The 56,145-nt window shown below is 67.0% G+C and carries 51 protein-coding genes and 2 tRNA genes (2 of these 53 running past the window's edge); 28 read left to right on the forward strand and 25 right to left on the reverse strand.

Features of this window, described 5'->3' with window-relative positions:
• The 6 genes from ACZK4H_RS14495 to ACZK4H_RS14520 form a co-directional block, all read left to right on the forward strand.
• Positions 1 to 1,291, forward strand: partial view of a heme lyase CcmF/NrfE family subunit gene (locus ACZK4H_RS14495; protein WP_099551846.1) — the 3' portion only. It extends 629 nt beyond the left edge of the window; the window shows 1,291 of its 1,920 coding nt (coding positions 630-1,920); its start codon lies beyond the left edge, outside the window; it ends in the stop codon at positions 1,289 to 1,291.
• A gap of 8 nt (positions 1,292 to 1,299) precedes the next feature.
• Complete coding sequence (locus tag ACZK4H_RS14500; protein ID WP_099551847.1) at positions 1,300 to 1,917, forward strand: DsbE family thiol:disulfide interchange protein; 618 nt, start codon at positions 1,300 to 1,302, stop codon at positions 1,915 to 1,917.
• Positions 1,918 to 1,921: 4 nt separating this feature from the next.
• Complete coding sequence (locus ACZK4H_RS14505) at positions 1,922 to 2,371, forward strand: cytochrome c-type biogenesis protein (RefSeq protein ID WP_099551848.1); 450 nt, start codon at positions 1,922 to 1,924, stop codon at positions 2,369 to 2,371.
• Positions 2,365 to 3,351 carry a tetratricopeptide repeat protein gene (locus ACZK4H_RS14510; protein ID WP_099551849.1) on the forward strand — a complete coding sequence of 329 codons (987 nt, stop codon included), beginning with the start codon at positions 2,365 to 2,367 and terminating at the stop codon, positions 3,349 to 3,351. The genes ACZK4H_RS14505 and ACZK4H_RS14510 overlap by 7 nt, the downstream gene beginning before the upstream one ends.
• 72 nt (positions 3,352 to 3,423) lie before the next feature.
• Positions 3,424 to 4,536, forward strand: a complete 1,113-nt coding sequence (metX, locus tag ACZK4H_RS14515; RefSeq protein WP_099551850.1) for a homoserine O-acetyltransferase MetX — start codon at positions 3,424 to 3,426, stop codon at positions 4,534 to 4,536.
• Positions 4,537 to 4,881 (forward strand): DUF1294 domain-containing protein, encoded by a 345-nt coding sequence (locus ACZK4H_RS14520; protein WP_099551851.1) that lies wholly within the window; start codon positions 4,537 to 4,539, stop codon positions 4,879 to 4,881. It abuts the gene before it with no gap.
• 90 nt (positions 4,882 to 4,971) lie between these two features.
• On the opposite strand, the gene cydC is transcribed toward ACZK4H_RS14520, so the two are convergent.
• Both cydC and cydD read right to left on the reverse strand, forming a co-directional pair.
• Positions 4,972 to 6,645 carry a thiol reductant ABC exporter subunit CydC gene (cydC, locus tag ACZK4H_RS14525; protein WP_099551852.1) on the reverse strand — a complete coding sequence of 558 codons (1,674 nt, stop codon included), beginning with the start codon at positions 6,643 to 6,645 and terminating at the stop codon, positions 4,972 to 4,974.
• A complete protein-coding gene (gene cydD / locus ACZK4H_RS14530; protein ID WP_099551853.1) occupies positions 6,642 to 8,387 on the reverse strand; it encodes a thiol reductant ABC exporter subunit CydD in 1,746 nt (581 codons plus the stop codon). The genes cydC and cydD overlap by 4 nt, the downstream gene beginning before the upstream one ends.
• 228 nt (positions 8,388 to 8,615) lie before the next feature.
• Here cydD and ACZK4H_RS14535 point away from each other — a divergent pair, with 228 nt between their 5' ends.
• From ACZK4H_RS14535 to pgaD, 10 genes are all read left to right on the forward strand, one after another.
• A complete protein-coding gene (locus tag ACZK4H_RS14535; protein ID WP_049443555.1) occupies positions 8,616 to 10,205 on the forward strand; it encodes a cytochrome ubiquinol oxidase subunit I in 1,590 nt (529 codons plus the stop codon).
• Between the two features lie 15 nt (positions 10,206 to 10,220).
• On the forward strand, positions 10,221 to 11,372 hold the full coding sequence (gene cydB / locus ACZK4H_RS14540; protein ID WP_099551854.1) for a cytochrome d ubiquinol oxidase subunit II: 1,152 nt from the start codon (positions 10,221 to 10,223) through the stop codon (positions 11,370 to 11,372).
• A 58-nt stretch (positions 11,373 to 11,430) separates the two neighbouring features.
• Positions 11,431 to 11,547, forward strand: a complete 117-nt coding sequence (gene cydX, locus ACZK4H_RS14545) for a cytochrome bd-I oxidase subunit CydX (RefSeq protein WP_005410354.1) — start codon at positions 11,431 to 11,433, stop codon at positions 11,545 to 11,547.
• A 55-nt stretch (positions 11,548 to 11,602) separates the two neighbouring features.
• Positions 11,603 to 11,679 (forward strand) — tRNA-Pro (locus tag ACZK4H_RS14550).
• A gap of 140 nt (positions 11,680 to 11,819) precedes the next feature.
• Positions 11,820 to 11,896: transfer RNA gene (locus ACZK4H_RS14555), tRNA-Pro, on the forward strand.
• 221 nt (positions 11,897 to 12,117) lie between these two features.
• Positions 12,118 to 13,323 carry a CynX/NimT family MFS transporter gene (locus ACZK4H_RS14560; protein ID WP_099551855.1) on the forward strand — a complete coding sequence of 402 codons (1,206 nt, stop codon included), beginning with the start codon at positions 12,118 to 12,120 and terminating at the stop codon, positions 13,321 to 13,323.
• A 344-nt stretch (positions 13,324 to 13,667) separates the two neighbouring features.
• A complete protein-coding gene (pgaA, locus tag ACZK4H_RS14565) occupies positions 13,668 to 15,695 on the forward strand; it encodes a poly-beta-1,6 N-acetyl-D-glucosamine export porin PgaA (protein ID WP_099551856.1) in 2,028 nt (675 codons plus the stop codon).
• A 1-nt stretch (position 15,696) separates the two neighbouring features.
• Positions 15,697 to 17,583, forward strand: a complete 1,887-nt coding sequence (pgaB, locus tag ACZK4H_RS14570; RefSeq protein ID WP_099551857.1) for a poly-beta-1,6-N-acetyl-D-glucosamine N-deacetylase PgaB — start codon at positions 15,697 to 15,699, stop codon at positions 17,581 to 17,583.
• A gap of 1 nt (position 17,584) precedes the next feature.
• Entirely contained in the window at positions 17,585 to 18,841 is a 1,257-nt protein-coding gene (pgaC, locus tag ACZK4H_RS14575; protein ID WP_099551858.1) for a poly-beta-1,6-N-acetyl-D-glucosamine synthase, read from the forward strand.
• Positions 18,838 to 19,308, forward strand: a complete 471-nt coding sequence (gene pgaD / locus ACZK4H_RS14580; protein WP_099551859.1) for a poly-beta-1,6-N-acetyl-D-glucosamine biosynthesis protein PgaD — start codon at positions 18,838 to 18,840, stop codon at positions 19,306 to 19,308. Before pgaC ends, pgaD begins: the two co-directional genes overlap by 4 nt.
• Positions 19,309 to 19,415: 107 nt before the next feature.
• Here pgaD and ACZK4H_RS14585 read toward each other — a convergent pair whose 3' ends face one another.
• The 11 genes from ACZK4H_RS14585 to ACZK4H_RS14635 all read right to left on the reverse strand — a co-directional run bounded on the left by ACZK4H_RS14585 (position 19,416) and on the right by ACZK4H_RS14635 (position 30,719).
• Positions 19,416 to 20,687 (reverse strand): glutamate-5-semialdehyde dehydrogenase, encoded by a 1,272-nt coding sequence (locus ACZK4H_RS14585; protein ID WP_099551860.1) that lies wholly within the window; start codon positions 20,685 to 20,687, stop codon positions 19,416 to 19,418.
• Complete coding sequence (gene proB, locus ACZK4H_RS14590; RefSeq protein WP_099551861.1) at positions 20,684 to 21,841, reverse strand: glutamate 5-kinase; 1,158 nt, start codon at positions 21,839 to 21,841, stop codon at positions 20,684 to 20,686. Before proB ends, ACZK4H_RS14585 begins: the two co-directional genes overlap by 4 nt.
• 11 nt (positions 21,842 to 21,852) lie before the next feature.
• Positions 21,853 to 22,116, reverse strand: a complete 264-nt coding sequence (locus ACZK4H_RS14595) for a YciI family protein (RefSeq protein WP_099551862.1) — start codon at positions 22,114 to 22,116, stop codon at positions 21,853 to 21,855.
• Positions 22,116 to 23,411, reverse strand: a complete 1,296-nt coding sequence (gene argH / locus ACZK4H_RS14600; RefSeq protein WP_099551863.1) for an argininosuccinate lyase — start codon at positions 23,409 to 23,411, stop codon at positions 22,116 to 22,118. The genes ACZK4H_RS14595 and argH overlap by 1 nt, the downstream gene beginning before the upstream one ends.
• A 20-nt stretch (positions 23,412 to 23,431) precedes the next feature.
• Positions 23,432 to 24,385 (reverse strand): N-acetyl-gamma-glutamyl-phosphate reductase, encoded by a 954-nt coding sequence (argC, locus tag ACZK4H_RS14605; protein ID WP_099551864.1) that lies wholly within the window; start codon positions 24,383 to 24,385, stop codon positions 23,432 to 23,434.
• Complete coding sequence (locus ACZK4H_RS14610) at positions 24,382 to 24,984, reverse strand: GNAT family N-acetyltransferase (RefSeq protein ID WP_099551865.1); 603 nt, start codon at positions 24,982 to 24,984, stop codon at positions 24,382 to 24,384. The genes argC and ACZK4H_RS14610 overlap by 4 nt, the downstream gene beginning before the upstream one ends.
• 3 nt (positions 24,985 to 24,987) lie before the next feature.
• A complete protein-coding gene (locus ACZK4H_RS14615) occupies positions 24,988 to 26,316 on the reverse strand; it encodes an acetylglutamate kinase (protein ID WP_099551866.1) in 1,329 nt (442 codons plus the stop codon).
• 25 nt (positions 26,317 to 26,341) lie between these two features.
• Positions 26,342 to 27,430, reverse strand: coding sequence for an acetylornithine deacetylase (locus ACZK4H_RS14620; protein WP_099551867.1), 1,089 nt, complete (start codon positions 27,428 to 27,430; stop codon positions 26,342 to 26,344).
• A gap of 148 nt (positions 27,431 to 27,578) precedes the next feature.
• Positions 27,579 to 28,772, reverse strand: a complete 1,194-nt coding sequence (locus tag ACZK4H_RS14625) for an argininosuccinate synthase (RefSeq protein WP_010486639.1) — start codon at positions 28,770 to 28,772, stop codon at positions 27,579 to 27,581.
• A gap of 68 nt (positions 28,773 to 28,840) precedes the next feature.
• Complete coding sequence (locus ACZK4H_RS14630; protein ID WP_099551868.1) at positions 28,841 to 29,851, reverse strand: N-acetylornithine carbamoyltransferase; 1,011 nt, start codon at positions 29,849 to 29,851, stop codon at positions 28,841 to 28,843.
• 319 nt (positions 29,852 to 30,170) lie between these two features.
• Complete coding sequence (locus tag ACZK4H_RS14635; protein WP_241896738.1) at positions 30,171 to 30,719, reverse strand: glycine zipper 2TM domain-containing protein; 549 nt, start codon at positions 30,717 to 30,719, stop codon at positions 30,171 to 30,173.
• Between the two features lie 203 nt (positions 30,720 to 30,922).
• On the opposite strand from ACZK4H_RS14635, the gene cysS reads away from it, so the two are divergent.
• Genes cysS through ACZK4H_RS14650 form a run of 3 tightly spaced genes read left to right on the forward strand, consistent with a single transcriptional unit; the run spans position 30,923 to position 34,050 of the window.
• A complete protein-coding gene (cysS, locus tag ACZK4H_RS14640) occupies positions 30,923 to 32,299 on the forward strand; it encodes a cysteine--tRNA ligase (protein WP_099551870.1) in 1,377 nt (458 codons plus the stop codon).
• Between the two features lie 54 nt (positions 32,300 to 32,353).
• Complete coding sequence (locus ACZK4H_RS14645; protein ID WP_005410372.1) at positions 32,354 to 32,806, forward strand: SufE family protein; 453 nt, start codon at positions 32,354 to 32,356, stop codon at positions 32,804 to 32,806.
• Complete coding sequence (locus ACZK4H_RS14650) at positions 32,803 to 34,050, forward strand: MFS transporter (protein WP_099551871.1); 1,248 nt, start codon at positions 32,803 to 32,805, stop codon at positions 34,048 to 34,050. The genes ACZK4H_RS14645 and ACZK4H_RS14650 overlap by 4 nt, the downstream gene beginning before the upstream one ends.
• Positions 34,051 to 34,651: 601 nt before the next feature.
• Here the strand turns inward: ACZK4H_RS14650 and dksA are convergent.
• Entirely contained in the window at positions 34,652 to 35,881 is a 1,230-nt protein-coding gene (gene dksA, locus ACZK4H_RS14655) for an RNA polymerase-binding protein DksA (RefSeq protein WP_099551872.1), read from the reverse strand.
• A 272-nt stretch (positions 35,882 to 36,153) separates the two neighbouring features.
• Here dksA and yidD point away from each other — a divergent pair, with 272 nt between their 5' ends.
• From yidD to ACZK4H_RS14675, 4 genes are all read left to right on the forward strand, one after another.
• A complete protein-coding gene (gene yidD / locus ACZK4H_RS14660; protein ID WP_005414016.1) occupies positions 36,154 to 36,408 on the forward strand; it encodes a membrane protein insertion efficiency factor YidD in 255 nt (84 codons plus the stop codon).
• Position 36,409: 1 nt separating this feature from the next.
• Positions 36,410 to 37,756 (forward strand): dihydroorotase, encoded by a 1,347-nt coding sequence (locus ACZK4H_RS14665; RefSeq protein WP_012480835.1) that lies wholly within the window; start codon positions 36,410 to 36,412, stop codon positions 37,754 to 37,756.
• The gene (locus tag ACZK4H_RS14670) at positions 37,756 to 38,604 is read left to right on the forward strand and encodes a M23 family metallopeptidase (RefSeq protein WP_099551873.1); all 849 of its coding nucleotides are present in this window, start codon (positions 37,756 to 37,758) and stop codon (positions 38,602 to 38,604) included. Before ACZK4H_RS14665 ends, ACZK4H_RS14670 begins: the two co-directional genes overlap by 1 nt.
• 99 nt (positions 38,605 to 38,703) lie before the next feature.
• Positions 38,704 to 40,215: a gliding motility protein gene (locus ACZK4H_RS14675; protein WP_099551874.1), complete on the forward strand. Its 1,512-nt coding sequence runs from the start codon at positions 38,704 to 38,706 to the stop codon at positions 40,213 to 40,215.
• 102 nt (positions 40,216 to 40,317) lie between these two features.
• Here ACZK4H_RS14675 and ACZK4H_RS14680 read toward each other — a convergent pair whose 3' ends face one another.
• From ACZK4H_RS14680 to efp, 5 genes are all read right to left on the reverse strand, one after another.
• On the reverse strand, positions 40,318 to 41,022 hold the full coding sequence (locus tag ACZK4H_RS14680) for an isoprenoid biosynthesis enzyme family protein (protein WP_099551875.1): 705 nt from the start codon (positions 41,020 to 41,022) through the stop codon (positions 40,318 to 40,320).
• 11 nt (positions 41,023 to 41,033) lie between these two features.
• Complete coding sequence (locus tag ACZK4H_RS14685) at positions 41,034 to 41,729, reverse strand: phosphoglycolate phosphatase (protein ID WP_099551876.1); 696 nt, start codon at positions 41,727 to 41,729, stop codon at positions 41,034 to 41,036.
• A complete protein-coding gene (ubiG, locus tag ACZK4H_RS14690; protein WP_099551877.1) occupies positions 41,726 to 42,442 on the reverse strand; it encodes a bifunctional 2-polyprenyl-6-hydroxyphenol methylase/3-demethylubiquinol 3-O-methyltransferase UbiG in 717 nt (238 codons plus the stop codon). The genes ACZK4H_RS14685 and ubiG overlap by 4 nt, the downstream gene beginning before the upstream one ends.
• Before the next feature lie 25 nt (positions 42,443 to 42,467).
• Complete coding sequence (locus ACZK4H_RS14695; RefSeq protein WP_099551878.1) at positions 42,468 to 43,811, reverse strand: TRZ/ATZ family hydrolase; 1,344 nt, start codon at positions 43,809 to 43,811, stop codon at positions 42,468 to 42,470.
• 206 nt (positions 43,812 to 44,017) lie between these two features.
• Positions 44,018 to 44,584: an elongation factor P gene (efp, locus tag ACZK4H_RS14700; RefSeq protein ID WP_006457340.1), complete on the reverse strand. Its 567-nt coding sequence runs from the start codon at positions 44,582 to 44,584 to the stop codon at positions 44,018 to 44,020.
• 120 nt (positions 44,585 to 44,704) lie between these two features.
• Here efp and epmB point away from each other — a divergent pair, with 120 nt between their 5' ends.
• The gene (epmB, locus tag ACZK4H_RS14705) at positions 44,705 to 45,721 is read left to right on the forward strand and encodes an EF-P beta-lysylation protein EpmB (protein ID WP_164145906.1); all 1,017 of its coding nucleotides are present in this window, start codon (positions 44,705 to 44,707) and stop codon (positions 45,719 to 45,721) included.
• A 67-nt stretch (positions 45,722 to 45,788) separates the two neighbouring features.
• Here the strand turns inward: epmB and ACZK4H_RS14710 are convergent, their stop codons facing one another.
• Genes ACZK4H_RS14710 through ACZK4H_RS14720 form a run of 3 tightly spaced genes read right to left on the reverse strand, consistent with a single transcriptional unit; the run spans position 45,789 to position 49,661 of the window.
• Positions 45,789 to 47,915, reverse strand: a complete 2,127-nt coding sequence (locus tag ACZK4H_RS14710; protein WP_099551880.1) for a putative bifunctional diguanylate cyclase/phosphodiesterase — start codon at positions 47,913 to 47,915, stop codon at positions 45,789 to 45,791.
• Complete coding sequence (locus ACZK4H_RS14715; RefSeq protein ID WP_099551881.1) at positions 47,912 to 48,844, reverse strand: phosphate/phosphite/phosphonate ABC transporter substrate-binding protein; 933 nt, start codon at positions 48,842 to 48,844, stop codon at positions 47,912 to 47,914. The genes ACZK4H_RS14710 and ACZK4H_RS14715 overlap by 4 nt, the downstream gene beginning before the upstream one ends.
• Positions 48,845 to 48,890: 46 nt before the next feature.
• A complete protein-coding gene (locus tag ACZK4H_RS14720; protein ID WP_099551882.1) occupies positions 48,891 to 49,661 on the reverse strand; it encodes an RNA methyltransferase in 771 nt (256 codons plus the stop codon).
• Positions 49,662 to 49,781: 120 nt separating this feature from the next.
• Between ACZK4H_RS14720 and ACZK4H_RS14725 the strand changes: the two genes are divergently transcribed.
• A complete protein-coding gene (locus tag ACZK4H_RS14725) occupies positions 49,782 to 50,609 on the forward strand; it encodes an inositol monophosphatase family protein (RefSeq protein WP_005417749.1) in 828 nt (275 codons plus the stop codon).
• Positions 50,610 to 51,371: 762 nt separating this feature from the next.
• Here the strand turns inward: ACZK4H_RS14725 and htpX are convergent.
• Positions 51,372 to 52,238 (reverse strand): protease HtpX, encoded by an 867-nt coding sequence (htpX, locus tag ACZK4H_RS14730; RefSeq protein ID WP_010486600.1) that lies wholly within the window; start codon positions 52,236 to 52,238, stop codon positions 51,372 to 51,374.
• A 93-nt stretch (positions 52,239 to 52,331) separates the two neighbouring features.
• On the opposite strand from htpX, the gene gluQRS reads away from it, so the two are divergent.
• The 3 genes from gluQRS to phaR all read left to right on the forward strand — a co-directional run bounded on the left by gluQRS (position 52,332) and on the right by phaR (position 54,735).
• Positions 52,332 to 53,252 (forward strand): tRNA glutamyl-Q(34) synthetase GluQRS, encoded by a 921-nt coding sequence (gene gluQRS, locus ACZK4H_RS14735; RefSeq protein WP_099551883.1) that lies wholly within the window; start codon positions 52,332 to 52,334, stop codon positions 53,250 to 53,252.
• A 17-nt stretch (positions 53,253 to 53,269) separates the two neighbouring features.
• Positions 53,270 to 54,010 (forward strand): acetoacetyl-CoA reductase, encoded by a 741-nt coding sequence (phbB, locus tag ACZK4H_RS14740; RefSeq protein WP_099551884.1) that lies wholly within the window; start codon positions 53,270 to 53,272, stop codon positions 54,008 to 54,010.
• A gap of 185 nt (positions 54,011 to 54,195) precedes the next feature.
• A complete protein-coding gene (phaR, locus tag ACZK4H_RS14745) occupies positions 54,196 to 54,735 on the forward strand; it encodes a polyhydroxyalkanoate synthesis repressor PhaR (RefSeq protein WP_099551885.1) in 540 nt (179 codons plus the stop codon).
• A 74-nt stretch (positions 54,736 to 54,809) separates the two neighbouring features.
• Here phaR and ACZK4H_RS14750 read toward each other — a convergent pair whose 3' ends face one another.
• Together ACZK4H_RS14750 and ACZK4H_RS14755 are read right to left on the reverse strand one after the other, a co-directional pair.
• Complete coding sequence (locus ACZK4H_RS14750) at positions 54,810 to 55,760, reverse strand: TraB/GumN family protein (protein WP_099551886.1); 951 nt, start codon at positions 55,758 to 55,760, stop codon at positions 54,810 to 54,812.
• Position 55,761: 1 nt separating this feature from the next.
• A protein-coding gene (locus ACZK4H_RS14755) for a DUF1684 domain-containing protein (protein ID WP_099551887.1) crosses the window boundary here: on the reverse strand, positions 55,762 to 56,145 show its final stretch. 546 nt of this gene lie beyond the right edge of the window; only the last 384 of its 930 coding nucleotides appear in the window; the start codon falls outside the window, past its right edge; it ends in the stop codon at positions 55,762 to 55,764.

Consider the following 56,145-nt stretch of genomic DNA (forward strand, 5'->3'; position numbering starts at 1 on the left):
GACCAACGTCGCCTGGGGCTTCCTGACCCTGGGCATCGCCCTGGGCAGCTGGTGGGCCTACTACGAGCTGGGCTGGGGTGGCTGGTGGTTCTGGGACCCGGTGGAGAACGCCAGCTTCATGCCATGGCTGGTCGGTGCGGCACTGATCCATTCGCAGGCCGTCACTGAAAAACGCGGCACCTTCGGCAGCTGGACCCTGCTGCTGGCGATCGCGGCCTTCGCGCTGTCGCTGCTGGGCACCTTCCTGGTGCGCTCCGGTGTGCTGACCAGCGTGCATTCATTCGCTGCAGATCCGTCGCGCGGCCTGTTCATCCTGGTGTTCCTGTCGGTGCTGGTCGGCGGCAGCCTGCTGCTGTACGCGCTGCGCGCCATCCAGCTCAGCGTGGACGCCGACGATCCGCGCCGCGGCTTCACCGCCACCTCGCGCGAGACCCTGCTGCTGGCCAACAACCTGCTGCTGGCCACCGCCTGCGCGATGGTGCTGCTCGGCACGCTGTATCCGTTGCTGGCCGATGCGCTGTCGCTGGGCAAGATCTCGGTCGGCCCGCCCTACTTCGGCAGCCTGTTCCTGCTGCTGATGGCCCCGATGGTGCTGCTGTTGCCGTTCGGCCCGCTGGTGAAGTGGCAGCGCGACCAACCTTCACGTGCATTCGCGCTGCTGGCGCCATGGCTGGGGCTTGCAGTGCTGCTGGGCGCGCTGGCCTGGTGGAAGGCGCCGCAGAACGGCTGGAAGGCAGGCCTTGGCGTCGCCGCGGCGGCCTGGGTTGGAATCGGCACTGCGCGCTTCGTCTGGCAGCGCCTGCGCGGCAACGGCCGCTTCACCGCCGAAATGCTCGGCATGATCGTCGCCCACACCGGCATCGCCGTGTTCCTGGCTGGCGCGCTGCTGGTGGAAGCCTTGAACGTGCAGCGCGAAGTGGCGCTGGCGCCGGGCCAGCAGCTGGTGGTCGGTCGCTACGAAGTACGCTTCGAAGGCGTGGACCATCGCGAAGGGCCGAATTTCATCGCCGATCGAGGCCATCTGCGGGTGTTCCGTGACGGCCGCGAGCAGGCCCTGCTGCACCCGGAGAAGCGCCAGTACGCCAGCGGCGGCCAGGTGATGACCGAGGCCGGCATCGATGCACGCTTCGACGGTGATGTCTACGTGGCATTGGGCGAGCCGCTGGGCAACAATGCGTGGGCGGTACGGGTGCACATCAAGCCGTTCGTGCGCTGGATCTGGCTGGGCGCGCTGCTGATGGCCCTGGGCGGATTCATCACCGCCGCCGACCGCCGTTTCCGTCGTCCGTAGGAGTTCCCATGTCCGAGTCCCCCGCCCCGCGCCCTTCCCGCCCGCTGCCGCCGGTAGCCATCGTGATCGGCGTGCTGTTCTTCTTCGGCCTGCTTGGGCTGATGATCTACGGGGTGATGAAATCGGGTGATCCGCAGCGTGACGTGCTGCCCTCGGCGCTGATCGACAAGCCGGCGCCAGCGTTCGCGCTGCCGGTGCTGCACGACCCGGAAATGATCGTGCACAGCGACGAACTGCGCGGCGCGCCCTACCTGTTGAACGTGTGGGGCAGCTGGTGCGCGGCCTGCCGCGAGGAACACCCGGTGCTGACCCGCTTCGCCGAGAGCAAGCGCGTGCGCGTGATCGGCTACAACTGGAAGGACGACCCCACCGACGCGCTGCACTGGCTGGAACAGCTGGGCAATCCGTTCATGGTGGTGCTCAGCGATGTCGAAGGCCGCACCGCGATCGACTGGGGCGTGACCGCTGCACCGGAAACCTTCCTGGTAGACGGCAGTGGCATCGTGCGCTGGAAATACAGCGGCGCGATGACCCAGCGCGTGGTCGACGAGAAGCTGATTCCGGCGCTGGAAAAGATCGAAAAGGCCCAGGGCAATGCCGGCAACACCCTGCACACGGCGCCCTGAGCCCATGCGCTGGCTGCTGGTGCTGCTGCTCCTGATGCTGCCGCTGGCCGTGGTGGCACAGCAGCCGCTGCATGATCCGCAGCCGCTGCAGTTCCGCGATGGCGCCGAAGAACGCCGCTTCCACGACCTGGCCGCGCAGCTGCGCTGCGTGCAGTGCCAGAACCAGTCGCTGGCCGATTCCAACGCACAGATCGCCCAGGACCTGCGCCGCGAGGTGCTGCAGCTGATGCAGCAGGGCCACGACGACGCGCAGATCAAGCAGTTCCTGGTCGCGCGCTACGGTGAGTTCGTGCTCTATCAGCCACCGTTGCAGCCGGGCACCTGGCTGCTGTGGGGCGGTCCCCTGCTGATGCTCGGCGCCGGCGCACTGGTGGTACTGGGCATTGTCCGCCGCCGTGGCCGTACCGTTGGCGCAGCACCGGCCGGCAAGGCCGAAGAAGGAGACGGATGGTGAGCCATTGGCTGCCGCTGCTGGCCGGGCTGGTTGCTGCGCTGATGGCAGCGCTGGTGCTGTGGCCGTTGCGCCACCACGGTCGTCGTGGTTTCGCGGTGGGCGTGATTGCGCTCGGCGTGGCCGGCGCCTGCCTTTACCTTCTGGTCGGTGATCCACGTGCTGCGCAGGTGCAGCCGCCGCCGTCGGTGGCCACCCTGCGCGATGGCGTGCAGGCCCTGCAGGATGCGTTGAAGCGTGACCCACAGCGGGCCGATGGCTGGACCCTGCTGGGTCGTTCGCAGGCCGAACTGGGCAATACCTCAGCTGCGGCGGACGCGTTCGCGCGTGCCGCAGCATTGGCACCGGATGATCCGGGCGTACTGGTGGAAGCCGCACAGGCACGTGCGCAGGCCGATGCCGGCAAGCAGTTCGATGACACCGCAATGGCATGGCTGCAGCAGGCGCGCACGCTGGCACCCGATGCCGAGCGCGCCAGCTGGCTGCTGGGCATCGCCCTGCGCCAGCGGGGCCGGAATGCCGAAGCTGCCGACGTCTGGAGCAGCCTGCTGCCGCGACTGGAGCCGGGTGCCGCGCAGGCACTGCAGGCGCAGATCGCCATCGCCCGCGAAGCCGCAGGCCAGACGCCAGGTACTGCCCCTGCGGCGGCGGCACTGCTGCAGGTACGCGTGCAGCTGCCTGCAATGAAGGCGAACGAGTGGCCAGCCAGCACCCAGGTGTTCGTGCTGGCCCGCGCCGTGGGTGGACCGCCGATGCCGGTGGCCGCTCGCAAGCTGCCGCTGGCCGGCTTCCCGGCCACGGTCGGGCTGGGCGACGGTGACAGTCCGATGCCAACCGCACCGCTGTCGGCACATCGCGAAGTGGAAGTGCTGGCACGCATCTCGCGTACCGGTAGCGCCAACCGCAGCGAGGGCGACCTGCAGAGCGTGCCGGTGAAGGTGAGCCTGCCGCATGACGGCGTGGTGGAGCTGCGGTTCCCGTAAATCCCGTGCCGCTGCGCTCGCCGGGCATGGCCCGGCGGATGCATGCGTACCCACCACCGGTAGAATGCCCGCATGACTGAATTCATCCCGCCCGGCAGCCGCTTCCACGCCCTGCCCTCGCCCTTCCCGTTCAAGCGCGGCGGCGCCCTGCACGGCGCGCGCGTGGCCTATGAAACCTGGGGAACACTGGCGGCCGACGCAGGCAACGCGATCCTGATCGTGACCGGCCTTTCGCCGGATGCGCACGCAGCGGCCAACGACGCCGATCCGGCGCCGGGCTGGTGGGAAGGCATGGTTGGTCCCGGCAAGCCGATCGATACCGACCGCTGGTTCGTGGTCTGCGTGAACTCGCTGGGCAGCTGCAAAGGCTCCACCGGCCCCGCTTCGCTCAATCCGACCACAGGCGAACCGTATCGCCTCGACTTCCCCGAGCTGTCGATCGAAGACGGCGCGCGCGCCGCGATCGAAGTCGTGCGTGCCCTGGGCATCGAACAGCTGGCCTGCGTGGTCGGCAATTCGATGGGCGGCATGACCGCACTGGCCGTGCTGATGCTGCACCCGGGCATCGCGCGCAGCCACGTCAACATTTCCGGCAGTGCGCAGGCGCTTCCCTTCTCGATCGCGATCCGTTCGCTGCAGCGCGAGGCGATCCGTCTTGATCCGCGCTGGAACGGTGGCCACTACGACGATGCCGAATACCCCGAGTCCGGCATGCGCATGGCGCGCAAGTTGGGCGTGATCACCTACCGCTCCGCCCTGGAATGGGATGGCCGCTTCGGCCGTGTGCGGCTGGATTCGGACCAGACCGATGACGATCCGTTCGGCCTGGAATTCCAGGTGGAAAGCTATCTGGAAGGCCACGCACGGCGCTTCGTGCGTTTCTTCGATCCCAACTGCTATCTGTACCTCAGCCGCTCGATGGACTGGTTCGACCTGGCTGAGTATGCCGACGGCGACGTGCTGGCCGGGCTGGCGAAGATCCGGGTGCAGAAGGCGCTGGCGATCGGCGCCAACACCGACATCCTGTTCCCGGTGCAGCAGCAGCAACAGGTCGCCGACGGCCTGCGTGCCGGCGGCGCCGATGCGCGCTTCATCGGCCTGGAGTCGCCGCAGGGCCACGATGCCTTCCTCGTCGATTTCGAGCGTTTCGGCCCGGCCGTGCGCGGCTTCCTCGACGCGCTGTAAGTGGCATGGCGGCGTAATCTCGCGCTGGCCGCGTTCGGCGCGTTGGTCGCGCTGATGATCAGCGGCGTGCTGCCACTGTGGCTGGGTGGTTGGTGCCTGCTGGCCAGCGCGGTGTCGTTCGGCCTGTACGGCCACGACAAGCGTGCGGCGCAGCGAAAGCAGTCGCGCATTCCCGAGCGCACATTGCAGTTGCTGGCCTTTGCCGGCGGTTGGCCTGGCGCGCTGCTGGGCCAGGCGATGTTCCGCCACAAGCACCGCAAAGCCGCGTTCCAGTGGGTGTTCTGGCTGTGCATGCTGGCCAACGTGGCCTCGATCGCGGTGATGCTGCGCGAGTTCTCGCGGTAACCGTTCGAACGGGTAGTGCCGGCCGCTGGCCGGCAATCACGTATCGGTGTGAAGCCCATGAGGTTGCCGGCCAGCGGCCGGCACTACCATTCACGTTTCCCGCGCCAGGACGCCGTCACGCAGGCGGTACTGCGCATCGACCACGCCTTCGGGCAGGTCGTCGTGGGTGATCATCAACAGGCTGCGCCCGTCCAGCAACCCGGAAAGGTCCTGCAGCAACGCACGTGCGGTATCCACATCCAGGCCTTCGGTCGGTTCGTCCAGCAGCAGGATCGGCGCATTGCGCAGCAGCGCACGCGCCAGCGCCAGACGTCGTGCCTGGCCGGCCGACATCGTCGCGCCGTTCTCGCCCACCCAGGTCTGCAGGCCGCCGTTGCGCTCGGCCCATTCGCCCAGGCGCACGCGACGCAGCACCGCCCACAACGCTGCGTCGCTGGCATCGGGATCACCCAATCGCAGGTTCTCGGCCACACTGCCGGCAAACACCGGCGCGTTCTGCGGCAGCCACGCCAGTTGCCGGTGCCAGTCGGCCTGGGCGAAATCACGCAGATCGCGGCCACCGTAGGTCAGCCGTCCCTGCTGCGGATCCCATAGCCGCAACAGCAGGCTCGACAGCGTGGTCTTGCCGCTGCCGCTGTCGCCGCGAATCGCGATGCGCTCGCCCGGCGCCAGGGTCAGCTGCAGGCCGGACAACACCGGCCGCGCTGCACCCGGCCACTGGAAATGCACGTCATCCCAATGCACGCGCGCGGCCTGCGGCACCGCCTGCGGCGCCTGCGGATCCTCCACCGTCGGCGGTTGCTCGACGATGGCCTGCAGGCGATCGGCGGCGATGCGCCCGGACTGCAGCGACTGCCAGGCCAGGCCCATGCCCGCCCACAGTTCGATCAGTGCCACGGTAAGGAACACCAGGCCCGCCGCCATTTCCGGCGGAATGCGCTGCTGTTCGGCCGCATGCAGGGCCAGTGCCAGCATCGCCACCAGCCCCAGCCCGGCGACCAGGCCATGCAGGGTCGAGGCCGCGATCAGGCGCCAGCGCCGACGGCGATCCCGAGAAGCCAGCTGCTTGGCGGCCACGCGCACCTTCAACTGCCACGCTGCATCGGCGTGCAACGCGGCCAGGTCACCCGCGCCTTCCAGTCCTTCGAAGGCCGCGGTACGCAGGGCAGCGCGATGCGCGGCACGGTCCGCCTCTTCATCGTCGTGGCCACGCACGCCCAGCCACGGCACGCCGAAGGCGATCAGCAAGGCGAGCACCGCCAGCAGCACCGCCGCCGCCGGCAGGATCAGCGCCGCCGATACAACCGCCACCAGCGTCAGCGCACCCAATGCCACCAGCGGCCCGATCGCACGCACCAGCAGGCCATCCACCTCATTGATGTCACCCAGCAGGCGTGCCAGCAGTTCGCCGGTACGCGTGGCACCCAACCGCGCCGGTGCGAGTGGCAGCGCGCGGCGGAAGAACCACACGCGCAGATCGCGGGCGATGCGCAGCGTGGCATCGTGACCGACCAGCTTTTCGAAATAGCGCGACACGATGCGCGCCATGGTCAAGCCGCGGATACCCGCCGATGGCGAGAAGAAATTGAATCCCTGCCCCAGGCCCGCCGCACCGGCCAGCGCGGCTGCAGTGAGGAAACCACCGGACAGGCCCAGCAGTGCGGTGCCTGCCAGCATCGTGGTCCACAGCAGCAGCACGGTCAGCAACAGGCGCGGACGATGGCGGAGGAACACGGCGCGCAGCGAATCGGGCGAACGGCTCATGCGCGCACCGCCTGTGACGGTTCCACCAGGCGGCCTTCCGGCAACAGCAGGCAGCGGTCGGCCCAGGCGATCACCGCCGGGCTGTGGGTGGCGACCACCACGCTGCGCCCGCGGGCATAGGCGGCCAGGCTGCGCAGCAGCGCGGCTTCGGTATCGGCATCGAGGAACGCAGTGGGTTCGTCCAGCAGCAGCACCTGCGGGTCGCGCAGCAGCAGGCGGGCCAGGCCGATGCGGCGTGCTTCACCACCGGACAGACCGAAGCCGCGCTCACCGATCACAGTATCCAGTCCCTGCGGCAGGCGCTGCGCGAACTGCAGCACCTGCGAGGCCTCGGCCACTGCGCGCAACCGCGCATCGCTGGCACCGGGATCGGCCAGGCGCAGGTTGTCGGCAATGCTGCCGTGGAACAGGTACGGGCGCTGGCTGGCATAGGCCACCTGCACACCAGGACGCAGCTGCAGTTTGCCGGCGCGCGGCGGCAGCCAGCCGGCCAGCGCTTCCAGCAGCGTGCTTTTGCCGGACCCGCTGGGGCCGACCAGGGCCAGACGCTGGCCCGGTTCCAGCAGCACATCTAGATCCTGCAGCACATCGTGCGGCGCGCCCAACGGACGAAGAACCAGACCCTGTGCCTGCAGCGGCGGCAATGCAGCTTCGGCCGGTTCCGCCACCAGCGGTGCGATCTCGTTCTCGATCAGGCCCTGCTCCTCGGGCAGAGACTGCAGCAGGCGTTCCACCTCGGCCGCCGCTGCCAGTGCATTGGCGCGGTCGTGGTAGTGCGCGGCCAGGCGCCGCAGCGGCGCGTAGAACTCCGGTGCCAGCAGCAGGCAGAACAGGCCCGCGCCCAACGTCGGCACGGTCGCATGCAGCGACATCAGGCCCAGATAGCTCAGGCCGAGGTACAGCGCGACCATCGCCACGCTCACCGAGGCGAAGAATTCCAGCACCGTGGACGACAGGAAGGCGATCCGCAGCACCTTCATCGTGCGCACGCGAACGCCTTCAGCGGCGGCCTCGATCCCTTCCAGTTCGGCCTCGCCGCGGCCATACAGGCGCAGCAGGCCCAGGCCCTTGATGCGGTCGGCGAAGTGGCCGCTCATCCGCGCCAGCTCGCCCAGCTGCGCACGGCCGGCCGCTTCCGCGCCCCAGCCCACCAGCATCATGAAGAACGGCACCAGCGGTGCGGTGAACAGCAGGATCAGCGCCACCACCCAGTCCACCCAGGCCACCGCGGCCAGGATCAGCAGTGGCACCACCACCACTTCGGTGCGCACCGGCAGGAAGCCACTGTAATAGCTCTCGATCGCATCGCCGTGATGCAGCATCAGTTCGCCCAGCTCACCGGTGCGGCGTTGCCGCAGCCACAGCGGGCCATGCCCGAGCAGTCGCGCGAACACGCGCTCGCGCAGGGCCAGCCGCGCGGCATCGGCCACATCACCGGCAGCCGCCTGGGTGGCACTGCCCAGCAACGTGCGCACGACCAGGATCGCCGCCAGCCCACCCAGCACCGGCAGGCCCGATGCCAACGGCGCGCGCTCTACCAGCACCTGCTGCACCAGCCAGGCAATGGCGGCAGCCTGGCCGATCAGCAGCGCTCCGGACAGGCTGATGCACAGCGCCGCCAGGCGCTGGCGGCCTCGAGCGGCGCGCGCCAGATCAGCCAGCCAGGCCGCGCGTACGCGCCGCTGGCGGGCGGTTTCAGCTTCCGGGGAAAGGCCGTCAGGGGTCGTTTCGGCAGCGCTCAAGGGGTCTTCACGGGCATCGGGGGAGACACGGCATTGTAGGCGCAGGCAACAGCCGGCCTCTGCGGCCAGCGGTCGCAGTCTTCATCAGGTTGGCATACGATCAACCGGGGCACCTGTTCATACATTGATCTGGATCAAGGCTGTTTGAAGTAGTCGGTCACATCATTCACGTCGTAGACCACCCTTCCCGCCACCTGCAACGGCACTATCCAACGAGGTAGCCAGGCCATGATTGATCAGACAGTCGTAGAACTGTCGCGGCTGCAATTCGCGCTGACCGCGATGTACCACTTCCTATTCGTACCGCTCACCCTCGGCCTGTCCTTCATGGTGGCCATCATGGAGAGCGTGTACGTGATGACCGGCAAGGAGATCTGGCGCAGGATGACCCTGTTCTGGGGCGTCCTGTTCGGCATCAACTTCGCCATGGGTGTTGCCACCGGCATCGTCATGGAATTCCAGTTCGGCATGAACTGGTCCTACTACAGCCACTACGTGGGTGACATCTTCGGTGCGCCGCTGGCGATCGAAGGCCTGATGGCATTCTTCCTGGAAGCCACCTTCGTCGGCCTGTTCTTCTTCGGCTGGAACCGCCTGAGCAAGGTCAAGCACCTCATGGTGACCTGGCTGATGGCGCTGGGTACCAACCTGTCGGCGATCTGGATCCTGATCGCCAACGGCTGGATGCAGAACCCGACCGGTGCGGTGTTCAACCCGGAAACCATGCGCATGGAAGTCGTCGACTTCATGGCCGTGGTGTTCAATCCGGTGGCACAGGCCAAGTTCGTGCATACCGTCAGTGCCGGCTACGTGACCGGTGCGGTGTTCGTGATGGCGATCAGTGCCCTGTTCCTGCTGCGCAACAAGCACAAGGACCTGGCCCGTCGTTCGTTCGCGGTGGCGGCTGCGTTCGGCCTGCTGTCCTCGCTGTCGGTGGTGGTGCTGGGTGACGAGAGCGGTTACGCCGCCAGCGAACACCAGAAGATGAAGCTGGCCGCGATCGAAGCGATGTGGGAAACCGAGCGTGCACCGGCCGACTTCACCGCCTTCGGCATCCCGAACCAGGAAACCCACCAGAACGACTACGCGGTGAAGATCCCGTACCTGATGGGCCTGATCGCCACCCGTTCGTTGAACCAGCCGATTCCGGGCATCCTGGAACTGGTCGAGCGCGCCGAACACCGCGTGCGCGGCGGCCAGCTGGCCTACGGTGCATTGGAACGCCTGCGCGCCAACAAGAACGACGTTGAAGCACGCGAGATGTTCGACCGCCACTGGCAGGACCTGGGCCACGGCCTGCTGCTCAAGCGCTACCGCGACGACATCCTCAACGCCACCCCGCAGGAAATCTCGCAGGCGGCGATGGACACCGTGCCGCGCGTGATGCCGCTGTTCTGGACCTTCCGCGTGATGGCCGGTCTCGGCTTCTACCTGATCGCGTTCTTCGCGCTGGCCTTCTACTACTCCTGCCGCAACAACTTCCAGGACAAGCGCTGGTTCCTGCGCCTGGCCCTGTGGACGCTGCCGGCGCCGTGGATCGCGATCGAGTGCGGCTGGTTCGTGGCCGAGTACGGTCGCCAGCCGTGGGCGGTGGATGGCGTGCTGCCGACCTTCTATGCGGCATCGGGCCTGGCCCTGCACGAAATCGTGCTGACCCTGGCCGGCTTCACCGCGATCTACACCGCGCTGATCGTGGTCGAGATCAAGCTGATGCTCAAGGCGATCCGCAAGGGTCCGGACGAGGTGCTGCCGTCGCTGCAGTCCCCCCAGCCGCATGCTTCCCACAATGCCTCGGCGCCGGCCGCCGGCCAGGCCTGAGGCAGGAGAACCAAGATGGATTTCATTCTTCTGGACTACACCACGCTGCGCGTGATCTGGTGGCTGCTGCTCGGCATCCTGCTGATCGGTTTCGCCGTGATGGACGGTTTCGACCTGGGCGTGGGCACCCTGCTGCCCTTCGTTGCCCGCAATGACGCCGAGCGCCGGCTGGTGATCAACACCATCGGCCCGGTCTGGGAAGGCAACCAGGTGTGGCTGGTGCTCGGTGGCGGTGCGATCTTCGCCGCCTGGCCGCCGCTGTATGCGGTCAGCTTCTCCGGCTTCTACCTGGCGATGTTCGTGATCCTGTTCGCCCTGATCCTGCGTCCGGTCGGCTTCAAGTTCCGCAGCAAGATGCCGAGCGAGCGCTGGCGCAACACCTGGGACTGGGCGCTGTTCATCGGCGGCTTCATCCCGGCGCTGATCATGGGCGTGGCGGTGGGCAACGTACTGCTGGGCGTGCCGTTCCACTTCGATGACAGCATGCGCATCTTCTACACCGGCTCGTTCTTCGGCCTGCTGATGCCCTTCGCACTGTTGGCCGGCCTGCTCAGCGTGTCCATGCTGGTCGCCCACGGTGCCGCCATGCTGGTACTGAAGACCGACGGCCCGGTGGCCGAACGTGCAGCCCGCTTTGGCAGCATCGCTGCGATCATCGCCTTCGTGCTGTTCGCCGTGGGCGGCGCATGGGTGGCCTTCGGCCTGCCGGGGTACCAGATCACCTCGCAGGTGGTTACAGATGGCGCCACCAATCCGCTGCTGAAGACCGCCGAACTCGGCGCCGCCGGTGGCTGGATGCGCAACTACAGCACGATGCCGGCCACGATCCTGGCCCCACTGCTCGGCCTGGCGGGCCTGCTGGCCAGTGCGGTGCTGCTGCGTGCCCGTCGTGGTGGCCTGGCCTTCATCGCCTCCGGTGCGGCCATCGCCGGCATCATCCTGACCGTCGGCTTCGCCATCTTCCCGTTCCTGCTGCCGTCCTCGAGCCAGCCCACCTCCAGCCTGACCGTGTGGGACGCCTCGTCCAGCCACCTGACCCTGTGGATCATGCTGCTGGCCACGGCGGTGTTCCTGCCGATCATCATCGGTTACACCACCTGGGTGTACCGCGTGCTGAAGGGCAAGACCACCACCGAAGAGATGGGCAACAACCCCAACGCGTATTGATTGCTTGCACGTGTGCCGGCCAACGGCCGGCACCTACCCGGAATGAAGGAGACTGATCATGTGGTATTTCGCCTGGATTCTCGGTGCCGGCCTCGCCTCGACGGTGGCCATCCTCAACGGCATGTGGTTCGAAGCCCGCGAGCAGAACCGCATCGAGAAGGAAAATCGTCGCTGAGCTGTAAAAAAGCCTTGCCGCCTTGGCCTTCACACGGTATCTTAGGCGGCTCCTTCGGGGTGTAGCTCAGTCTGGTAGAGCGCTACGTTCGGGACGTAGAGGTCGCAGGTTCGAATCCTGTCTCCCCGACCACTCACGTGGTCGCATTGAAGCCTGGTGAAGTCGTCCAGGCTTTTTTGTTCCCTGAAGTGGCACTGCTTCGGCAGTGTGAAGAAAACAGCATTCTCCCCTTGCCGCCATCGGGGTGAATCGCTAGAATAGGCGGCTCCCTTCGGGGTGTAGCTCAGTCTGGTAGAGCGCTACGTTCGGGACGTAGAGGTCGCAGGTTCGAATCCTGTCTCCCCGACCACTTCGGTGGTCACCAAGAAGCCTGGAAGACATCACTGTCCTCCGGGTTTTTTTGTACCAAGTGCCAGGCCGCCCGCATGACGGGACCTTGCCGGAGCGCACACGTACAATGGCCGCGCTGCCGGCCCATCTGCAGCCACTCCCCCACCTGCCGCTTCGGCGTAGACCGATGCCGGCGCTGCATGCCATCGCCCCGGCGTGCGACACCTGCAAGGACCACCGATGAGTTCCTCCACTTCCGATTCGCCGTCGCTGCTGCACGGGCGCGTGCTGGCTTTCGCCGCCATCCTGCTGGCAGCGGTCAACCTGCGCACTGCGGTCACCTCGATCACCCCGCTGCTGGACGTGCTCGGCCAGCAGTTCGGCTTCGGTACCACCATGACCGGCGTGCTGGGCATGCTGCCGACCGCCTCGTTCGCGCTGTTCGGCGTGGCCACGCCGGCACTGGCGCGGCGCCTGGGCCTGGAACGCACCACCCTGCTGGCGATGGTGATGGCGATGGCCGGCCTGCTTCTGCGCTCCAGCGCCGGCAACGTCGGCACGCTGCTGCTCGGTTCGGTGGTGGCGCTGGCCGGCATGGGCATCGGCAACGTGGTGGTGCCGCCGCTGGTGAAGCGCTATTTCGCCAACAAGGTCGGCACCATGAGCACGCTGTACATCAGCGTGCTGCAGCTGGGCACGATGCTGCCGGCACTGCTGGCGGTACCAGTGGCCAATGCTGCGGGCTGGCGCGTGTCGCTGGGCATGTGGGCGCTGCTGGCGCTCGCCGCCGCACTGCCGTGGCTGCTGCTGGCCAGGCGCGCGCCGAAGCCACTGGCCGACGCCACCGACCCCACCGCACAACCGCACGGCAAGGTCTGGCGCACGTCGCTGGGCTGGAGCATGACGCTGATGTTCGGCATGACTTCGCTGATGACCTATTCGATGTTCACCTGGCTGCCGCGCATCGTGGTCGAGGCCGGGGGCACGCCCGCGTTCGGCGGCGTGATGGTGGCCGTGTTCTCGGCACTGGGCCTGCTGCCGTCGCTGGTCATCCCATCGATGGCGGTGCGCCTGCAGAACCCGTTCCCGCTGGTGCTGATCGGTTTCTTCTCGTTCGTGATCGCCTTCACCGGCCTGCTGCTGGCACCGATGAAGGCCCCGCTGCTGTGGGCCTGCCTGCTCGGCGTCGGTCCGTCCACCTTCCCGCTGGCGCTGACCCTGATCAACCTGCGCACGCGCACCCCCACCGGCTCGGCGGCGCTGTCCGGCTTCATGCAGGGCGTGGGCTACAGCTTCAGCTGCCTGGGGCCGTTCCTGGTCGGCTGGCTGCACACGGTCAGCGACGGCTGGACACTCCCGTTCAGCTTCCTGTTCGGCTGCGCCACCCTGATGCTGTGCGCCTCCTGGGTGGCCTGCAAGCCACGCAAGCTGGAAGACCTCTGGTAAGCCGTTGAGGGGCCGCGCGCCGGCCCCGCCTGCCGCTGGTCAGCCATTCCAGGAAAATTGACGCCGGACTGACAATTCCGGGCGGATAGTGCCCACGAATGCCCATCCTTGCCGCGTGCCGGCATTGGGCATGGGGGCGGCCTGGCCGCCCAGGCCACCACTCGGTGTGCGGGGGATTCTCGCTTCAGACAAGACATTGCAGGTCGCTGTCCGGGTTGTACCCGTCCTTGCTGGACGGGAGTGCACGAAGGGAGTGACGCAGGGCACGGCCATCCCCAAAACTGGCATGTGATGTGCGTCACATTTTTCACAGTTGTCTGGTCAGGAAGCCAAGGGGGTCCCCAATGGTTGTCCACCGCCGGCTGGCGCTTTGCGTCGGCCTCGCCTGCACTGCCCTGGCCTGGGCCAGCGGCGCTGCCCCGCCCGATCGCGAGGCGGCCCTGGCCGAGATCGGCCGCTACCGCGACCAGGCCCGATGGCTGGATGCGCTGGGCGCCATCGAGCGTGCCAGCCAGCAACAGCCCAACGACGATCTACTGTTCAAGCTGCGCGTGCTGACCCTGGGCGACATCGGCAATGCCTGGCGCGCATGGGAGCTGTACCAGCAGCGCCCGCAGCTGTTCGATGCGGCCCAGAAGCAACGCCTGGAAGGCGACTACCTGGCCAAGCTGGTGGTGTGGAGCCTGGCCTACAGCAGCAGCGAGGACAGCCGCCTGGAAGAGGCTGAATCGACCCTGGCGCGCATGCAGCGTTACCTCGGCAGCGAAGGCACACCGCCCGCCCAGGCCCCCCTGCGGATCCGCATCGACCGGCTGATCCTGCTCAACCGGCTGGGCCGCCATGCGCAGGTCCGCGAGGAAGCACGGGCACTGCAGGCCGAAGGCCACACTCTGCCCGACTACGTGCTGCCCGCAGTAGGCGATTCGTTGATGGGCACCCTGCACCCGGAGGAAGCCATTCCGGTGCTGCAGGCAGCCGTCGCCGGCGATCCCACGCGCGATGCCTCGCACTCGGAACTGGCGTACGCCTATCTGGAAAGCGAACAGCAGGAAAAGGCCATCGACCTGCTGCAGGCATGGCGCGACAAGGAACCCGCGTGGCGCTGGAGCAACGGCAAGTCGCCGTATGCGAACTGGTCGCGCTACGAGGCCGACCTGAACCTGGCAATGGTGCGCGCCTACAGCGGCGACCTGCGCACCGCACAGCACGACCTGGAATCGATGGTCGACATCGCACCGGGCAACGGCGGCCTGCAGAGCGCACTGGGCAGCGTGTACATGATGCGCGGATGGCCACGCATGGCCCTGCAGCGCCAGCAGATGGCACATGCGCTGGACCCACGCGACATCGAGCCGCGGCTCGGCATGGAAGAGGCATACGTTGCCCTGCAACGCGATGATCTGGCGCGGCCGCTGCACGACGATCTGGTAGCACGCTACCCGACCCAGCCCGCCGTCGAGCGCATGGACCAGGCCTGGCGCGTACATCGCGGTTGGCAGCTGAAGGCATGGACCGACATTGGCCGCAGCTCCGGCGGCGGCGGCACATCGCCGCTGGGCAACAACGACCGTCACTACGGCATGGAAGTGCAGACGCCGGTGCTCGACGACCGCTGGCGGCTGTTCGCCTTCGCCGACAGGCGCTCGGTCGACTTCCAGGATCAGCGCATCGACCCGCTGTGGCTGGGTGCGGGCGTGCGCTACCGCTTCGGCCGACTGGATGCCGAAGCCGCCGCGCTGCGTGCCAACGACCACGTCGGCGATACCGGTCTGCGTCTCGGTGTCGGCTGGCAGTTCAACGATTACTGGCATGCCGGGCTGGTGGCCGTGCGCAACGATCCGGAAGCCTCGATGCAGGCGCGCGTAGCCGGCATCACCGCTGACAGCGTGAGCGCGCAGGTGGACTACCGGCGCAGCGAGCTGACCCACTGGACGTTCGGTGCCAGCCGCTTCCGCTACGACGACGGCAACCACCGCGAACTGTTCAGCACCAGCATTGAACAGCGCCTGCTGACCCGCCCACGCTGGTTGATCGATGGCCTCGCCAGTGCCTACACCAGCCGGGGCAGCCGCGACGACGCGCCCTACTTCAACCCGAAGCGCGACCGCATGGTCGAGATCGGAATGCGCATCGACCAGCAGTTGTGGCGGCACTACGAGCACCACTTCCGGCACCGGCTGACGGTCTCGCTGGGTGACTACTGGCAGGATGGCTTCGGCAGCGCGCTGGTCCCTTCGGTGTCCTACATGCACGAATGGCAGCTGGGCCAGGGCCGCGTGTTCGAGTACGGCGTGCGCTGGTCGCGGCCGGTCTACGACGGCCACCGCGAGCGTCATATCGGCTTCGAAGCCGCACTGCGCTGGGGAGAGTGACATGGCCCGCATCCTGCGACTGATCGTGCTCCTGCTGCTGGCTGCCGCACCGCCGGCGTTCGCGCAGCAGGCCCTGCATCTCGATGCCATTGACAACGGCCTGCTGATCCTCAGCTACCACGACATCCGCGACCAGGTCGCGGCCAAGGGTGATGCCGATACCTACGCGGTGAGCACGCAGAACTTCGCCGCGCACCTGGATTGGCTGGGTGCGCACGGCTATCACCCGGTGTCGTTGTCGCAGGTGATCGACGCCTCACAGGGCCGCGCCACGCTGCCGCCAAAGCCCGTGCTGCTGACCTTCGATGACGGCCTGCGCAGCGTCTACGACAAAGCGTTCCCGCTGCTGCAGGCCTACCGCTACCCGGCGCTGGTGGCAGTGATCACCGATTACGTGGACATGGCGCCCGGGCGCACCATCGACTATGGCTACCGCCCGTTCGGCCACGATGACTTCGTTACCTGGGCGCAGCTGAAGCAGATGCACGGCAGCGGCCTGATCGAAGTGGCCAGCCATACCGACGACCTGCATCACGGTGTGCTTGCCAATCCACAGGGCAACTCCACGCCGGCCGTGGTGACCCGCGTCTACAGCCCGGCCACCCACAGCTACGAAAGCGAAGCCCAGTACGAACAACGCCTGCGCGCCGACCTCTCGCGCAGCGTGCAGCGCATCCAGCAGCACCTGGGCATCCGCCCGCGCGCCATCGTCTGGCCCTATGCCGCCTACAACCAGCTGAGCAACGACATCGCCGAGCAGCTGGGCATGCCGGTATCCTTCGATCTGGAAGGCCGCAGCACACCGGTGGCCAGCGACCTGCATGGGCTGGCGCGCTTCCTGGTCAGCGACAACCCGACCGTGGAGGGCCTGGCCTACGAGCTGCGCCGCGACGTTGCGCTCGATGGCATCCGCGCGTTGCAGGTCGACCTGGATGATGTATACGACCCGGACCCGGCACAGCAGGCGCGCAACCTCGATGCGCTGATCGAGCGGGTCAAGCGCATCTCGCCCACCCACGTCTACCTGCAGGCCTTCGCCGACCCCGACGGCAACAACACCGCCGACGCACTGTACTTCCCCAACCGGCACATGCCGATGCGCGCGGACCTGTTCAGCCGGGTCGCCTGGCAGCTGAAGTCGCGCGCGGGGGTGAAGGTGTACGCCTGGCTGCCGGTGCTCGGGTTCGAGCTGCCCGATCCGGTGCAGCGGAAGACGTTGGCGATCCAAAACGGTGATGCCGACGGCATGTACCGGCTGGACTTCACCAACCCGAAGGCACGCCAGATCATGCTCGACATCTACGAGGATCTGGCCGTCAACTCGTACTTCGAAGGCCTGCTCTTCCATGATGATGGTTACCTGCGCGACACAGAACTGCCGGCGCTGGCAGCAGGCGACGATGGCAGCGCACGCACCCGGGCGCTGATCGACTTCACCCTGGCCCTGCGTGACAGTGCGCAGCGTTGGCGACCGAAGCTGGCGACAGTGCGCAACCTGTATGCCGAGCCGGTGTTGCGCCCGCAGAGTGAGGCCTGGTTTGCACAGCGCCTGGACCTGTTCAACAAGGCTTACGACCAGACCGCGCTGATGGCGATGCCATGGATGGAAGGCAGCAGGCACCCGGAACGTTGGCTTGACCAGCTGCTGGCCGCGGTGCGCGCGCACGATCCCCAGCTGCAGCACACCCTGTTCGAACTGCAGACCGTGGATTGGCGCAGCGGCCAGCCGATTCCCGCCGAACGTCTGCGCGCGCAGATCCGCCAGCTGCAGGCGCAGGGCGTCCACCATTTCGCCTGGTACCCGGATGACTTCATCGCCGGCCAGCCTTCTACCCATGATGCCCGCGCGGCGATGTCCGCCGGCAACTTCCCGTACCCGGAGAAGTGACATGGACATGCATCCGCTGCTGCAGGTCCTGTTCCAGTTCGCCTTCTACTACCCGATGGTGATGGCGTTCTTCTGGATGTCGGGCGGTCTGTATTACTACTTCCGGCGCGAACGCCATTCGCGGCCGCGCAATGATCCTCCGTTGATGGTCGATCCACCGTTCGCTAGCCTGCTGATTCCCTGCCACAACGAATCGGAGAACCTGGACGACACCCTGGGGGCCGCGCTGGCGCAGCGCTATCCGGCCGACTACGAGGTAATCGCCATCGACGATGGCAGCAGTGACGACACCGGCGCCCGGCTCGATGTGCTGGCGGCGAAGCATCCCCGGCTGCGCGTGCTGCACCTGGACCGCAACCTCGGCAAGGCCAATGCGCTGCGAATGGGGGCGCTGGCGGCACGCTCGGAGTATCTGGTGTGCATCGATGGCGATGCCATGCTGGAGGAACACGCCCTGCACTGGATGGTCTGGCACCTGGTCAGTGGCAGCCGGGTCGGCGCGGTCACCGGCAACCCACGCATCCGCAACCGTTCCACCCTGCTCGGGCGCCTGCAGGTGGCCGAGTTCTCTTCGATCATCGGCATGATCAAGCGCGCGCAACGTGTCTACGGGCGCATCTTCACGATCTCCGGGGTCATCGCCGGCTTCCGTCGTACCGCACTGCACCAGGTCGGCTGGTGGTCGGACGACATGGTGACCGAGGACATCGACATCAGCTGGCGCCTGCAGCGTGCGCACTGGGACATCCGCTACGAGCCCAACGCGCTGTGCTTCATCCTGATGCCGGAAACGCTGAAAGGCCTGTGGCGGCAACGGCTGCGCTGGGCGCAGGGCGGCGTGGAAGTGATGCTGCGGCATGCGCGTTCACTGCTGCACTGGAAGGAGCGGCGCATGTGGGGCGTGCTGCTGGAGTATGTGCTGAGCGTCATCTGGGCCTACACCATGCTGTTCATCGTGGTGTTGTGGGTGCTGGGCAAGCTCATCGACATGCCGCCGCAGCTGTACATCGCCAGCCTGCTGCCGCAATGGCATGGCGTGATTCTGGCCCTGGTCTGCCTGCTGCAGTTCGCCAGCAGCCTGATCATCGACCGTCGTTACGAAACACAGATTGGACGCAACTACTTCTGGGTCATCTGGTACCCGATGGCGTACTGGCTGATCAGCCTTTCCACCACCCTGGTGGCGCTTCCCAAGACCCTGCTGCGCCGTCGCAGCAAGCGCGCTACCTGGACCAGCCCTGACCGGGGGATCCGATGAACGCACAACACCCGTCCAACCGCTTCGACTCGCGGATGATCCGCAAGCCACATCATCAACCGCGCTTCCAGCGCACCGCCTGGGGCTTTGTCACCCTCGCGTTCTGGGGGTTCTACTTCTACCTGTGGGCGCCACTGGTGACCTTGGTGTCGTGGCTGATCGGCGGACAGATGGCCTGGCAGCAGCTGTATGAACGCAAGAACCAGTTCGACCCCTACGTGCTGGTCGCGCTGCCGCTGATGCTGCTGTGTGCAAGCGTGCTGCTGATCGGTTGGGCCGAGTACAACCGTGCGCGTTTCCGTGGCCACGAACGGCGCCTGCCACGGCCATTGGCCAGCCTCAATGAAGTAGCCGCCGATCTCGGCGCCAGCACCGGCCTGGCCGAGCGGCTGCTGGGCTGCAAGTCCGCTACGCTGCACATGGATGAGCATGCGCGGCCGGTGGGCATCCGCCGCGAGGTGGTGTAGCCCAACAACCCGGTGGGTGCCGGCCGTGGTCGGCACTTGCTTTGGTAGATGCCGACCTTGGTCGGCACCGGGGTCTACCGCGAAGAGCATCCACGCATGGGGTGGATCTACTTGCGCGTCTGCCCTTCGCCACGCACCACGAAGCGCTCGACGGTGAGCGCTTCCAGTCCCATCGGGCCGTAGGCATGCAGCCGTGTGGTGGAAATGCCGATCTCGCTGCCCAGGCCGAGCTGGCCGCCATCGGAAAAGCGCGATGAGGCATTCACCATCACCACCGCCGAGCGCAGCGCGTTGACGAAGCGTTCGGCTTGACCGGCATCTTCAGTGGCGATCACTTCGGTATGGTCGGAGGTGTAGGCACGGATGTGCGCGATGGCCGCATCGAGATCGTCCACCACGCGCACCGCCAGTACCAGGTCGAGAAACTCGGCGGCGTAGTCGTCTTCGGTGGCCAGCGTGCTGCCCGGCAGCAGGGACTGCGCACCCGCATCGGCACGCAGCTGCACGCCGCGCTCGCCCAACGCCTTCGCCACGCGCGGCAGGAACGAACCGGCGACGTCACGGTGCACCAGCAACGTCTCCAGCGAATTGCAGGCTGCAGGACGACTGCACTTGCCATCCACCAGCAGATCGAGAGCCTTGCCAAGGTCGGCACTGGCATCCACGAACAGGTGGCAGACGCCCTTGTAGTGCTTGATCACCGGCACCCGTGCGTGTTCGGCGACGAAACGGATCAGGCCTTCGCCACCACGCGGAATCGCAAGGTCGATCAGCTCGTGCAGCTGCAGCAGTTCCAGCATCGCCTCGCGGCGCAGGTCGGTCAGCACCGTCACTGCGGCCGGTGCCACGCCGTTGGCCTTGAGTGCTCCCGCCAGCGCCTGCGCGATGGCGGTGTTGGAATGGATCGCTTCGGAGCCGCCACGCAGGATCACGCCATTGCCAGCCTTCAGGCACAGCGCAGCGGCTTCGGCGGTCACGTTCGGGCGCGCCTCGTAGATCATCGCGATCACGCCCAGCGGCACGCGCACCTTCTGCACGCGGATCCCGTTCGGGCGCACGTCATCGCGGGTCACCTGGCCGACCGGATCTGGCAATCCGGCCACTTCGCGCACGGCCTCGGCCATCGCGAACAGGCGCGGCGGATCCAGTGCCAGCCGATCAAGCATGGCGCTGCCCACGCCTTTCCCGCGTGCAGCGGCAAGGTCGCGCGCGTTGCCGGCCAGGATCAGCCCGGCGTTCACTTCCAGTGCCTGTGCCATCGCCAGCAGCAGCGCGCGCCGGGCGTCACTGTCGAGACCGGCGACCACCTGGGCCGCGTCACGGCAGGCCCGCGCCTGCGCTTCGATGTCGCTCATCGGAATGTCCTTCAATGCGGTCATGGCAGCACCAGGTCGTCACGATGGACGACGCTGCCGCCGTAGTTGTAGCCGAGCACGGCCTGGATGTCGCGCGAATGGCGGCCAGCAATGCGGCGCACGTCGTCGGCCGCGTACTGGCTGACACCGCGGGCGATGCACACGCGCCCCTGCGATGCGTCCCAGCACACCTGCACCATATCGCCACGGCGGAACGTCCCTTCCGCACCAGTGATGCCGCCAGGCAACAGCGAAGCGCCCTTCTCGCGCATCGCCTGTGCAGCACCGGCATCGACCAGGATCGCGCCTTCGGCCAGCGGTGCGTGCCGAAGCCAGTGTTTGCGCGCGGCCTCGCGGCTGCGCGCGGCGTGGATGCGGGTGCCGAACAGGCGATCCTGTGCCAGCGCGCGCACCACCTCCCCACTGCGTCCATTGAACAGGTAGGTCTCGATGCCGAGGCGGCCCGCCTTGGCCGCCGCTTCCAGCTTGGTGCGCATGCCACCGGTACCGGCACGTGATCCCGCCCCCCCCGCCATCGCCAGCACTTCATCATTCAATTCCGCAACGTCGTGCAGCGGCCGTGCATCGGCCACGGTGCGCGGGTCGGCGCTGTACAGGCCATCGATGTCGGTGGCGATGAACAGCGCATCGGCATCGACCAGCGCCGCCACCGTCGCCGCCAGATTGTCGTTGTCACCGAGCTTGAGCTCGTCCACCGACACGGTGTCGTTCTCGTTGACTACCGGCAACGCGCCCAGCCGCAGCAGTTCGTTGAGGGTGGCGCGGGCGTTGAGGTAACGGCGACGGTTGCGCAGGTCGTCATGGGTCAGCAGAACCTGCGCCACCGGGCGCTCGAAGAAGCGCTGCCAGAGGCCGATCAGCTGGGCCTGGCCAAGGGCCGCCAAGGCCTGCCGCGCCGCCATCGCTGCGCCCGGCTCATCGGCGCGCGGCAGGATCGCGCGCCCGGCCGCCACTGCGCCGGATGACACGATCACCACTTCGCGCCCGGCCAGTACGTTGGCCGAGACGAACTGCGCCAGGCCCAGCGCATGACGTGGCGACAGTCCGCCACCATCGGCCGCCAGCAGGCTGCTGCCGACCTTCAGCACCGCACGCCGCCACGGTGGCAGCGCCTGTTGCGGGAACGGCGAAGCGGCGTTGGCAGCGTGCAGGGTCATCGGTCAGGGTCTCAGCGGGTGTTCCATTCGTGCACGGTCAGGTCAGAGGCCTGCATCGTCACCAGCGGATCGGTGGCAACGATGGCCTGTGCCTGCGCCAGGCTGTCCACGTTGCACAGGACGTAGGCGCCACCGCTGCCATCGGCGAAGCCGCCGGTCAGCTGCAGCTTGCCCTGCGCCTGCAACGCATCGAGGAAGTCACGGTGCGGCTGCACGGCGGCGGCATTGAAATCGGGCCGGCGCATGGCCAGCACCAGATAGACGGTGGTCGCCATCAGGCCAGCGCCTGCCAGCGCGCGCGCAGTTCATCCAGGCGCAGGTCGGCGGCCGAACCCGGCGACACACGGGCGGCCAGGCTGCCTTCCGGCGTGCGCCCCTGCCCTGCACTGTCCGCACCGGCCGCAGCGGCCTTGTAGGCCTCGCGGAACGGCACGCCGGCCACGGCCGCTTCCACGGCAACGTCGGTGGCATACATGCCTGAATCAATCGCCGCGCGGAGCTTGTCGTCACGCCATTCCAGGTTGGCCAGCAACGCCGGCAGCAGTTCCAGCGCAGCCAGACCGCGGCCGAAGCCGTGGAAGATGGCGCCCTTGGACGACTGCAGGTCGCGATGGTAGCCCGACGGCAGCGACAGCAGCTGCTCGATCTCGGTACGTGCAGCGGCCACGCTGGCGTGGGTCGCGCGCATCAGCTCGATCACGTCCGGGTTGCGCTTGTTGGGCATGATCGAGCTGCCGGTGGTGTACTGCGCCGGCAGCGCGACGAAACCGAACTCGGCACTGGTGAACAGCGACAGGTCCCAGGCGATGCGGCGCAGGTCCAGCGTGGCACCACCGAGCGCTTCCAGCGCGGCCAGTTCGAACTTGCCACGCGACAGCTGCGCGTAGATCGGCGAGATCTGCATGCGCGCGAAGCCGAGTGCAGCCGTGGTGTGTGCGCGGTCCAGCGGCAGGTTCACACCGTAGCCGGCAGCCGTGCCGAGCGGATTTGCGTCGACCAGCGCGTGGGTGTCGCGGGCACGGACGGCGTTGTCGATGAAGGCCTCGGCCCAGCCCGCCCACCACATGCCGGCCGAGGACACCACGGCGCGCTGGATGTGGGTGTAGCCGGGAATCGGCAGGTCCTTCTCGGCCTGCGCACGGTCCAGCGCGACCTTGGCCACTTCGGCACTGAGCTGGGCCACGCGCTGCAGCTTCTCTTTCAGCCACAGACGGGTGGCCACCAGGATCTGGTCGTTGCGGCTGCGGCCGGTGTGGATCTTGCGACCGGCATCGCCGAGCCGTTCGGTCAGGCGCGCTTCGATCGCCGAGTGACCATCCTCGTACTGGGCATCGAGCACGAAGCGGCCTTCGCGGAAGTCCTGCGCCAGCACCTCCAGCTCGCGCAGCAGGCCGGCCAGCTCATCGGCGCCGAGGATGCCGATGTGCTGCAGGCCCTGCGCATGCGCTGCGCTGGCGGCGATGTCATGCAGGAAGAACTCGCGATCGAGGATCACGTCGTCACCGGCGAGGAAGGTCTGGATCTGGGCGTCGACAGCGACGCCGGGCTTCTGCCAAAGAAGGTCTGCCATGGGGGCTCCGGAAGGCGGGATCAGTGCGGGATCGACGTCAGTTCGTCGATGCCCAGCGCGAGGTTGAGGTTCTGCATGGCCTGGGTGGCCGCGCCCTTCAGCAGGTTGTCCAGGGTCGCCACCACCACCACCCGCTTGCCGCCCGGGGCCAGGGTGAAGCCACCGACCTGGGCACCGTGGCGGCCGGCGATGCGGCTGACCCACGGCGCTTCATCCATCACTTCGATCAGGGGTTCGCCGGCATAGGCCTGCTGGAAGCGCTCGATGATCTGCTCGCGGGTCTGCACGCGGTTCAGCCACAGGTTGGCGGTGAGCGTGATGCCACGGAAATGCGGCGCGACGTGGGGCATGAACTCGACCGCCACGCCCAACTGCACCGACACCTCGCGCTCATGCACGTGGTTGGTCAGCGCATACGGCATCAGGTTGTCGGCCAGCAGTTCGACGTTGTTCTTGTCCGACGGCGTGGTACCGGCGCCGGAGTAGCCGGAGACACCGAAGCACTGCGGCGGACCGGCCAGCAGGTCCAGCAGCGGCTGCACCGCCAGCTGCATCGCCGTGGCATAGCAGCCCGGGTTGCTGATGTGCTTCTGACCGTTGTAGCGGCCGCGAGTCAGCTCCGGCAGGCCGTAGTACCAGCTGCTGTCGAAGCGGTAGTCGGCCGAGAGGTCGACGATGACGGTGTCCGGTTTCGCGGTTTCAAGCGCGGCCACGAACGGTGCGGCCAGGCCATTGGGGAGGGCGAGGATCACCGCATCCACGCCCTTGGCGGCCACCGCGTCGGCGTCCAGGTTCTCGTACTGCAGGTCACCCTGGAATTCCGGATGGTGATCGGACAGGCGCTGCCCGGCGCGCTCGCGCGAGGACACGAAGGCCAGTTTCAGGCGTGGATGGGCTGCCACCAGCTTGATCAGCTCGGCGCCGGTATGGCCGCGGGCACCGACGATGCCCAGGGTGAAAGTCGAATCGTTCATGCGTGCCTGTCCAGGCGGTACTGCAGGTGGCGCTTCACGCCCTGCCATTCCGCATCGATGATGGAGAAGATGACGGTGTCGCGCGGCGTGCCATCGGCATGCCGCTTGTGGTTGCGCAGCACGCCATCCTGCTTGGCGCCGAGGCGGGCAATGGCGGTACGCGAAGTGGCGTTGAACCAGCTGGTTTCCAGCACCACGCTGATGCAGCCCATCGTTTCGAAGGCGTGCTGCAGCAACAACAGCTTGGCTTCGGTATTGGCACCGGTACGATGCACGCGCGGCGTGTACCAGGTGTAGCCGAGGCTGAGTTTCGGCACGCCGGCATCCATATCGTAGAAGCGCGTGCTGCCGATGATCTCACCGGCAGCATCGCGGATCACGAATGGAAGCACCTTGCCTTCGGCCTGCGCCTGCAGCGCGGCCTGCACATAGGCCTCGGCCCGCTCCGGCGACGGCACCTGCGTGTACCAGAGCTGGTCCAGCCCGCTGCCGTCCAGCGCAGCGCGCAGGCCCGGCACATGTTCCATCTGCAGCGGCTGCAGCATCACGTGCTGGCCGCGCAGGGTGGGTACCGAACTCCAGGCGTCGGGGTTGCTCATCGCTCAGCCCTGCAGGCTTGGTGTGCGCTTGGCGCAGTGGTCGACATAGGTGCGGATGCGATCGATGCCATCGGCACCGAACCAGAACACCTTCCACTGATCCTGCTTGTAGCAGCCATCGGACTCGGCGTAGTAGAAGTGATTGATCGGGTTGCCATGGCGCGAGCGCCAGAACAGCTGCGGGGTTTCCTCCAGCATCACGTTCCAGACCGCACGACCGAGGCCTTCGCCCTGTGCGTCGTCGAGCACGGCGAACTTGTCCAGGTACACGCCTTCGGCTTCGTCAGTGAGTATCACCGCGGTGCGGTAGTTCTCGCTGACATAGGCACGCAGCAGCTTCGTCTTTTCGAAGTACTCCGGTACCAGGGTGCGGCCGAAGCTGGATTCGATCAGGCCCTTCAGGCGCGGCAGGTCCAGTTCGTTCCAGGCAGTGGCGCGCAGCACCTTTTCGCCCTTGCGCACCAGCGTGCCCGAGCCCTTGTGGGTGAACAGTTCCTTGGCCAGGTCGGCCGGGCGGGTGATCGACACCGACGATTCCAGCGGCAGGCGGTCGAGCAGATCCTTGATCTGTTCGATCTTCACCTTCATGCCGCCGTGGATCCACGGCTGCGCGATCAGGTGGTCATACTCGGTGGACAGGTTGATCGAATCGATCACGTTGCCCTGCTCATCCAGCAGGCCACCGGTGCCGGTCAGGAAGATGATCTTGTACGGCTGCAGTTCCTGCACCAGCTCGTTGGCGGCGAAGTCGGCGTTGACGTTGAGGATCTGGCCACCGGCGGTCTCGCCCAGGCTGGTGATGACCGGAATCGAGCCGGCACGCAGGCTGGCCTCGATCGGTGCCAGGTTGACCTTCTTCACTTCGCCGACCAGGCCGTAGGTGTCCACGTCGAGGTACTCGGCCTCGAACACGCCGCCGGTGATCGAGGTGGCACGCGCGCCGTTCTGCTGCAGGGCTTCGACCAGCCGCAGGTTGGACTGCTGGAACACCCGGCGCACGATCGCCAGCGCTTCCGGCGAGGTCACGCGCAGGCCGTTCACGGTCTGCTTGTGGATGCCGGCCGCCGACAGCTCGGCATCCAGCTGCGGGCCGGCGCCGTGCAGCACAATCGGGGTCAGGCCGACTTCCTGCAGGAACGACAGCGAGGAGGTCAGCGCGTCGAGGTCATCGCGCAGCACCGCGCCGCCGACCTTGACCACGGCGAAGCGCTTGGCATCCAGCTGCGAAAAGCGCTTGAGGTACTGGCTGATCTCCTTCGCGCTGGCCATGCTGGAAAGCAGGCGCACGATGGTCTGGCGGGTCTGGCGATGGGGCTGGAGGGCAGGAGACATTTCGGTTTCGTCGGAAAGGGAAGAATCAGGCGCCGGCGGCGATGATGCGCTGCACGGCGTCGGTGTAGCGCTGCAGCTGGTCCAGCGTCACGAACTCATCGGCGGTGTGGGCCTGGGCGATGTCACCCGGGCCGAACACCAGGGTGGTGTAACCGGCGGCGGAGAACAGCGAGGCTTCGGTCCAGAAATCCACCGCGTTGCCGATCGGCAGGTCCAGCGCATCGGCCACGTCGCGCGCCAGCAGGCGGCGGTTCTCGGCTTCGGCAATGTCGCCGGCCGGCAGGCTGGGGCCACGGAAGGTTTCGGTGAACAGCGCGGCGTCCGGTTCGGCGAAACCGGCGAAGGTTGCCAGCAGGGCGTCGATGTCCATCGACGGCAGCGGGCGGAAGCCGAAACGCACTTCAGCCGCAGGTGCGATCATGTTGGCCTTGATCCCGCCTTCGACGCGGCCGATGTTGAAGCGCAGGCCGGTCAACCCACCGAAACGTGCCGAGGCCAGCGATTCCACATGGTCCAGCGCGCGGCTACCCCAGCGCATGGCCTGGTGCAGCGCGCTGGCGGCCGCATCCTGCTTGCCCGAGGCATGGCCGGCACGGCCGGCGAACTGCATCAGCACCGAACTGATGCCACGGTGGGCCAGCACGGCCTCGCTCATGGTCGGCTCGGCCACCAGCACGGCTTCGTACGGCAGGCCACGCGCCAGGAACGCGGCGATGCAGCGCGGATCGTTGGCTTCTTCGTCGCTGGAGAACAGGAAGGCGGCATCGCCATCGCTGGCGTTGGCCGCAGCCACCAGCGCAGCGGCCGCACCCTTGATGTCACACACGCCCAGGCCGACCACGCGGTCATCCAGGCGGCGCATCACGTGCGGGTCGGCACTCCAGTGCGGCGAGTCCGGCACGGTATCCAGGTGCACGTTGAACAGGTACTTCGGCGTCCCGCGCACGGCGTACAGGCTGACTGCACCTGCACCGTGGTCGATCACCTCGACGTTGAACCCGGGCAGGTTCGCGCGCAGGTAATCGAAGATGCCACCGGTGGTGATCGCACGCGGCGGGTTGCGGGTGTCGAAGGACACCAGCGCCTGCAGGTGATCGAGCGTCTGTTCAAGCATGAAACAAAGATCCTGTGGAATTCCGCCGGGCATGGCCCGGCGCTACCGTGATGCGTCTGGTGGAGAGCCCCCTTCTTGTTGAAGGGGGCGCGCCAACGGCGCAGGGTTAAGGCGGAATGCGCGGGAGACGCGCGCGCAATTCAATCGCTCAGCGATTGACTTGCGCGTAAAGCGTCGAGCTCATGCCGAACAGCTTGATGAAACCCTCCGCCTCCTCCACGCCCCAGTCGGCCGACTGCGCGTAGGTGGCGCCCTTGGTGTTGAGCAGGTGCGGCGACTTCACCGCCACTGCATCAACACGGCCACCACGTGTTTCCAGCACCACTTCGCCGTTCACCTTGGCCTGCGAGGACTTCAGGAAGGCTTCGATGTCGGTCTTCAGCGGGTCGTGGTAGAAGCCTTCGTACACCAGCTCCACCCACTTGCGCGCCACGTCCGGCTTGAAGCGGTTCTGCTGCTTGGTCAGCACCGCATCTTCCAGCGCGCGGTGTGCGGCCAGCAGCGAAACCAGGCCCGGGGCCTCGAACACGATGCGGCCCTTCAGGCCGATCACGGTGTCGCCGGTGTACACGCCGCGGCCAACGCCGTACGGGGCGAACAGCTTGTTGAGCTGGGCCAGGATCTGGTCACCCGGCAGCGCCTTGCCGTTCAGTTCAACGGCTTCGCCTTCGACAAACTTCAGGGTGACGGTCAGCGCCTGTTCCGGCCACTCGCTGCGCGGTGCGCACCAGCCACGGGCACCCTCGCCCGGGGCTTCCCAACGGTCGATCTCGCCGCCGGACATGGTCAGGCCCAGCAGGTTCTCGTTGATGGTGTAGGCCTGCTGCTTGGCGCGCACGCCGAAGCCGCGCTCTTCCAGGTACTTCTGCTCGTAGGCGCGGGTCTGGGTGTGCTCCTTCTGGATTTCGCGGATCGGCGCGATGATCTGGTAGTCACCCAGGGCCTTCACGGCCAGGTCGAAGCGGACCTGGTCGTTGCCCATGCCGGTGCAGCCGTGGGCGATGATGTTGGTGCCCAGTTCGGCGGCACGCTTCAGCGCGGCATCGACGATCAGGTAACGGTCGGACACCAGCAGCGGGTACTGGCCCTGGTAGCCCTCGCCAGCCCACACGAACGGCTTGACGAAGCCTTCCCAGATGGCCGGGCCACCGTTGACGGTGACATGGCTGGCCACGCCCAGTTCGGCGGCGCGCTTCTCGATGAAATCGCGCTCTTCATCATCCACGCCGCCGGTGTCGGCGAACACGGTGTGCACGTTGTAGCCGCGCTCCTGCAGGTACGGCACGCAGAAGCTGGTATCCAGGCCGCCGGAGAAGGCGAGAACGACGTCTTTGTTGCTCATGGGGGTAATGTCCAATCAGGTGGGGTAGCGCCAGGCCATGCCCGGCGGATTGTTTCAATGCTTGGGAATCAGCGCCCGGCAACCGCGGCCATGATCGCCTTCTGCACGTGCAGGCGGTTCTCGGCTTCGTTGATGGCGATGCACTGCGGCGAATCCATCACCGCGTCGGTCGCCTTCACGTTGCGGCGCAGCGGCAGGCAGTGGCTGAAGACACCGTTGTTGGTCAGCGCCATCTTCCGCTCGTCCACGATGAAGTGCTTGAACTGGTCGCGGATCGGCTTTTCCGGCTCCCAGTTGCCGAAGAACGGCAGCGCGCCCCAGCTCTTGGCGTAGACCACGTCGGCGCCGGCGTAGGCGCTGTCGATGTCATGGCTGATCTTCAGCGAACCGCCGCTCTCGGCCACGTTCTGCTCGGCCCAGCCCATGTAGCGGTCATCGAGGATGTAGTCGGCGGTCGGGCACAGCAGGGTCACGTCCATGCCCATGCGGGTGGCGATGGTCAGCGCCGAGTTGGCCACCGCAGTGTTCAACGGCTTGGGGTGGTAGGTCCAGGTCAGCACGTACTTCTTGCCGCGCAGGTCCTGGGTGCCGAAGTGCTCCTGCAGGGCCATGACGTGGGCCAGCTCCTGGCACGGATGGGTGATGGTCTCCATGTTGATGACCGGCACCGGCGAATACCTGGCGAAGCTGTTGAGGACGATGTCCTGGCGGTCGTAGGCCCAGTCGATGAACTTGGGGAACGCACGCACGGCGATGATGTCGCAGTAACGGCCCAGCACCTTGGCCACTTCAGCGATGTGCTCTTCGGTGTCGCCGTCCATCACCGTACCGAGGTTGAACTCGATCGGCCACGCATCCTTGCCCGGCTGCAGCACCACCGCGTGGGCGCCGAGCTGGAACGCGCCCAGTTCGAAGCTGGTGCGGGTGCGCATGGACGGGTTGAAGAACACCAGCGCGATCGACTTGCCCTTGAGCTGGTCGCCGAGCTTGTTGCGCTTGAACAGCGCGGCCTGGGTCAGCAGCGCGTCAAGTTCGCTGCGGCTCCAGTCCTGGGTGTTCAGGAAGTGCTTGGGGGACATCATCTTTCCTTGCGTGGCGGCGCCGGGTTCGGCGCAGTGGAAGGGAAAAGCAGGAACCAAAGGTGGATCGAAAAGGTTGCAGTTGCAGCTTTCAGAACGCGGAAACGAAAAAACCCAGCCGGCGGGCTGGGTTTTTTTCGGACGAACAGCAAAAAGCTCCGGTTACCCAGCGAGGATGTGGGGTTCCGGTCGACGCGCACGCGAGGTCATGCCCGACGCCTGTCGGGCTGCGCTGCTGTCGTGCTGGAAGTCGGTGAGCTTCATGGTCGACAATCTTTGCATGCGGCCGGAGCCGGCGCAAGGGGCCGGGGTCGCAGAATCAGGGATTGCCGGCTGCGCCCTGCTCGGGGCCGACCCAGGGGGTGATCGAGACCCGGATCTTGAGCCGGTTGCCGGGGTCTTCCGGCAGCCGCGAGCGGTACTTGGTGCCCTTGTAGACGTAGTCCACGTCGTAGGCGATGGGGCGGCGGAATTCACGCCCGACCGGCACGATGCGGCAGTCACGGGTCAGCATCGGGCCATTGTTGGCCGGCGCCGGGGTCGGCGTCTCGGTCGCGGCCTCCTCAGGGATCTCCTCGTCACTGCGCTTGAACATCGAGCGCACCGAATCCCAGAAGCGGCCGATCCGGCCCTTGTCCTCGACAGGCTCTTCGCCGGTCACGTTGACAGGGGCCAGGGTACGGGTCGAGATCGGCTCGCAGTGCTCCTCGGTGCGGGTCGCGCGCAGGGTCTGGAACACCGGCTCGACGTTCAGCACCTGCGCATAGTCGAACTTCACGTTCTCGACGATCACCACACGGTTGCGCGGCTCGGCGTCCTGCGCCTGGGCCACGGCGGCTGTCGCCGACAGGCAGGCCAGGGTCAGCAACACGGTGGATTTCAGTGGCGACGGGAGCAAGGACACGGCAATAGTGTAGGCAGTGACGAGCGCAAGGGGCTGAACATTACCCGTCCACGCCGCTCCTGCCCACCCCACCTTGGGTGAAGCCGGCGTCCACCGGTGGCAACCGGTGCACCCAAAGGGGGCCGACACGTTCTAAAATCACGGGCTTGTCCCCCAGCCACACCCCCATGACCCTGCGCCTGCACAACAACCTGACTCGCCAGCTCGAACCGTTCACCCCGCTCGATCCGGCCTGTCCGACCCTGTATGTGTGCGGCCCCACGGTCTACAACTACGTGCACATCGGCAACGCCCGTGGCCCGGTGGTGTTCGGGGTGCTGGCCGACCTGCTGCGGCGGCGTTTCGGCGCACTGCGCTACGCCCGCAACATCACCGACGTGGACGACAAGATCAACACCGCCGCGCGCGAGCAGGGGGTGCCGATCAGCACCATCACCGACAAGTTCGCCGCCGCCTACCGTGAAGACATGGCCGCGCTGGGCGTGGTGCCGCCGGACATCGAGCCGGAGGTGACCGCGCACATGCCGCAGATCATCACCATGATCGAGCAGCTGATCGCCAACGGCCATGCCTATGCCGCCGAGGGCCACGTGCTGTTCGCGGTGGCCAGCTTCGACGGCTACGGCAAGCTCTCGCGCCGTGACCCGGAAGAGATGCTGGCCGGCGCCCGCGTCGATGTCGCCCCCTACAAGCGCGATCCGGGCGATTTCGTGCTGTGGAAGCCGTCCACCGACGACCTGCCCGGCTGGGAATCGCCCTGGGGCCGTGGCCGCCCGGGCTGGCACATCGAATGCTCGGCGATGGCCGCCGCCCATCTGGGCGAGACCATCGACATCCATGCCGGCGGCGTCGACCTGCAGTTCCCGCACCACGAGAACGAGATCGCGCAGAGCGAATGCGCGCACGGCGGCAGGATCTTCGCCCGCTACTGGCTGCACAACGGCATGCTCAACTTCGGCGGCGCCAAGATGAGCAAGTCGCTGGGCAACATCGAGCGCGTGCATGACCTGGTGCGCCAGCATCCGCCGGAGGCACTGCGCCTGGCCCTGCTGTCGGCCCATTACCGGCAGCCGCTGGACTGGTCCGATGGCCTGATCGAGCAGTCGGTGCGCACCCTGGACCGCCTGTACGGCACCCTGCGCGAACTGGCGTCGATCGAAGCCAGCGCGGTGATCCCGGCCACCGTCGAGGCGACCCTGGATGACGACCTGAACACCCCGCAGGCGCTGGCCGAAGTGGCCCGCATTGCCGCCGACGCGCGTCGTGCCACCGATCCGGCCGAACAGGCGCGCCTGAAGGGCGAGCTGCTCGGTGCGGGCCTGGCACTGGGCCTGCTGCAGGCCGATCCGGCGCAGTGGTTCGGTACCGCCGCCGGCGATGATGGTGACGATTCGCGCATCCAGGGCCTGATCGACGAGCGCGCTGCGGCCAAGAAGGCGCGTGACTTTGCCCGTGCCGACGCCATCCGCGACCAGCTGGCCGCCGAAGGCATCGTGCTGGACGACACTCCGCAGGGCGTTCGCTGGTCGCGCAAGCGCGGCTGACCCGCCCTGCCCCGTGGCCGGCCTGCCGGCCACGCCCCCACTGTAGAGACTGTTGTGACCGACTCCCCGTTCCCGCTTGAACCCACCGCCGCCGAGGCCCAGACCGCCATCGCCGAGGAATTCGGCTTCTTCGGCGACTGGTCCGAGCGCTACCAGTACCTGATCGACCTCGGCCGCAAGCTGCCCGCCTTCCCGGACGAATGGAAGACCGAAGAGCACCGTCTGCTGGGCTGCCAGTCGATGGTCTGGATCGTGCCGGAAGGCAACGCGCAGTCACTGCGCTTCCACGCCATCAGTGATTCGGCCATCGTTTCCGGCCTGATCTTCCTGGCCCTGCGCGTGTACTCCGGGCGCTCGGCGCAGGAGATCCTGGATACCGAGCCCAGCTACATCCAGGACATCGGCCTGGCCCGTCACCTCTCACCCACCCGCAGCAACGGCGTGGCGGCGATGCTGGCGTTCATCCGCGAGACCGCGCAGGCCCAGCTGCAGCGCGACCCGTCGTGAGCGAGCCTGCCACAGCCGAAGACACCGCGCTGGGCCTGCTGTCCCGGCCCGGTTTCGCCAAGCTGCTGGCCTACCGCATCTTCGCGATGCTGTCCTACCAGGTGGTTGCGGTCACCGTCGGCTGGCACATCTACGAAGTCACCCGCAATCCGTTCTCGCTGGGCCTGGTGGGCCTGGCCGAGGTGCTGCCGTTCTTCTGCGTGGCCCCGTTCGCTGGCTATCTGGTCGATCACCTGCCACGGCGCCGGCTGGGCATGGTGGCCTGTTCCGGGCTGATCGCCACGGCGCTGGTGCTGACCGGCGTTGCCACGGGTTGGCTGCCGTTTGAAGGGGTATGGCCGATCTATGCGGCCATCGCCCTGACCGGCATGGTCCGTGCGTTCCTGTCGCCGATCTACAACGCACTGTTCGCCCGCGTGCTGGCGCGCGATCAGTTCGCGCGCGGTGCCGGGCTCGGCGCAGTGGTGTTCCAGGCCGGCATGGTCGCCGGCCCAGCGCTGGGCGGCGTGCTGGTCGGCTTCGGCGGCAAGGGCCTGTCCTATGCCGTGGCTACCGGCTTCGCACTGGTGGCGATGGCCTGCCTGGCCACGCTGAAAGTGGAAGAGCCTGTGCACACCGGTCCAGCTGCACCGATCTTCAAGAGCATCGCCGAGGGTGCGCGCTTCGTGGTCGGCAACCGGATCATGGTCGGTGCCATGGCGCTGGACATGTTCTCGGTGCTGCTGGGCGGCGTGGTGGCGATGCTGCCTGCGTTCCTGCACGAAATCCTGCACCACGGCCCGGAAGGCCTGGGCATCCTGCGCGCGATGCCGGCGCTGGGTTCGGTGTGCGTAGGCCTGTGGCTGGCCCGCCACCCACTGCACCGCAATGCCGGCCGCGTACTGCTGTTCGCGGTGGCCGGGTTCGGCCTGTGCGTGATCAGCTTCGGCCTGTCGCAGCACTTCTGGCTGTCGGCGCTGATCCTGCTGTTCTACGGGGCCTTCGACGGCGTCTCGGTGGTGATCCGCTCGACCATCCTGCAGCTGGCCACGCCGGAAGAGATGCGCGGTCGCGTGTCGTCGATCAACGGCATCTTCATCAGTTCGTCCAACGAGCTGGGCGCGTTCTATGCCGGCACGATGGCCAAGCTGCTCGGTCTGGTACCGGCAGTGGTGCTGGGTGGGTTCGCGGTGCTGAGCGTGGCCGGAATTACCGCATGGAAGAACCCGACGCTGCGGAAGTTGAATTTGCGTGATCTGCAGTAGCGTCGGCTCGTCGTTTCCGCGACAGCCGCTTTACGTGCGCCGACGCATTGGTAGCGCCGGGCCATGCCCGGCGGCCCTTTTCCGCGACCGCGGCGGGGTGTCACTTTCTTTTCGCGAAAAGAAAGTAACCAAAGAAACGCTCCGCCATCCGCGAGCCGGCGCTGCGCGCCGGTGCCCTGTGCTCCTCGGTGAATCAGGGGACGGCGCCGAACTCGCTGCGCTCAAACAGCGGCGCCTCTTCGCCCCTGATTCCCCTGCGGTGCTCGGCTCGCTACAAGGCGGACTCAACAGCCGCGAGCGCACGTATGACCGCTCCTGGTAGATACCGTGTCGCCCTTGCCTAGGCAAGGGCGACACGGTATCTACATCAGCCGCGCACGCAGGAAACCGTCTAGAGCCTGCGGGTGGGTCCGGGCAGGACCGTCCGCGGCATGGATGCCGCGGCCGAGCTTACAGGGATGTACTTGCAGCGTGTCCTGCCCGGACCCACCCGCAGGCTCCACCCGATACCCGGAAGGCGCTGCTCTAGACAGCCAACTCGAACCCAACAAAAAACCCGGCCGAGGCCGGGTTTTTCGCATGACCAGATAACAACCGGGAATCAGTCGCCCTGCTGCTTCTGCAGATGCTCCCAACGCTCCTGGGCGTCGATGGTGCGCTCGGCGGTCAGGCGCGCTTCCAGGCGCTCCAGGCCGATTTCTTCGCCGGTGTCGACGCAGTAGCCGTAGTCACCTGCTTCCAGGCGCTTGAGGGTGCTGTCGATCTTGCCGATCAGCTTGCGGTAGCGGTCGCGGGTACGCAGTTCCAGCGAGTTCTCGGTCTCGCGGGTCGCACGCTCGGCTTCGTCGCCGATGTCACGCACTTCCTCGCGCAGGTTCTCGATGGTCTGCTTGGACTCTTCCACCAGGTCCGCACGCCAGTTCTGCAGGCGCTGGCGGAAGTACTCCTGCTGCAGCGAGCTCATGTATTCCTCTTCCGAGGACGGCTTGTAGCCAGCCGGCAGGATCGGGCGGCCGGTGGCCTCGTCGGTCTTGTACTCGACCACCTTGTACTTGCTGCGCGGGGCCGGTGCCGCCGAGCGGGCGGCGACGGCCACGGCAACCTTGCCGACAGGGCGCGACACGGTCTTCGGGGCGGAATCGGATTTCACGGCGGTTTTGGCAGGCGATTTCGAAACGGGCACGGGATTCTTGGATTGCGGGGCCTTCGAAGCGGCAGGAGCGGCGGCCGGGGCCGGCTTGGAGGCCGGTTGGGCTGCTGCCACTGCCACGGTCTTGGCCGGGACAGGCTTGGCCGGAGCCGGCTTGGTAGCTGGCTTCGGTGCGGACTTCACTACTGGGGCCGGGGTCGGCTTGACGGCCGGCGCGGCAACATTCTTGGCAACCTTCTTTACAGCGGCAGGCGTGGCAACCGGTTTAGCTGCAGCGACCTTCTTTGCCGCGGGCTTGGCGACCGGCTTGGCTGCAGCCTTCTTCACCACCGCCTTCGGCGCCGGCTTGGCTGCTGCCTTCTTCGCCACCGGCTTGGCGGCGGCCTTCTTCACCGGCGCGGCCTTGCTGGCGGTTTTCTTCACCACCGGCGCCTTCTTGCTGGCAGCGGCAGGCTTGGCCTTGGCGGGCGCAGCGGCCTTCTTCGCCACCGGCTTGGTTGCCTTGACCGGCGTTTTCTTTGCGGTGGCCTTCCTGGCCGCCGGTTGCGAGGACGCTGCCTTGGTCGCCGGCTTGCTGGCCGGTTTCCTGGCAACGGGCTTTGCCGCCAACTTCTTCACAACAGGCTTGGCGGTTTTCTTGGCGGCCGTTGCGGCCTTCTTTGCAGTTTTTTTAGCAGCCACGAAACGCTCTTCCTTGGATTCCCCGGGGCCCGGGAAAGCGGGCCTTTATAGCCTACCCGACCCGCAGCAGCAACCTCAGCGACCCTGCTCCATTCAGTCCTGGAGCCAAGCCAGCCAAGGGGCGGTCCGACGAACACGGACCGCCTTGCGCGGTACGGAACCTGGCCAGCACCCGAGAGTGCTGGTACCGGTCGCAGGCCATCGGCGACATGCGACCAACGGCCCATCCTGCACAAATGCGGCCTTCATGCCAACTGGCATAAGATGACTGGGTGATCTCGCGCCTGCTCATCGCCCTGCTGCGCTTCTACAAGCGCTTCATCAGCCCCTTGCTGGGGCCACGCTGCCGTTTCGTGCCGAGCTGTTCTGAATACGCGATGGAAGCCATCTCGCGGCACGGCCCGCTGCGCGGCAGCTGGTTGGCTGCGCGTCGGCTCGGTCGCTGCCACCCGTTCCATCCCGGCGGCTTCGACCCCGTGCCCGAGTCTCCCAACGCCCCCTCTTGCCGTTGCACAGGAAAACACTGACATGTCCTCCACCCTCATCACCAACGCCCGCATGGTCAACGAAGGCCGCACCTTCGACGGCGACCTGCGCATCGAGAACGGCCGCATCGCGCAGATAGGCAGTGGGCTGGCGCCGCGCGACGGCGAGCAGGTGGTGGACGCGGCCGGACGCTGGCTGCTGCCCGGCATGATCGATGACCAGGTGCACTTCCGCGAACCGGGCCTGACCCACAAGGGCGACATCGCCAGCGAATCGGCGGCGGCCGTGGCCGGTGGCCTGACCAGCTTCATGGACATGCCCAACACCAACCCGCCGACGCTGGATTCGACCATCCTGGAAGCCAAGTACGAGCTCGCGCGCGGCCGCGCCTGGGCCAACTACGGCTTCTACCACGGTGCCAGCAATGACAACCTGGACGCGATCCGCGCCCTGGACCCGAAGAAGGCCCCGGGCGTGAAGGTGTTCATGGGCGCCTCCACCGGCAACATGCTGGTCGACAACCCGGAAACACTGGATGCGATCTTCCGCGAATGCCCGACCCCGATCATCACGCACTGCGAAGACACGCCGATGATCGACGCCAACCTGAAGGCCTTCCAGGAAAAGTACGGCGACGCGCTGACCCCGGACATGCACCCGGACATCCGCTCGCGCGAGGCCTGCATCAAGTCCACCCGCCTGGCGATGTCGCTGGCGCGCAAGCACGGCACCCGCCTGCACGTGCTGCACATCTCCACCGCCGATGAGCTGGCGCTGTTCGAAAAGGGCCCGCTGATCCGTGCCGACGGCAGCCGCAAGCAGATCACCGCCGAGACCTGCGTGCACTTCCTGCACTTCGCGCGCCCGGATTACGCGACCAAGGGCAACCTGATCAAATGCAACCCGGCGATCAAGGAAGTGTCCGACCGCGAAGCGATCACCGCCGCGCTGGCCGACGACGTACTGGACGTGCTGGCCACCGACCACGCACCGCACACCTGGGAAGAGAAGCAGAAGCCCTACGCGCAGGCGCCGTCGGGTCTGCCGCTGGTGCAGTACGCACTGGTGGCCGCGTTGGAGCGCGTGCACGAAGGCAAGCTGACCCGCGAACAGGTGGTGCAGAAATTCGCACACGCGCCGGCACAGCTGTTCGACGTGGAAGAGCGCGGCTTCCTGCGCGAAGGCTACTTCGCCGACCTGGTGCTGGTGGAAGACGTGCCGTTTACGGTCAAGCGCGAGGACGTACTTTCCAAGTGTGGTTGGTCGCCGTTTGAAGGCACCACCTTCCGTTCGCGCGTGGCCTCGACCTGGGTCAACGGCCAGCTGGTGTGGGACGGCAGCAAACTGGTCGGCGAACCGGCCGGTCAGCGCATGACCTACGACCGCTGATGCGTTCGGCACTGATGATCGGGGCGCTGCTGCTGGCCGCGCCCCTGCTCACCGCACCGGCAGCGCAGGCCCAGGATGGCATCGGCAGCCTGATCGACAGCCGCGTGGTATTCCCGGCCAGCGCGTCGCAGGGCGCGCTGGTGATCGGCAAGGTGCCCGCCGGCAGCCGCGTGCAGTACGCCGGCCGCCAGCTGCGGGTGAGCAGCTACGGCAGCGTGGTGTTCGGCATCGGCCGCGACGAAAAGGGTCCGCTGCGCGTACAGGTGCAACGCCCCGACGGTGGCAGCGAGACCGCCACCATCACCGTGACCCCGCGCGACTGGCCCACCGAGCGCGTCAACGGCGTGCCCCCGAAGACGGTCAATCCGCCGCCGGCCATTGCCGAACGGATCAAGCGCGAACAGGCGCAGGTGACCGCCGCGCGTGCCCGCGATGATGACCGCACCGACTTCACCCAGACCTTCATCTGGCCAGTGCAGGGCCGCATCAGCGGCCGCTTCGGCAATGCGCGCGTGTACAACGGCCAGCCCGGTGCCGGCCATTCCGGCATGGATATCGCGGTGCCGACCGGCACTCCGGTGAAGGCACCGGCCGCCGGCATCGTCACCTTCGCCGGCCCGGACCTGTACCTGACCGGCGGCACGCTGCTGCTCGACCACGGGTTCGGGGTCAGTTCCAACTTCCTGCACCTGTCGCGCATCGACGTGAAGGTGGGTGACCGGGTGAGCCAGGGCCAGGTAATCGCCGCCGTCGGCGCCACCGGCCGTGCAACCGGCCCGCACCTGCACTGGGGCATGAACTGGTTCGATACCCGTATCGATCCGTTGCTGGTGCTGGAACGCAAGTAACGCGCGCGCACCGTCGCCGGGCTTGCCCCGGCGCCGGCCGATCGACGCGCGCGGTAGCGCCGGGCCATGCCCGGCGAACAAGGAAACAAGGAACGTTGCATGCCCGCCCCGGGTGATATCTACACTGTCCACAACGCACGCCTGCAGGCGTTCGTCGCCTACCAGCTGACCCATCAGGACGATCGCGAAGGCGGCTTCGCCATCCTGACCCTGGACTGGACCGGCACCACCCTGCCCGACCCGGCCGCCGTGGCGGCGATGCAGCCCGCGCGCTTCGACTACCTGCACCAGGACAACGCCCTGGACCATCTGTGGGTGGGCAGGCGCGTGCCGCGCGATTTCCAGCATATGGGCTGGCGCGCGCCGCTGGTCGGCAGCGCACCCGACAGCTACGGCACCTGGCCGGACGGCTCGGAAGTGGAACGGCAACGCCATTGGAATGCGCAGGACGCGGCGGCCGTGCAGGCCTTCAAGACCGCCGCGCGCGCGCCCGAAAACCACACGGTGCTGCTGGAACGCGGCCAGTACCCGGTACGCCGCAGTGCCACGCGGCTGGATGGCCAGGCCATGAACTTGGCGCCTTCGCTGGCCCTGTTTGATGCCCTGCCCTTGCTCACCCGGCTGGATATCGCCGAACCGGTGCCCGACCTGCTGCCGTGGCTGCGCACGCGGCCGCTGATCCATTCCCTGGACATCAGCGGCCAGTACGCACCCGCGCTGGACCTGCGCGGTACCGGGCTGCTGCAACTGGTCATTGATGTCACCGGCCTGCGCAGCCTGCACCTCAATGCCAGTCTGTCCCGGCTCACCCTGCAGGGTTCGATCAGCCCCGACCTGGTCATCCACGGCGAGGACGACGGACGCTGGCTGACCGTGATCAGCAGCGACGCCGGCCTGCCGTGGTCCGGTCTGCCGCAGCTGGGCGAACTACAGTTGCGCGAGGTGCGCGAGGTGGATGCCAGCCGCATCGCCGCGCGTTTCCCGCAGCTGCGGGCGCTGCGAATCGCCGGCGCCCCCTGCGTGCTGCAGGGCCTGCAGCACCTGGGCGATCTACGGCAGCTGCATACGCTCAGCGCCAGCGATGTATTTCCAGCGGAGGACGCCGTGTTTCCCGCACCGGAGTGCTGGCCCAGCCTCTGCCGGCTGTGGCTGCACAGCCTGCCGGCCGCGCTCGGCAGCGCCATCCGCAAGGCGTACAAGGGCGAGGTGGCGAAAGGCTTGGATCTGGACGTAGGACAACTGCGCAAGCCCGAATGGCTGGCCGCCAACCTCGACAATCCCTTCCGCGACTGGGAGGGCGGCACGCATATCAGTACTGCGCAGGCGAAAAAGGCAGCCGCGCTGTATCGCAACGCCTGCACCGATGCCCTGAAGCTGGACACCGGCGGCGGCGATGCCGCGGAACTGACCGCAGCCCTGGCGCAGATCGGCCGCGCCTACACCGAGGGCTTCAACGCACTGGACCGCCGCAGCGGCTTCATCGAAACCGAGGAACGCGAGCAGATCTACACGGCGTGGATGGGCATCGTCGATGCAGTGGATGCGCGAAGTGAAATCGCGTTGGACCGCGAAGTACTGCGCGCTGCAATGAATGAGGTCAGGACGTTCTGAGACGCCAGAGGGCGGTAGTGCCGGCCGCTGGCCGGCAACCGCATGACCCTTCGCGGCACGACCGGGCAGCCGGCCAGCGGCCGGCACTACCAGGCAGTTGAATCAACCGCGCGCGGCCCACCACACGCGCAGCAAGGTGCGCACCGGTGTCGCTTCAATCGGCTTGCCTGCAGCCTGCGCGGCCACGCGGGCGCGGGCCAGGCTGGACCAGATACGGCGCGGGCGCGGACCGGATACGCGGCTGCCCCAGCCCTTCAACAGGTACTGCGCCCAGCACTGCGCGGCCGTGCTGGAATCCTCATCCAACAGGCTGCGCGGCACACCGGCCACGCCGGCATCCTGCAGGCGCTGGGCCAGGGTCTGCAGCTGCACCGCGCGACCGGCGCCGGTGCGCGGCCTGTCGTTGAACAGCGCCGCTTCCACCGTGGCAACCGCGTCGGCGTAGTTGGCCAACGCGCGCTCGGCGCTGGCCGCATCCAGTGCGACGGTGCGCGCTTCAACCAGATCCGGCAGCGCCTCGGCCAGCTGCGCCCACGGCGCACGCACTGGCTCCAGCAGGCGGCCCAACGGGTGACGCGACCGGTGCGCAGCCCAGCTGCGCAGCTCCTCGCCCCACCAGGCCAGCTTGGCATCGGCTGGCATCGGGTCGCCACTGGTGTTGAGCATGTCGTCGAATTCCTGCAGCAGCGCGAACCACGCCACTGCAAGCTCGCGTTGCGATTCGGCCACGAACGGGGCGGCCACCGACCATTCCGGCCAGCGGCTGCGCCACTTGTCGAGGAAACTGTCCAGCGCGGTACTGCTCACTACGTCATTCCTTACGGCTGGGCCGGGGTTGCCGGCCGGGTCGGCCAGAGGCTGGCCAGTTGCAGAAGTCCGGCGTTCTCGACCAGCACGTCGGCCTGCCACGCCAGCGGGTCGTCACTGTGCAGGCGGTAACCCCACAGCGCCGCGACCGACGGCATGGCCGCAGCCCGCGCAGCAATGATGTCGCGCTCGTCGTCGCCCACGTACACGCAGTCTTCGGCGGCAACGGCAATCGCCTGCGCGGCGTGCAGCAGGGGCAGCGGATGCGGCTTGCGCTCGGCAAGGCTGTCACCGCCCACCAGTACCGCACAGCGCTGCTGCCAGCCATGCTGCGGCAGGATCAGGCGCGCCAGGTACTCGGGCTTGTTGGTGACGATGCCCCACACGGTACCGGCGTCATCCAGTGCAGCAAGCATGTCTGCAACGCCATCGAACAGTACCGCGTGCTGGCCGATCAACGCCTCGTAGCGCTGCAGGAACTCCGGAATCAGCGCATCACGCGCCGCCGTGTCCAGATCGGGGAAGGCTGCCGAGACCATCGCACGCGAGCCCTTCGACACCACCGGGCGCAACAACGCCGGATCGATCGGTGCACGACCACGCTCGGCCAGCATCGCATCGCAGGTGGCGACGAAGTCCGGCGCACTGTCCAGCAGGGTGCCGTCCAGGTCGAACAGCACCGCACGCGGGAAACCGGTGGAGGTCATGCCGGCTTGACCGCGTAGGCGAGGTAGTTGATGTCGGTGCGGCTGCTCAGGCGGGCATGATTGCGCCACGGCTCGTAGGCCATGCCGCTGACATCCACCAGCTGCATGTCGGCCTCGCGCAGCCAGCGCGCCAGCTCGGCCGGCTTGATGAATTCCTGGTAGTGATGGGTGCCCTTGGGCAGCAGCCGCGCCACGTACTCGGCGCCGACAATCGCCACCGCGAAGGCGGCAGCGGTGCGGTTGATGGTCGACAGGAACAGGTGGCCGCCCGGCTTCAACAGGCGCTTGCAGGCCTCGATGATCGCGCCCGGATCCGGCACGTGCTCGAGCATTTCCATGCAGGTGACCACATCGAAACTGCCCGGCTGCTCGGCAGCCAGGTCCTCTGCAGCCTGGACGCGATATTCGACCTTGGCACCGCTTTCCAGCGCGTGCAGGCGTGCGACCTTGACCAGTTCCGGGGCCAGGTCGATGGCGGTGACGTCGGCACCGGACTGCGCCAGCGCCTCGCTCAGCAGGCCGCCACCGCAGCCGATATCCAGCACGCGCGCACCGCGCAGCGGCACGCGGTCAGCCACGTACTTCAGCCGCACCGGGTTCAGCGCATGCAGCGGCTTCTGCGGGCCGTCAGCGTCCCACCAGCGGTTGGCCAGTGCGGCGAACTTGTCCAGCTCGGCCTGATCGAAATTGGAGGATGCGTGGGGGGCAGTCATGGGGAAGTCCTTGCAGCGCCGGGGTTCAGGCGCGGATATGACGGATACGCTCGCGCCACTGGCGCGCGTTGGCGATGATGCCCGGCAGGTCCATGCCGACCAGCTCGCGCTGCACCAGCTTCGGCTTGCCGGCGATCCAGACGTCGCTGACCTGCTGGCGGCCGGTGGCGTACACCAGCTGTGACAGCACGTTGTGCAGCGGCTGGGTTTCCAGCGCCGACAGGTCAACGCAGACCAGGTCGGCCTGCTTGCCGACTTCGATCGAACCGATGCGCTCGCCGAAGCCCAGTGCGCGGGCGCCGCCCAGGGTGGAGGCGCGCAGCGTGGTGGCCGCGTCCAGCGCGGTGGCATCGTCGGCCACGGCCTTGGCCAGGATCGCCGCGGTGCGGTTCTCGCTGAACATGTCCAGGTCGTTGTTGCTGGCGCAGCCATCGGTGCCGATCGCCAGGTTCACGCCGGCACGCTGCAGGGCGCAGGCCGGGCAGAAACCGGAGGCCAGCTTCAGGTTCGATTCCGGGCAATGCACCACGCTGACGCCGCGTTCGGCGCACAGGTGGATTTCCGCGTCGGTCAGCTGGGTCATGTGCACCGCGATCAGGCGGTCGTTGACCAGGCCGAGCCGATCCAGCCGCGCCAGTGGGCGCTGGCCGTGCAGCTTGATCGAATCGGTGATTTCCTGCGCGGTCTCGTGGGTGTGCAGGTGGACCTGCATGTCGAGCTGGTCGGACAACATCCGCACCCGCTCGAAGTTGGCATCGTTGACCGTATATGGCGCGTGCGGCGCGAACGCAGTACCGATCAGCGGATCGGTTCGCCACTGGTCATGCAGTTCACCGGCCTTGGCGAAGTACTCGTCGTCGGTCTTGGCCCAGGCGGTGGGGAAATCGATGATGACCGCGCCGACCAGCGCGCGGAAACCGTGCTTTTTGTAGACCGCAGCCTGCACGTCGCCGAAGAAGTAGTTCTCGTTGGCGCAGGTGGTGCCGCCGCGCAGCATCTCGGCGATGGCCAGGGTGGTGCCGTCGGCGACGAATTCGGGGCCGATCACCGCCGCTTCCACCGGCCAGATGTGCTGCTGCAGCCAGGTCATCAGCGGCAGGTCGTCGGCGACGCCGCGCAGCAGGGTCATCGGATTGTGCGTGTGCGCGTTGACCAGGCCCGGCATCAGCGCCGCCTCGGGCCGGCTGACCACCTGCGCGGCGCGGAAGCGCGCACGCGCCTCGGCACGCGGCAGGATGGCAACGATCTCGCTGCCACGCACGGCAACGGCATGGTCTTCCAGCACCACCGCATGCGGCTCGATCGGAACGACATAACCGGCTTCGATGAGCAGGTCGCAGGCTTCGGGGAGGTGCGGGCTATCGCTCATGCTGGCTCACTGGCTGGGGGGCGGCGAGATACTTCTGGGGGACACGCCCCTGAGTCAGGGGCTGCCGCGAAGCGGCGGGGTCTGGAGACTCGTGAAGCGGGACCCATGATCTGCCGAAGCAGATCATGGGAGCGCCAGCGCGGATGCGATGGCGCGTATCCGAGCATGGCTCGGCTCTACAGTAAGGTCGGCCTATGGCCGGAACCTTACTTGACGCGTGCGGAGTACTCGCCCGAACGGGTATCAACCTTGATGATTTCATCCTGGTTGACGAACAGCGGCACGCGGACCACGGCGCCGGTTTCCAGGGTGGCCGGCTTGCCGCCACCACCCGAGGTGTCGCCACGGACGCCCGGATCGGTTTCGGTGATCTTCAGCTCGACGAAGTTCGGCGGCTGCACGAAGATCGGCTCACCGTTCCACAGGGTGACCACGCAGGACTCTTCGCCCTTCAGCCACTTCTCGGCGCCGCCCATGCCGGCCTTGGTGGCCTGGACCTGCTCGAAGGATTCCGGGTCCATGAAGTGCCAGTACTCGCCATCGCTGTACATGAAGTTCATGTCGGTATCGACGACGTCGGCTGCATCCAGCGAGTCGGTCGACTTCATGGTCACTTCCTGGGTGCGGCCGTCCTTGATCAGGCGGTACTTCACGCGGGTGAAGGCCTGGCCCTTGCCCGGCTTGACGTATTCGGTGTCGATGATGACGGCCGGTTGGTTGTTGACCAGGATCTTCATCCCGTTCTTGACGTCGTTCATGCCGTAGCTGGCCATGCGTAAACTCCTGAGTGGCAAAAACGCCGCGGGTGCGGCGAGCCGTTAGAATGGAAAGCCCACCGGATGCCGGTGGGCGACTGTTTTTCTGCCCCCATGATAACCGCAGGCCCCCTCTCCATGCAGCTTTCCGCCTTCCCCCGGCCCCAGTCGCCAGGCGCGCCCGCGCGCTGGCAGCAGCTCTGGCGCCAGGCACTGCGCGACCCGCAGGCCCTGCTGGCCCGGCTGCAGCTGGACCCGGCTGCGCTGGGCGTCTCGGACGCGGCCATGGCCCAGTTCGCGCTGCGCGTGCCGGAGGGGTTCGTGGCCCGCATGCGCAAGGGCGATCCGGCCGATCCGCTGCTGCGGCAGGTGCTGCCGATCGACGAGGAAATGCGTCCCGCGCCCGGGTTCAGCTTCGATGCGGTGGGCGATGGCGCGGCCAAGAAGGCCACCGGCGTCATCCAGAAGTACCGAGGCCGCGCCCTGCTGGTGGCGACGGGCAGCTGTGCGATCAATTGCCGCTACTGCTTCCGCCGCCACTTCGACTATGGCGCGGAGAATGCTGCCAAGGGCGGTTGGCAGGACGCGGTGTCGGCCATTGCGGCCGACCCTGACATCGACGAGGTGATCCTGTCCGGCGGCGATCCGCTGTCACTGGCCACGCACAAGCTGGTCGAGCTGACCGATGCCCTGCGCGCGATTCCGCACATCCGCCGCCTGCGCATCCACAGCCGCCTGCCGATCGTGCTGCCCGAGCGCGTGGACGAGGAACTGCTGGCCTGGCTGGGTGGCCTGCCGTGGCCGCTGGCCATCGTGGTCCACGCCAACCACGCCAACGAATTCGACGCCAGCGTGGACGCCGCGATGGCCCGCCTGCGCGGCATCGGCGCCCAGCTGCTGAACCAGGCGGTGCTGCTGCGCGGGGTCAACGACAGCGTGCAGGCCCTGCAGAACCTGAGCGAGCGCAGTTTCGCCGCCGGCGTGCTGCCCTACTACCTGCACCAGCTGGACCGGGTCGAAGGCGTGGCCCACTTCGAGGTGGACGACACCCGGGCCAAGGCACTGATTGCAGGCCTGACCGCGCAGCTGTCCGGCTATCTGATCCCGAAGCTGGTGCGCGAACTTCCCGGTGACCCGAGCAAGCGCCCGGTGTAATTACGTAGCGGGGTCAGATCCCTTTTCCTGCGGAAAAGGGATCTGACCCCGGCACAACGTCACTCGGTCAGAGGCCCGATTCGATCATCCGCACCACTTCGGTGGCGGTGACCGGGTGGCTCAGCCAGTAGCCCTGCCCCAGATCGCAGCCGCGCTGCGCCAGCAGTTCAAACTGCGCCTGCTGCTCGATGCCCTCGGCCACCACCGTGATGCCCAGCGCGTGGGCCATGGCGATGATCGCCGTGGTCAGCGCGAGGTCATCGGGATCACGCTGCATGTCGGCCACGAAACTCTTGTCGATCTTCACGCCGTCCACCGGCACCTGGCGCAGGTGGCTCAGGCCGGAGAAGCCGGTGCCGAAATCGTCCAGCCAGACCTTCACGCCGGTGCGATGCAGCTTGTCCAGCAGCTGCGCGGCGACCATCTCGTCACCGATCACCGCGGTCTCGGTCAGCTCCAGGTGCAGGCGCGACGCTGGCAGTCCGGATTCATGCAGGCATTGCGCGACCAGCGCCGGCAGTTCACCGCCGCGCAGCTGCCGCGGTGACACATTGACCGATACGAACAGGTCGTCGCCTGCCACGCCACGCGGCCATTGCGAGGCCTCCATGCAGGCCGCACGCAGCACCTTCGGGCCGATGATCTCGATCAACCCGCTCTGCTCGGCCACTTCGATGAACACCGACGGCGGAATCGTGCCCAGGGTCGGATGCTGCCAGCGCAGCAGCACTTCGACGCCGACCATGCGACGGTCGCGCATGCGGAAGATCGGCTGGTAGGCCAGGCGCAGTTCCCCGCGCTCCCAGGCCCCGCGCAGCTCCTGCTCCATGTGCACACGACGCTCGACCGCATGGTCCATCGCCCGGCTGTAGTAGCGGTAGCAGTTCTTGCCCGCCATTTTCGCCTGGTACATGGCGATGTCGCCGTTCTTCAGCAGCGTCGTCGCGTCGGCCGCATCATCGGGGAACAAGGTCACGCCGATCGAGGTACCGAGGAACAGCTCCCGGCCCTGCACCACCAGCGGCCTGCCCAGCTCACGCACCAGCACCTCGGCCAGCAGCCGCGCGTTGGCGGCCACGTCACCGTCGCCGACCAGAATCACGAATTCATCGCCACCGAAGCGGGCCAGCAGGGCCTCGTCACCGCCCGCTTCCGCGACCGCGCGACCGATGCGCTGTGCGAACTGCAGCAACGCCTCGTCACCGGCCTCATGGCCAAGCGTGTCGTTGACCCGCTTGAAATCGTCGATGTCGGCGAACAGCAGTCCCAACCGATGATTGGCGGCACGCGCCGCCATCAGCCGATGGTCCAGCGCTTCGCGGAACGCCAGCCGGTTGGTCAGCCCGGTCAATGCATCGGTGTAGGCCATGTGCCGCACTTCGCGGTCATGGCGGGCGATCGCATCGCGCATGCGGGCGAAGCCGCGCACCAGCTCACCCACTTCATCGTCACGGGTGTTCTCGGCCAGCGGTGTCTGATAGTCCCCCGCCTCGATGCGACGCGCGGCCGCGGCCAGGTCGCGGATCGGCGCGACCAGCGTGCGCTGCACGTACAGGATCACCACCACGCCAATCACCACCAGCAACCCCAGCATCAGCAGCAACCATCCCAGGTGGCGGCTGCCGACCAGCTGCAGGCGCTCGCCAAGGGTGGCATTGGCCGCCTGTTCGCGTTGCTGCACCTCGTCCAGCGCCATCCCGACGCGGACGCCGCCGATGCGCTGGTTGCCGACCATGATCGGCATCGTGTTGTCCAGCACCTTCGGCGATTCCTGCACCAGCAATGCCTGCGCCGCCGCAGCCTTGGGCGCCAGGGGATCGGCCATCGGCTGGCCGAATCCCGGGACCTCGACCGAGCCGTCGTGCACCAGTCGGCCACGCTCGTCGAACACCAGTACATAACGCACCACTGGCTGCCGCGCCGTGCTGCGCACCAGTACGCCGACCTGGTCCAGGTCGCGGTAATACAGCGGGTTGGCCAGCGCATCGGACAACTCGCGCGCCATCGCTTCGCCGCGGCTGCGCACGCTGCGGTCGAACAATTCATGGATGACGCCACCGCTGAGGGTGCGCACCTCGCTCTGCATCGCCGTCTGGCGCCCCAGCAGCACCGCCAGGATCGCGACCACCACGACCATCGCTCCGCCCATCGCCAGCAGGAACCGGGCCTGCATCCCCGAGCCGAGCCACTTCATTCCACTTCCATCCGCACGCGCGTCAATCCTTGTTTCAATTCATCCAACCGCTGCTGCGCATGCGCATCGACACGGTGGAAACCGGAAGTGCCAAAAAACCGATGCAACGCGCCCTGCGCCTGCGGGTCGCTGGCTGCCTGCAGCAGGACTTCCTGCAGGCGATCACGCACCCGGGCATCGAGGTCGGCGCGGACCATCTCCACCGCACGCGGGTACGGTTCGGTACGCAGCAGTTCGCGGAAATCGCGCCGGAATGCAGCCGGCACCCGCCGCTCGTCATTCCAGTCCACGCTGCTCACCGCCCCCACATCCGCCATCCCCTTGTGCACGTACGTCGCGATGTTCAACTCGCTGCGCGCGAACACATACCCCACGCTGTCACGGCCTGGCACGTCCCAGACCCCGGCCAGGATCTGTGGCGACAGGCCATGGTTCAGCAGGGTCATCACCGGCACCAGGTAGGCGCTGGTGGAAGCCATGTTCTGCAGGGCCAGGCGATGGCCGCGCAGATCCTGCACCCGCTGGATGGGACTGTCGCTGCGCACGAAGAACACCGTCTGGTACTCGCGCACCCCGTTGCGTTCGGTCAGCAGCAAGGGGCGAGCGCCGCTGCGCTGGCCCAACGCCACTGCCGTACCGGAGGTTTCCGTGACCCAGTCGACCCGTCCCCGCCGCAGATAGCTCGCCATCTGCTGCGGGTCGCGGGCCATCAGTATCCGCCCCTCCTGGATGCCGACGTCATGCATGCGAGCCACAACGTAGTCCAGCAGGGGTTGCAGCTGCTCGTAGTGGGCCTTGGGGTCATCGCTGATCCGGCCCAGCACCAGCACCGGATCCGGTGCTGCATGCACGGCTCCGGCCAGCAGGACCATGGCCAGGCTCAGCAGTCCCCCCTGCATTGCCTTTCGCAGACCCGACACAGACGTCATCCCCCCTGGGTATCCAGACAGACTACCCGAAAAAATGAGAACGCCGTCAGCTGTCCTTGCTACCGGCCTGTGCCAGACGCGCCATGCGCTGGGTGTCGGCGAGGATGCCGCGCAGCAGGCGCACTTCCTGCTCGCTCGGTTCGCTGCGCAGGAACAGGCGGCGCAGCTTGCGCATCGCCGATTCCGGGGCACGCCCCTTGTGGAAATCGATCTCGTCCAGGGTGTCGGAAAGCTGGGCGAAGAAGCTCTCCATCTGCTCATGGCTGGCCGCCTGCTCGCGGAAGCTGGGTTCGGTTTCTGCAACCGGCTGCGCCCCAAGCAGTTGCATGCGCGTTTCGTACGCCAGCACCTGCACCGCGGCGGCCAGGTTGAGCGAGCTGAACTCCGGGTCGGACGGAATATGCACCGCCGCATGGCAGAGCTGCAGTTCCTCGTTGGTCAGGCCGGTGCGCTCGCGGCCGAACACCAGTGCCACCTCGGCACCTTCGCCCGCCTTGGCCACCGCACGGGCGGCAGCATCGGCCGGCAGGTATTCCTCCAGCTGGACGCGGCGGGCACGGGCCGTGCAGCCCAGTACCAGGCGACAGTCAGCCACGGCCTCGGCCAGGGTAGCCACCACCGGGGCATCCCCCAGCACGTCTTCGGCACCGGCCGAACGGCGGAAGGCCTCTTCGTCGAGCGGTTTTTCGGGGGCGACCAGCACCAGGCGGGCCAGGCCCATGGTCTTCAGGGCGCGGGCGGCAGCCCCCATGTTGCCGGGGTGCTGGGTACCGACCAGGACGAATCGGAGGCGGGTGGCGGCAGGAAACTGGGACATGAACAGGGAAAAGGTCGAGCTGGACGATGACCAATGGTAAACTGTGCGGCCGGCCACTGCGCCGGACCCGCTCTTTTCCCCCGCCAGTCCATCTCTTCTGCCTTTCCGGGAGCCCACGCCATGCAGAAACCCGCCGTCACCGTCATGGTCAAGGCCGCCCGCCTCGCCGGCAACGTCCTGTTGCGCAACATCAACAAGCTCGAGGCACTGAACGTGGTGCAGAAGGGCCGGATGGACTACGCCAGCGAAGTGGATGCGGACGCGGAAAAGGTCATCGTCAAGGAACTCAAGCGCGCCTACCCGGACTACGGCATCTTCGGTGAAGAAGGTGGCGTGCAGGGCGAGCGCCGCCAGATGTGGGTCATCGACCCGCTGGATGGCACCAGCAACTACCTGCGCGGCGTGCCGCACTACTGCGTGTCGATCGCCCTGGTCGAGAACGGCGAGCCGACCGATGCGGTCATCTTCGACCCGCTGCGCAATGAACTGTTCACCGCCAGCCGGGGCGCTGGTGCCGTGCTGAACGACCGCCGCATCCGCGTGGCCGACCGCAAGGACCTGGAAGGCACCATGATCCACACCGGCTTCGCCCCGCGCGAGCGCAGCCGCGCCAGCGCCCAGCTGAAGGCGGTCGACGCCCTGCTGGTGCACGGCGAGGACATCCGCCGCACCGGTTCGGCCGCGCTGGACCTGGCCTACGTGGCCTGCGGCCGTGCCGACGCCTACTTCGAGGCCGGTGTGAAGGCGTGGGACATCGCCGCCGGCCTGCTGCTGGTCCGCGAAGCGGGCGGCAAGGTCTGTGACTTCAAGGGCGCCACTCTGGGCCGCATGGACAACCGCGGCCCGGAGACCCACCAGATCGTGGCCGGCAACCTGAAGGTGGCCGAGTCGCTGCAGAAGGTGCTGGTGAACACTGGCTACGCGGCGGAGTTCGACGCGAAGTTCTGAGGTTCCGTGTAACGCGGTTCATGGAGACGGCACCTGCGAGGGTGCCGTTTTCGTTTGTGCGCCGACGCATTGGCGCGCCAGGCGATGCCTGGGGATCATTTCCGCGACTGCGGAGGGGTGTCACTTTCTTTGCTCGTGCACCGCGCTGCAGGAGCAGCGTGGAACGGCGTAGCCGGCCCGTAGGGTGGCGCACATGGATGTGCGCCATCAAGAAAGTAACCAAAGAAACACGCCGCCAGGGCGCGAGCCGATGCTGCGCATCGGTACCCTGCGCTCCTCGGCCCGCCGAGGGACGGTGCGGGAACTCGCTACGCTCAGACACCCGCACCTCTTCGCCCTCGCCGGACCTGCGGTGCTCGGCTCGCTCAAGGCGGACCCAAGGTCAAACGCCACAGCTGCACCCAGTAGATCCACGCCACGCGTGGATGCTTTGCCGTTGATCTTGACTTCCAGTCCGCCTTGAGCGAGCCGAGCATCGCAGGGGAATCAGGGGCGGAGAGGCGCCGGTGTTTGAGCGCAGCGAGTTCGGCGCCGTCCCCTGATTCTCCGAGAAGCGCAGGGTACCGGCGTGCGCAGCACGTCGGCTCGCGGCCGGCGGAGCGTTTCTTTGGTTACTTTCTTTGCGCGCAAAGAAAGTGACACCCCTCCGCAGTCGCGGAAATGACTCTCGCCGAGTCGTACCCGGCGTCACCGATGCGTGCGCGCAAACAAAAACGCCCGGCGCGGGGCCGGGCGTTCCTGCACTACCGTGGAAGCGGAGGCTTACGCCACCGTCGACGCCCGCAGCGCGGCGATGCGCTCTTCCAGCGGCGGGTGGCTCATGAACAGCTTCTTCGCGGTCGAACCAGCAATACCGAAGGCGGCAATCTGGGTCGGCAGCGTGCTCTGGCCGTGGTTGAGCTGCAGGCGCTCCAGCGCGGCGATCATCTTCTGGCGACCGGCCAGCGAGGCACCGCCAGCGTCGGCGCGGAACTCGCGGTGGCGCGAGAACCACATCGAGATCATGGTAGCGAACAGACCGAACACCATCTCCAGCACGAACACGATGATGTAGTAGGCAAAGCCGCGGCCGCCGCCTTCGCGGTTGCCCGACAGCGCGCTGTCGATGATGCCGCCGACCACGCGGGCCAGCACGATCACGAAGGTGTTCAGCACGCCCTGCAACAGCGCCATGGTGATCATGTCACCGTTGGCGACGTGGGCGATCTCGTGGCCCAGCACCGCTTCGGCCTCATCCTCGCTCATGTTGTGCAGCAGGCCGGTGGACACCGCCACGAGCGCATTGTTGCGGTTGGCGCCGGTGGCGAAGGCATTGATCTCCGGACCTTCGTACACGGCCACTTCGGGCATGCCGATGCCGGCCGCCTTGGCCTGGCGCTCGACGGTGGCCAGCAGCCAGCGTTCGGTCTGGTTGCGCGGCTCGGTGATCACCACCGCGCCGGTGGAACGCTTGGCCATCCACTTGGACAGCAGCAGCGAGATGAGGGAGCCACCAAAACCAAAGATCGCGGCCATGACCAGCAGGCCGCTCATCTGGTTCGAATTGACCCCCAGCAACGACATCACGATGCTGGCGAGGATCAGGACCGCGAAATTGGTCGCCAGGAACAGGGCAATGCGGGTAAACATGGGAAAATCCGGCTCGGAAGGGGTCGATACCGGTCAATTTGCGGTGTGGTCAGCTTGAATTCAAGCGCCAACCTGACCGACGATTCAGCCAGCATGACCTCCCCCATTCCCTGCGGCCGCTTCGCGCCCTCGCCGACCGGCCTGCTCCACCCCGGATCCCTGCTCGCCGCCTTCGGCAGCTGGTTGCTCGCGCGCCATCACGGCGGCCTGTGGCGGCTGCGCATCGAAGACGTCGACCCACCGCGCACCGTTCCCGGCGCCGCCGAGTCACAACTACAGGCGCTGGCAGCGTTCGGGCTGGCCCACGATGGTGCGATCCTCTGGCAGAGCGCGCGCGGCGAGGCCTACCAGGCCGCCCTGGACGTGCTGCTGGCCAGCGACCAGGCCTTTGTCTGCCATTGCAGCCGCAGCGACCTGGCTGCCAGCAGTGGCATCCACCATCGTTGCGTCGCCCGTCAACCTCGGCCGGACCCCGCCGTCCGCTTCCGTGTTCCACGCGGCAGCATCGTGCGCTTCACCGATGGCCTGCGTGGACCGCAGCAGCAGGACGTGCATGCCGAGGTCGGCGACTTCGTGCTGCGCCGTGCGGATGGCTGCTGGGCCTACCAGCTGGCTGTCGTGGTCGATGACGCCGCACAGGGCGTGACCGAGGTGGTACGTGGTGCCGACCTGCTCGACTCTACAGCGCGGCAGATCCTGCTGCAGCAGGCATTGGGGCTGGCGGTGCCGCACTACTGGCACCTGCCGCTGCTGTTGGATGCGCCGGGCCACAAACTATCCAAGTCGCTGGCGGCACTGGCGGTGGACAGTTCGCGCCCACTGCCGGTGCTGCGCCAGCTCTGGCAGCTGCTCGGCCAGGCACCCGGGGCACTGGAACCTGCGCACGATCTGGACACGCTGTTGGCGGCCGCCCGGCAGGCCTTCGACCCAGCACTACTGCCACGTACCGACATCCTGCTGCCACCCGGCGCACTTTCTGCGCCGATGTTGCAGAATCACCCCTCCCCCACCTGATTTCCGGACAGCATTCCATGACATCTCGCGTCGCACTGGTCACCGGCGGAACCGGCGGCATCGGCACCGCCATCTGCCAGCGCCTGGCCGACCAGGGCCACCGGGTCGCCACCAATTACCGCGACGAGGCCAAGGCCCGCGCCTGGCAGCAGGCGATGGCCGAACGCGGTTACAGCGTGTCGATCTTCCCGGGTGATGTCTCTGATCCGGACAGTGCCGAAGCACTGGTGCGTGCAGTCGAGGCCGAACTGGGCCCGGTCGAAATCCTGGTCAACAACGCCGGCATCACCCGCGACACCACCTTCCATCGCATGCGCGCGGACCAGTGGCACGATGTGATCAACACCAACCTCAACTCGGTGTTCAACGTCACCCGCCCGGTCATCGAGGGCATGCGCCGGCGGGGCTGGGGCCGGGTCATCCAGATCAGCTCGATCAACGGCCTGAAGGGCCAGTACGGCCAGGCCAACTACGCGGCCGCGAAGGCCGGCATGCATGGCTTCACCATCTCGCTGGCCCGCGAGAACGCCGGCTTCGGCATTACCGTCAACACCATTTCGCCCGGCTACGTGGCCACCGACATGGTGATGGCGGTGCCGGAAGAAGTGCGCGCCAAGATCGTCGCCGACATTCCCACCGGGCGCCTCGGCAAGCCGGAGGAAATCGCTTACGGGGTGTCCTTCCTGGTGGCGGAGGACGCCTCGTGGATCACCGGCAGCAACCTGGACATCAATGGCGGCCACCATATGGGTTGGTAAGCCGCGCCAACGGCCACAGCGGCGCACACCCGCCGCCCCTGCCGATGGTCATGCTGCGCAGCACGCAAACCCTTGTTGCGCAACATGATCCCCCGTGAAAGCCAAGCCTGGCGGGGGCTGAGGCGGTTGCAACGGCTGCTGCACTGCGCCATGCTGCGCATCTACTGTGACGAGTGACCGCTTCAATGGCTGCGACCCGCATCATCAAGAAGTATCCGAACCGCCGTCTCTACGACACCGAGATCTCCAGCTACATCACCATCGAGGACGTGCGCCAACTGATCCTGGACGGTGAAGACTTCGAAGTCCGAGACGCCAAGAGCGGCGACGACCTCACCCGTTCGGTCCTGCTGCAGATCATCGCCGACCAGGAACAGGACGGCGAACCGATGCTGTCCACCCAGCTGCTGAGCCAGCTGATCCGCTTCTACGGCGACTCCCTTCAGGGCTTCATGGGCAACTACCTGGAGCGCAGCATGCAGGTCTTCCTCGACCAGCAGCAGCAGTTCCGCCAGCAGATGGGCAACCTGCTGGGCCAGACCCCGTGGGCGATGATGAACCAGTTGACCGAGCGCAACCTGGAGCTGTGGCAGGAATTCCAGCGCAGCATGGGCACCGGTTTCGGTGGTCCGCGACCGGGTGGCACCGGAACGGGAACCGGCGCAGGTACCGGCAACAAGCCGAACGAGCCGGGCACCGGCACCGGCGGCAAGACCCGCCGCTGAGCTGCGGCATCGGCTGATACGAAAACGGCGCGCCCCTGGCGCGCCGTTTTGTTTGGCATCGTGCCAACGATACGTCAGCGTTTCGCCTTGCACCCCGTGCATACGCGCTCGACCTTGTAGCCCTTCGCCTTCAGCTTCTCGACCACGCCGTCGTTGCCCAGCAGGTGCAGGGTACCGACCACCACCAGCGTGCCGCCCTGCCCGGCCTGCAGGTACGGCAGCAGCTTCGGCACCCAGGCATCGTTGCGCCCGGTGTTGATGCGCTGGTAAAGCTGCGGGTACTGCTGGCGCATTTCCGCGGCCATCTTCGTCCACAACACGCGCTCATCGCCGCGCCGCCATGCGTCGTGCAGCTGACGTGCCTGCTCATCGCCCTTGCCCGCCTGATCCAGCGCCTCGGACAGCATCTGTCGCTGCTCCTGCACGGTCATGCCGTCGAGCATGCCGATCTGGGTATCGATGTCTTCCAACCCGGCAGTCTTGCGGCCGGTCTTCTGCGCACGCTCCATGAAATGACGGTCCAGGCCCAGCGCCGGGTCCAGGCCCATCTTCTGCATCTGCCCAACCGAAATGCTCAGGCCGACGAACCAGGGCTTCATGCCCTGCATCTGTGCCAGCGGAAGCTTGTTCTCGGATGCAAACGCCTGCAGCTTCTGCCAGGTGGCCGCGTCAAGATCGCGCTTGAGCTCGCTGCCATCGGTGCGCACCGCGGCCTGCACCATGCGGCTGGCCAGCTGCGGCGACTGCATGTCCTCCGGCGACAGTTCGAACACGACCCGCTGCGAAGCCTCGAAGGCCTGCTCGACATCGGGCGACAGCGGGTAGTCCTGCGGCTTCAACAGATGGAATGATCCAAGCAGGTACACGCGTGAATCCCCCGGGCCGGTCACCTTCCACAGCAGCGGCACCGGCGGCTTGGCCGCCGCCGTGGCGTCGGTGGCCGGTGCATTGCGCGCCGGTGCCAGCGGCGCGATTGCAAACGCTGCCATCAGCAGCGTTGCACGGAACAGTCGCTTCAACGGCATCTCAGCCTTCTCCTTCAGACAGGTGGTAGGCCTTCTCGCCCGCTTCCATGCGCAGGTCCAGCCGGTTTTCCGGCGGCGCCAGCGGGCACGTGGCATAGGCGGTGAATGCACACGGCGGGTTGTAGGCATGGTTGAAATCAATGCGTACCGTGCCGTCGGCAGCGGGCGCGTCGGTATCCAGGTAGCGACCGGCCGGATAACTGCCGCGGCCACTGGTGCGGTCGGCAAAGATCAGGAACAACGGCTGCCCGGCGGCTCCGATCGCCTCCAGCCGCCATGTGCGGCCGTCACGTTCGAATTCGACCGCACCGGCATTGGGCATTTCGGTGGTCAGACCGGTGATGTCGACAATGGGCAGGGTCTTGCCCGCCGGATGCGGGATGAA

The organism is Stenotrophomonas sp. 78350_Sma (assembly GCF_056482105.1).

Excerpts from the sequence above, each read along its gene's own strand:
- ACZK4H_RS14500 (WP_099551847.1), top strand. The coding sequence starts at position 1,300 with ATGTCCGAGTCCCCCGCCCCGCGCCCTTCCCGCCCGCTGCCGCCGGTA.
- ACZK4H_RS14505 (WP_099551848.1), top strand. The coding sequence starts at position 1,922 with ATGCGCTGGCTGCTGGTGCTGCTGCTCCTGATGCTGCCGCTGGCCGTG.
- ACZK4H_RS14510 (WP_099551849.1), top strand. The coding sequence starts at position 2,365 with ATGGTGAGCCATTGGCTGCCGCTGCTGGCCGGGCTGGTTGCTGCGCTG.
- metX (WP_099551850.1), top strand. The coding sequence starts at position 3,424 with ATGACTGAATTCATCCCGCCCGGCAGCCGCTTCCACGCCCTGCCCTCG.
- cydC (WP_099551852.1), bottom strand. The coding sequence starts at position 6,645 with ATGAGCCGTTCGCCCGATTCGCTGCGCGCCGTGTTCCTCCGCCATCGT.
- ACZK4H_RS14535 (WP_049443555.1), top strand. The coding sequence starts at position 8,616 with ATGATTGATCAGACAGTCGTAGAACTGTCGCGGCTGCAATTCGCGCTG.
- cydB (WP_099551854.1), top strand. The coding sequence starts at position 10,221 with ATGGATTTCATTCTTCTGGACTACACCACGCTGCGCGTGATCTGGTGG.
- cydX (WP_005410354.1), top strand. The coding sequence starts at position 11,431 with ATGTGGTATTTCGCCTGGATTCTCGGTGCCGGCCTCGCCTCGACGGTG.
- ACZK4H_RS14560 (WP_099551855.1), top strand. The coding sequence starts at position 12,118 with ATGAGTTCCTCCACTTCCGATTCGCCGTCGCTGCTGCACGGGCGCGTG.
- pgaA (WP_099551856.1), top strand. The coding sequence starts at position 13,668 with ATGGTTGTCCACCGCCGGCTGGCGCTTTGCGTCGGCCTCGCCTGCACT.
- pgaB (WP_099551857.1), top strand. The coding sequence starts at position 15,697 with ATGGCCCGCATCCTGCGACTGATCGTGCTCCTGCTGCTGGCTGCCGCA.
- pgaC (WP_099551858.1), top strand. The coding sequence starts at position 17,585 with ATGGACATGCATCCGCTGCTGCAGGTCCTGTTCCAGTTCGCCTTCTAC.
- pgaD (WP_099551859.1), top strand. The coding sequence starts at position 18,838 with ATGAACGCACAACACCCGTCCAACCGCTTCGACTCGCGGATGATCCGC.
- ACZK4H_RS14585 (WP_099551860.1), bottom strand. The coding sequence starts at position 20,687 with ATGACCGCATTGAAGGACATTCCGATGAGCGACATCGAAGCGCAGGCG.
- proB (WP_099551861.1), bottom strand. The coding sequence starts at position 21,841 with ATGACCCTGCACGCTGCCAACGCCGCTTCGCCGTTCCCGCAACAGGCG.
- ACZK4H_RS14595 (WP_099551862.1), bottom strand. The coding sequence starts at position 22,116 with ATGGCGACCACCGTCTATCTGGTGCTGGCCATGCGCCGGCCCGATTTC.
- argH (WP_099551863.1), bottom strand. The coding sequence starts at position 23,411 with ATGGCAGACCTTCTTTGGCAGAAGCCCGGCGTCGCTGTCGACGCCCAG.
- argC (WP_099551864.1), bottom strand. The coding sequence starts at position 24,385 with ATGAACGATTCGACTTTCACCCTGGGCATCGTCGGTGCCCGCGGCCAT.
- ACZK4H_RS14610 (WP_099551865.1), bottom strand. The coding sequence starts at position 24,984 with ATGAGCAACCCCGACGCCTGGAGTTCGGTACCCACCCTGCGCGGCCAG.
- ACZK4H_RS14615 (WP_099551866.1), bottom strand. The coding sequence starts at position 26,316 with ATGTCTCCTGCCCTCCAGCCCCATCGCCAGACCCGCCAGACCATCGTG.
- ACZK4H_RS14620 (WP_099551867.1), bottom strand. The coding sequence starts at position 27,430 with ATGCTTGAACAGACGCTCGATCACCTGCAGGCGCTGGTGTCCTTCGAC.
- ACZK4H_RS14625 (WP_010486639.1), bottom strand. The coding sequence starts at position 28,772 with ATGAGCAACAAAGACGTCGTTCTCGCCTTCTCCGGCGGCCTGGATACC.
- ACZK4H_RS14630 (WP_099551868.1), bottom strand. The coding sequence starts at position 29,851 with ATGTCCCCCAAGCACTTCCTGAACACCCAGGACTGGAGCCGCAGCGAA.
- cysS (WP_099551870.1), top strand. The coding sequence starts at position 30,923 with ATGACCCTGCGCCTGCACAACAACCTGACTCGCCAGCTCGAACCGTTC.
- ACZK4H_RS14665 (WP_012480835.1), top strand. The coding sequence starts at position 36,410 with ATGTCCTCCACCCTCATCACCAACGCCCGCATGGTCAACGAAGGCCGC.
- ACZK4H_RS14670 (WP_099551873.1), top strand. The coding sequence starts at position 37,756 with ATGCGTTCGGCACTGATGATCGGGGCGCTGCTGCTGGCCGCGCCCCTG.
- ACZK4H_RS14675 (WP_099551874.1), top strand. The coding sequence starts at position 38,704 with ATGCCCGCCCCGGGTGATATCTACACTGTCCACAACGCACGCCTGCAG.
- ACZK4H_RS14685 (WP_099551876.1), bottom strand. The coding sequence starts at position 41,729 with ATGACCTCCACCGGTTTCCCGCGTGCGGTGCTGTTCGACCTGGACGGC.
- ubiG (WP_099551877.1), bottom strand. The coding sequence starts at position 42,442 with ATGACTGCCCCCCACGCATCCTCCAATTTCGATCAGGCCGAGCTGGAC.
- ACZK4H_RS14695 (WP_099551878.1), bottom strand. The coding sequence starts at position 43,811 with ATGAGCGATAGCCCGCACCTCCCCGAAGCCTGCGACCTGCTCATCGAA.
- efp (WP_006457340.1), bottom strand. The coding sequence starts at position 44,584 with ATGGCCAGCTACGGCATGAACGACGTCAAGAACGGGATGAAGATCCTG.
- epmB (WP_164145906.1), top strand. The coding sequence starts at position 44,705 with ATGCAGCTTTCCGCCTTCCCCCGGCCCCAGTCGCCAGGCGCGCCCGCG.
- ACZK4H_RS14710 (WP_099551880.1), bottom strand. The coding sequence starts at position 47,915 with ATGAAGTGGCTCGGCTCGGGGATGCAGGCCCGGTTCCTGCTGGCGATG.
- ACZK4H_RS14715 (WP_099551881.1), bottom strand. The coding sequence starts at position 48,844 with ATGACGTCTGTGTCGGGTCTGCGAAAGGCAATGCAGGGGGGACTGCTG.
- ACZK4H_RS14720 (WP_099551882.1), bottom strand. The coding sequence starts at position 49,661 with ATGTCCCAGTTTCCTGCCGCCACCCGCCTCCGATTCGTCCTGGTCGGT.
- ACZK4H_RS14725 (WP_005417749.1), top strand. The coding sequence starts at position 49,782 with ATGCAGAAACCCGCCGTCACCGTCATGGTCAAGGCCGCCCGCCTCGCC.
- htpX (WP_010486600.1), bottom strand. The coding sequence starts at position 52,238 with ATGTTTACCCGCATTGCCCTGTTCCTGGCGACCAATTTCGCGGTCCTG.
- gluQRS (WP_099551883.1), top strand. The coding sequence starts at position 52,332 with ATGACCTCCCCCATTCCCTGCGGCCGCTTCGCGCCCTCGCCGACCGGC.
- phbB (WP_099551884.1), top strand. The coding sequence starts at position 53,270 with ATGACATCTCGCGTCGCACTGGTCACCGGCGGAACCGGCGGCATCGGC.
- phaR (WP_099551885.1), top strand. The coding sequence starts at position 54,196 with ATGGCTGCGACCCGCATCATCAAGAAGTATCCGAACCGCCGTCTCTAC.
- ACZK4H_RS14750 (WP_099551886.1), bottom strand. The coding sequence starts at position 55,760 with ATGCCGTTGAAGCGACTGTTCCGTGCAACGCTGCTGATGGCAGCGTTT.